At 38.2% G+C, this 57,671-nt stretch carries 44 protein-coding genes (2 of these 44 running past the window's edge); 37 read left to right on the top strand and 7 right to left on the bottom strand.

All coding sequences use genetic code 11. The features are described 5' to 3' along the window. The 3 genes from thrC to ribD all read left to right on the top strand — a co-directional run. Positions 1-1,205: the 3' portion of a threonine synthase gene (thrC, locus tag RHO14_12195; protein ID WVD71091.1), read on the top strand. The gene continues 85 nt to the left of window position 1, outside the view; only the last 1,205 of its 1,290 coding nucleotides appear in the window; the start codon falls outside the window, past its left edge; the stop codon is at positions 1,203-1,205. Between the two features lie 324 nt (positions 1,206-1,529). Beyond that, a complete protein-coding gene (gene nrdR, locus RHO14_12190; GenBank protein WVD71090.1) occupies positions 1,530-1,976 on the top strand; it encodes a transcriptional regulator NrdR in 447 nt (148 codons plus the stop codon). 8 nt (positions 1,977-1,984) lie between these two features. Then, on the top strand, positions 1,985-3,115 hold the full coding sequence (gene ribD, locus RHO14_12185) for a bifunctional diaminohydroxyphosphoribosylaminopyrimidine deaminase/5-amino-6-(5-phosphoribosylamino)uracil reductase RibD (protein WVD71089.1): 1,131 nt from the start codon (positions 1,985-1,987) through the stop codon (positions 3,113-3,115). A 68-nt stretch (positions 3,116-3,183) separates the two neighbouring features. Here ribD and RHO14_12180 read toward each other — a convergent pair whose 3' ends face one another. From RHO14_12180 to RHO14_12165, 4 genes are read right to left on the bottom strand one after another with little or no spacing between them, the layout of a single operon-like run. Continuing rightward, entirely contained in the window at positions 3,184-3,618 is a 435-nt protein-coding gene (locus RHO14_12180) for a PTS sugar transporter subunit IIA (protein WVD71088.1), read from the bottom strand. Between the two features lie 54 nt (positions 3,619-3,672). Continuing rightward, positions 3,673-5,088, bottom strand: a complete 1,416-nt coding sequence (locus tag RHO14_12175; protein WVD71087.1) for a PTS fructose transporter subunit IIBC — start codon at positions 5,086-5,088, stop codon at positions 3,673-3,675. A 10-nt stretch (positions 5,089-5,098) separates the two neighbouring features. Next, positions 5,099-6,019 (bottom strand): 1-phosphofructokinase, encoded by a 921-nt coding sequence (locus RHO14_12170; protein ID WVD71086.1) that lies wholly within the window; start codon positions 6,017-6,019, stop codon positions 5,099-5,101. Between the two features lie 12 nt (positions 6,020-6,031). Continuing rightward, a complete protein-coding gene (locus RHO14_12165) occupies positions 6,032-6,886 on the bottom strand; it encodes a tagatose bisphosphate family class II aldolase (GenBank protein ID WVD71085.1) in 855 nt (284 codons plus the stop codon). A gap of 306 nt (positions 6,887-7,192) precedes the next feature. Here RHO14_12165 and RHO14_12160 point away from each other — a divergent pair, with 306 nt between their 5' ends. Further along, positions 7,193-8,020 carry a DeoR/GlpR family DNA-binding transcription regulator gene (locus RHO14_12160; GenBank protein ID WVD71084.1) on the top strand — a complete coding sequence of 276 codons (828 nt, stop codon included), beginning with the start codon at positions 7,193-7,195 and terminating at the stop codon, positions 8,018-8,020. A 5-nt stretch (positions 8,021-8,025) separates the two neighbouring features. Then, positions 8,026-8,991 carry a sugar kinase gene (locus tag RHO14_12155; GenBank protein ID WVD71083.1) on the top strand — a complete coding sequence of 322 codons (966 nt, stop codon included), beginning with the start codon at positions 8,026-8,028 and terminating at the stop codon, positions 8,989-8,991. A 12-nt stretch (positions 8,992-9,003) separates the two neighbouring features. Here RHO14_12155 and RHO14_12150 read toward each other — a convergent pair whose 3' ends face one another. Beyond that, positions 9,004-9,930: a TIGR01212 family radical SAM protein gene (locus tag RHO14_12150; protein ID WVD71082.1), complete on the bottom strand. Its 927-nt coding sequence runs from the start codon at positions 9,928-9,930 to the stop codon at positions 9,004-9,006. Positions 9,931-10,300: 370 nt separating this feature from the next. On the opposite strand from RHO14_12150, the gene gltB reads away from it, so the two are divergent. The 32 genes from gltB to tssE all read left to right on the top strand — a co-directional run bounded on the left by gltB (position 10,301) and on the right by tssE (position 56,261). Further along, a complete protein-coding gene (gene gltB, locus RHO14_12145) occupies positions 10,301-14,758 on the top strand; it encodes a glutamate synthase large subunit (GenBank protein WVD71081.1) in 4,458 nt (1,485 codons plus the stop codon). A 13-nt stretch (positions 14,759-14,771) separates the two neighbouring features. Then, positions 14,772-16,196, top strand: coding sequence for an FAD-dependent oxidoreductase (locus RHO14_12140; GenBank protein WVD71080.1), 1,425 nt, complete (start codon positions 14,772-14,774; stop codon positions 16,194-16,196). 166 nt (positions 16,197-16,362) lie between these two features. Continuing rightward, a complete protein-coding gene (locus RHO14_12135; protein ID WVD71079.1) occupies positions 16,363-17,037 on the top strand; it encodes a LuxR family transcriptional regulator in 675 nt (224 codons plus the stop codon). A 224-nt stretch (positions 17,038-17,261) separates the two neighbouring features. Next, positions 17,262-17,765 (top strand): type VI secretion system contractile sheath small subunit, encoded by a 504-nt coding sequence (tssB, locus tag RHO14_12130; protein WVD71078.1) that lies wholly within the window; start codon positions 17,262-17,264, stop codon positions 17,763-17,765. A gap of 99 nt (positions 17,766-17,864) precedes the next feature. Beyond that, the gene (gene tssC / locus RHO14_12125) at positions 17,865-19,394 is read left to right on the top strand and encodes a type VI secretion system contractile sheath large subunit (protein ID WVD71077.1); all 1,530 of its coding nucleotides are present in this window, start codon (positions 17,865-17,867) and stop codon (positions 19,392-19,394) included. A gap of 119 nt (positions 19,395-19,513) precedes the next feature. Beyond that, a complete protein-coding gene (gene tssK / locus RHO14_12120; protein ID WVD71076.1) occupies positions 19,514-20,866 on the top strand; it encodes a type VI secretion system baseplate subunit TssK in 1,353 nt (450 codons plus the stop codon). Between the two features lie 10 nt (positions 20,867-20,876). Continuing rightward, the gene (tssL, locus tag RHO14_12115) at positions 20,877-21,542 is read left to right on the top strand and encodes a type VI secretion system protein TssL, short form (GenBank protein ID WVD71075.1); all 666 of its coding nucleotides are present in this window, start codon (positions 20,877-20,879) and stop codon (positions 21,540-21,542) included. 9 nt (positions 21,543-21,551) lie between these two features. Beyond that, the gene (locus RHO14_12110; protein ID WVD71074.1) at positions 21,552-23,315 is read left to right on the top strand and encodes an OmpA family protein; all 1,764 of its coding nucleotides are present in this window, start codon (positions 21,552-21,554) and stop codon (positions 23,313-23,315) included. Between the two features lie 36 nt (positions 23,316-23,351). Continuing rightward, entirely contained in the window at positions 23,352-23,840 is a 489-nt protein-coding gene (locus tag RHO14_12105) for an Hcp family type VI secretion system effector (GenBank protein ID WVD71073.1), read from the top strand. Positions 23,841-24,129: 289 nt separating this feature from the next. After that, positions 24,130-26,883 carry a type VI secretion system ATPase TssH gene (gene tssH / locus RHO14_12100; GenBank protein ID WVD71072.1) on the top strand — a complete coding sequence of 918 codons (2,754 nt, stop codon included), beginning with the start codon at positions 24,130-24,132 and terminating at the stop codon, positions 26,881-26,883. A gap of 84 nt (positions 26,884-26,967) precedes the next feature. Then, on the top strand, positions 26,968-29,355 hold the full coding sequence (gene vgrG, locus RHO14_12095) for a type VI secretion system tip protein VgrG (GenBank protein WVD71071.1): 2,388 nt from the start codon (positions 26,968-26,970) through the stop codon (positions 29,353-29,355). Position 29,356: 1 nt separating this feature from the next. Next, positions 29,357-30,307, top strand: coding sequence for a DUF4123 domain-containing protein (locus RHO14_12090; protein ID WVD71070.1), 951 nt, complete (start codon positions 29,357-29,359; stop codon positions 30,305-30,307). Beyond that, positions 30,304-33,654: a T6SS effector BTH_I2691 family protein gene (locus RHO14_12085; GenBank protein ID WVD71069.1), complete on the top strand. Its 3,351-nt coding sequence runs from the start codon at positions 30,304-30,306 to the stop codon at positions 33,652-33,654. Before RHO14_12090 ends, RHO14_12085 begins: the two co-directional genes overlap by 4 nt. 21 nt (positions 33,655-33,675) lie before the next feature. Then, a complete protein-coding gene (locus tag RHO14_12080) occupies positions 33,676-34,626 on the top strand; it encodes a putative type VI secretion system effector (GenBank protein ID WVD71068.1) in 951 nt (316 codons plus the stop codon). A gap of 9 nt (positions 34,627-34,635) precedes the next feature. Continuing rightward, positions 34,636-35,592 carry a putative type VI secretion system effector gene (locus tag RHO14_12075; protein ID WVD71067.1) on the top strand — a complete coding sequence of 319 codons (957 nt, stop codon included), beginning with the start codon at positions 34,636-34,638 and terminating at the stop codon, positions 35,590-35,592. Positions 35,593-36,029: 437 nt separating this feature from the next. Next, the gene (locus tag RHO14_12070; protein WVD71066.1) at positions 36,030-36,974 is read left to right on the top strand and encodes a hypothetical protein; all 945 of its coding nucleotides are present in this window, start codon (positions 36,030-36,032) and stop codon (positions 36,972-36,974) included. Beyond that, complete coding sequence (locus RHO14_12065; GenBank protein WVD71065.1) at positions 36,974-40,567, top strand: T6SS effector BTH_I2691 family protein; 3,594 nt, start codon at positions 36,974-36,976, stop codon at positions 40,565-40,567. The genes RHO14_12070 and RHO14_12065 overlap by 1 nt, the downstream gene beginning before the upstream one ends. Positions 40,568-40,644: 77 nt before the next feature. Beyond that, complete coding sequence (locus tag RHO14_12060; protein WVD71064.1) at positions 40,645-41,217, top strand: hypothetical protein; 573 nt, start codon at positions 40,645-40,647, stop codon at positions 41,215-41,217. 31 nt (positions 41,218-41,248) lie between these two features. After that, positions 41,249-41,809, top strand: coding sequence for a hypothetical protein (locus tag RHO14_12055; GenBank protein WVD71063.1), 561 nt, complete (start codon positions 41,249-41,251; stop codon positions 41,807-41,809). 33 nt (positions 41,810-41,842) lie between these two features. Then, entirely contained in the window at positions 41,843-42,403 is a 561-nt protein-coding gene (locus RHO14_12050) for a hypothetical protein (protein ID WVD71062.1), read from the top strand. Between the two features lie 3 nt (positions 42,404-42,406). After that, positions 42,407-43,339 (top strand): putative type VI secretion system effector, encoded by a 933-nt coding sequence (locus tag RHO14_12045; protein ID WVD71061.1) that lies wholly within the window; start codon positions 42,407-42,409, stop codon positions 43,337-43,339. Between the two features lie 324 nt (positions 43,340-43,663). Then, positions 43,664-43,930 carry a hypothetical protein gene (locus RHO14_12040; protein ID WVD71060.1) on the top strand — a complete coding sequence of 89 codons (267 nt, stop codon included), beginning with the start codon at positions 43,664-43,666 and terminating at the stop codon, positions 43,928-43,930. Positions 43,931-43,942: 12 nt separating this feature from the next. Continuing rightward, complete coding sequence (locus tag RHO14_12035; protein WVD71059.1) at positions 43,943-44,536, top strand: hypothetical protein; 594 nt, start codon at positions 43,943-43,945, stop codon at positions 44,534-44,536. Positions 44,537-44,548: 12 nt separating this feature from the next. After that, positions 44,549-45,490, top strand: a complete 942-nt coding sequence (locus RHO14_12030; GenBank protein WVD71058.1) for a putative type VI secretion system effector — start codon at positions 44,549-44,551, stop codon at positions 45,488-45,490. 537 nt (positions 45,491-46,027) lie between these two features. Further along, positions 46,028-46,294: a PAAR domain-containing protein gene (locus tag RHO14_12025; protein ID WVD71057.1), complete on the top strand. Its 267-nt coding sequence runs from the start codon at positions 46,028-46,030 to the stop codon at positions 46,292-46,294. 6 nt (positions 46,295-46,300) lie between these two features. Further along, complete coding sequence (locus RHO14_12020) at positions 46,301-47,431, top strand: hypothetical protein (protein WVD71056.1); 1,131 nt, start codon at positions 46,301-46,303, stop codon at positions 47,429-47,431. Between the two features lie 3 nt (positions 47,432-47,434). Then, a complete protein-coding gene (locus RHO14_12015) occupies positions 47,435-50,821 on the top strand; it encodes an ImcF-related family protein (GenBank protein ID WVD71055.1) in 3,387 nt (1,128 codons plus the stop codon). A 17-nt stretch (positions 50,822-50,838) separates the two neighbouring features. Continuing rightward, positions 50,839-52,446 (top strand): type VI secretion system protein TssA, encoded by a 1,608-nt coding sequence (tssA, locus tag RHO14_12010; protein WVD71054.1) that lies wholly within the window; start codon positions 50,839-50,841, stop codon positions 52,444-52,446. A gap of 45 nt (positions 52,447-52,491) precedes the next feature. Then, positions 52,492-54,255 carry a type VI secretion system baseplate subunit TssF gene (gene tssF / locus RHO14_12005; protein ID WVD71053.1) on the top strand — a complete coding sequence of 588 codons (1,764 nt, stop codon included), beginning with the start codon at positions 52,492-52,494 and terminating at the stop codon, positions 54,253-54,255. Continuing rightward, complete coding sequence (gene tssG, locus RHO14_12000; protein WVD71052.1) at positions 54,219-55,241, top strand: type VI secretion system baseplate subunit TssG; 1,023 nt, start codon at positions 54,219-54,221, stop codon at positions 55,239-55,241. Before tssF ends, tssG begins: the two co-directional genes overlap by 37 nt. 75 nt (positions 55,242-55,316) lie before the next feature. Then, a complete protein-coding gene (tssJ, locus tag RHO14_11995) occupies positions 55,317-55,835 on the top strand; it encodes a type VI secretion system lipoprotein TssJ (protein ID WVD71051.1) in 519 nt (172 codons plus the stop codon). 3 nt (positions 55,836-55,838) lie between these two features. Next, complete coding sequence (gene tssE / locus RHO14_11990) at positions 55,839-56,261, top strand: type VI secretion system baseplate subunit TssE (GenBank protein ID WVD71050.1); 423 nt, start codon at positions 55,839-55,841, stop codon at positions 56,259-56,261. Between the two features lie 84 nt (positions 56,262-56,345). On the opposite strand, the gene RHO14_11985 is transcribed toward tssE, so the two are convergent. Further along, the gene (locus RHO14_11985) at positions 56,346-56,921 is read right to left on the bottom strand and encodes a DUF3261 domain-containing protein (protein ID WVD71049.1); all 576 of its coding nucleotides are present in this window, start codon (positions 56,919-56,921) and stop codon (positions 56,346-56,348) included. A gap of 285 nt (positions 56,922-57,206) precedes the next feature. Further along, positions 57,207-57,671 carry the 3' portion of a hypothetical protein gene (locus RHO14_11980; GenBank protein WVD71048.1) on the bottom strand. It continues 105 nt past the right edge of the window, so only the last 465 of its 570 coding nucleotides appear in the window; its start codon lies beyond the right edge, outside the window — the gene reads right to left on this strand; it ends in the stop codon at positions 57,207-57,209.

The raw sequence follows: 57,671 nt of genomic DNA, 5'->3' as shown, positions 1-57,671 counted from the left end.
TGTTTTTTCCACAGGATTTACCTAAGTTTACACCTAATGAAATTGATTCATTACTAAAATTAGATTTTATTAGTCGAAGTGCTAAAATTTTATCTGCTTTTATCGGCAGTGAAATGAGCAGTGAGGACATGCTAAGGTTAGTTAAAAATGCATTTCAATTCCCAGCGCCGGTTAAATCTGTTGAAGCAGATATTGGTACATTAGAGTTATTTCATGGCCCAACACTTGCCTTTAAAGATTTTGGTGGACGCTTTATGGCGCAGGCCTTAGTTCAAGTTGCTGCTGATAAAAAAATTACTATTTTAACCGCAACTTCTGGCGATACCGGAGCTGCGGTTGCTCATGCATTTTATCATTTACCCAATATTCGCGTTGTGATCTTGTATCCGCAGGGTAAGATCAGCCCCTTACAAGAAAAGCTCTTTTGTACATTGGGCGATAATATTCATACTATTGCGATCAAAAGCGATTTTGATGCTTGTCAGGCATTAGTTAAAAAATCATTTGATGATGAAGCATTAAAAACCACAATCGGATTAAATTCAGCAAATTCAATCAATATTAGCCGACTACTTGCGCAAATCTGTTACTATTTTGAAGCTTTTGCCCAGTTAACACCAAAACAACGTGAACAATTAGTTATTTCAGTGCCGAGTGGTAATTTTGGTGATTTAACTGCTGGCCTACTTGCAAAAACGATGGGCTTACCAATTAAACGTTTTATTGCTGCGACAAACGCTAACGATACGGTACCTCGTTATTTAGAAACAGGCAATTGGGAGCCTCATAAAACAGTTGCTACACTATCGAATGCTATGGACGTGAGTCAACCCAACAACTGGCCTCGTATTGAAGAAATCTATAAACGTGAAGAATGGGCACTAAAATCATTAGGTCATGGCGCAGTATCTGATGATGTAGCTAAACAAAGCGTACGTGAACTAGATAAAAAAGGTTATTTATCAGAGCCTCATGGTGCCATCGCGTACCGCGTTTTACGCGACCAGCTACAAGATGGTGAGTATGGACTCTTTTTAGGCACCGCGCACCCTGCTAAATTTAAAGAAGTCGTTGAGGATATTTTAGCTAAATCAATTCCTCTACCTCAAGAGTTAGCTGAGCGGGCTGATATGACATTGTTGTCGCATGTAATGGATGATGATTTTAATCAGTTACGTGATTTTTTAATCAACCTTAAATGGTAATATACTCGTGACCAATGAAGATGCTCGAGAATAGCGCTGAAAATCAGAAGCCGGGGGATCTAAGGACTTCGTCCTGAGCCCTTTTAAAACGCAAGTGAGAGGCTAAGCCTCTAATCACCCTGCTTATCACAACGCTAAAGCTAAAAAATCAAGCATCTTGATTTCACTTGGGTATATAACTATTTTTTATGCTTAAATAAGCTGTTACAACAATATTTTAACGAAATTAACTGAATATTAGTTAGCATGGATGCTAACTATTGTTAAAATAATATAATTAAGCTATTTTATTCAAATTATTAGCATAAATAGCGGGGAACATAAATGCACTGTCCATTTTGTAATGCAGACGATACTAAAGTTATTGACTCACGTTTAGTTAGTGAGGGTTACCAAGTCCGTCGTCGTCGCCAATGCAACGAATGCCATGAACGTTTTACGACATTTGAAGTTGCCGAACTAATTATGCCAAATGTGATTAAAAGTAATAAAATTCGTGAACCATTTAATGAAGATAAACTGCGTAGTGGCATGCAAAAAGCACTAGAAAAACGACCAGTGAGCTCAGATGCTATTGAAGATGCGGTAACGCGAATAAAATCAAGACTTAGAGCGACAGGTGAACGTGAAGTCGCTGGAAAGCTTGTTGGTGATTACGTGATGGAAGAACTTAAAAATTTAGATAAAGTTGCCTATATCCGCTTTGCCTCGGTCTATTTTAGTTTTGATGATATTGAGCAATTTAGTAAAGAAATTGCCAAATTACAATAGTAATAAGTATGACTAACTCACCTTATTTTAGCGATCATGATCATCTTTATATGGCTAAAGCGATTGAGCTTGCACAGCTAGGTTGTTTTACGACTACGCCAAATCCAAATGTTGGCTGTGTGATTGTCAATAACAACCAAATTATTGGTGAAGGCTATCATATAAAAGCAGGGGAACCGCATGCTGAGGTTTACGCGTTAAGGCAAGCTGGCGTGAATGCAAAAGGCGCAACAGCGTATGTGACACTTGAACCATGTAGTCATTTTGGCAGAACTCCACCATGTGCCGATGCATTGATCAAAGCGGGGATAGCAAGGGTTGTTATTGCCATGCAAGATCCTAATCCGAAAGTTTCAGGGCAAGGTGTTAAACGGCTGCGTCAGGCCGGCATTGAGGTTGACATTGGGCTACTTTCAGAGCAAGCCGAGCACATTAATCGAGCGTTTTTAAAGCGTATGCGCTGTGGTATACCTTATATTCAACTCAAATTAGCCGCCTCTTTAGATGGCAAAATTGCTATGCAGTCAGGCGAAAGCAAATGGATCACATCGAGTGATGCGCGGCAAGATGTTCAGTATTTTAGGGCTCAAGCGAGCGCTATTTTAAGTACTCGTGCAACAGTCCAAGCTGACAACGCTAGTTTAACCGTTCGTCACGCTGAGTTACCCCCACAAATTCAGATGATTTACCCTCAAGAAACGATTCGTCAGCCTATTCGAGTTATTATCGACAGTAAAAATAAACTTATGGGTGATGAAAATATTTTTAAACAACTAGGTGAAACTTGGGTAGTTCGCAAAGATGATAAACCTATTGAGCAAGCCAATTGCCGACTGTTAATTGAATCTTCAGACAAAATGAATATTGACCTAACCTCATTATTAAAAGTCCTTGCTGAAAAACAGATCAACTCAGTTTGGGTTGAGGGGGGAAGTCACCTTGCGGGCGCACTGATTGAGCAAGGTCTTGTTGATGAGTTAATTATTTATTATGCCCCTAAATTACTCGGTCATAATGCACTCGATATGGCTATATTGCCTAATTTAATAGAGCTTTCAAAGGCACCCGAATTTACATTTCAATCAACCATTAAAATTGGTGATGATTTACGCTGCATACTACAAAAGAAAACTAAATAATTTTTACTACGGTAATTAAACGTATAATGCGTCTTTAAATGACGCATTATACCTCAAGATTAAAACCGTTACCCTTGCAAAATCATTAGCAGTTCATCAGGATTTTTCACTGCCTTAATGCGTGTTAATGTATCTTGTGCAATAACCGCCCTTGTTAATTGACGTAAAACATCGAGGTGTTCATTCGCTTTAGCTGCAATGCCAATTATCACATAAGCAATATTGTTATCTTCATCCCAATTAATGCCTTGCGGGCAAAAAAGAACTTTGATTCCTGTTTGTAACACACTATCTCGTTTTTCAGTTGTGCCGTGGGGGATGGCAATACCATTACCTAAAAATGTTGAAATTTGATTATCTCGATCAAACATCGCTTCAATATAATCATCTTTTACTAAATGGGCATCAATCATATTTTTTGCAACGGCTTCAATTGCTTGCTTTTTGGTGAAAGCTTTATTGATAAAGCAAATATCATTACTGCTTAATTGTATTGTATTCATTTTACTTATCCTTGGTAATTATTGTATTAGCTAGAAGGGCACTTACACATAAATTTATGATGCCGCTTTTGCCGCTAATTTTCGATTTCGATGCATGCGAGTTAAACCGAGTAGAACTGCGCCCAGAACTGCGCCAACAAAAATACAGCCTACCCAAAGTAAGGGTTTATTTACTAACGGTAAGACTAAAAATCCACCATGCGGAGCGGGAACTTGAATATGGCTTAAAAATGTTAAAACAGCTGCAATTGCAGAAGATAGCATCATGATTGGAATAACACGAAGAGGATCTTTGGCCGCAAACGGGATCGCACCTTCAGTAATATGAGTTGCGCCTAAAACATAGTTGACCAATCCTGCGGCCCTTTCATCTTCACTAAACGCTTTATTACCAAAAATAGTGGTAGAGAGAGCAATTGCGAAAGGAGGGACAATACAAGCGGCAGAAACCCCTGCCATAAAGTAAAAGTTACCTTCACCAAGTAACATCGTGCCTGTAACATAAGCCGCTTTATTAACGGGTCCACCAAAATCAAATGAACACATACAGCCAATGACAATACCTAATAAGATTGGATTTGCTTGCTGTAAAGATTGTAACCACTCTTTCATACCATTATTAATGGCAGCAATAGGATCGCCAAGTAAGTACATTACTGCACCAATGATAAAGACGCCAATTAGCGGCATAATAAAAATTGATTTTAAGCCTTCAAATTGTCGAGGTAAATGATCAAGCCACTTTTTAACATATAGCATTAAATAGCCAGCAGCAAAACCAGCAATAATGCCGCCAATAAAGCCAGCTCCAGTAATATTGGCAACTAGCCCACCAATAAAACCAGCAACCATACCCGGCCTTCCTGCAATTGATGAGGCAACAAACGCAGTAAAAACTGGTACCATAATGCCAAATGCCTGGCCGCCTATATTTTTAAGTAGAGCGGCAAATTGGTTATATTGTGGGCTCATGGGATCCGCTGAGTAAATCCCCCATAAAAATGAAATAGCAATTAAAACCCCGCCAGCAACGACAAACGGCAGCATATTAGAAACACCGTTCATTAAGTGCTTATAAATTTGGCGACCGATAGATTCTTTAACTTGGCTATTCGATACGTTATCAGTGGTTATTGGCTCAGATTTATTACTATTACGAATGGGTACGTTGCCAGTGAGAATTTGTTTAATTAAGATATCGGCTTTATGAATGCCATCTTTAACCGGTACTTCAATAACAGCCATACCATTAAAGCGATCAGGATTAACATCTTTATCCGCCGCGATAATAACACCTACTGCCTTTGCCAAATCAGCGTCAGTAATCATATTATCAATGCCGCTTGCGCCGTTGGTTTCAACTTTAATTTCAACCCCTGCTTGTTTTGCCGCAGCTTTTAATGCTTCCTCAGCCATATAAGTATGAGCAATGCCTGTTGGACACCCAGTGACTGCTAAAATTTTTGTCATAATAATTACCTCATTTGATGGCTGTAATTGTTAATTGCTGCATGTAGCTATCGATTTTATTAAGAAGACCAAGCCCATCAGACTCGGCAACATTAGCACCTGTTGCTGAAGCTTTTTTCATGGCTAACTCAATATTATTTTGCTCAGGTAGCCACACACTTAAAAATGCGGCTAAAGAGGCATCGCCGGCACAAGCTGAACTGACCAAATCAATTGCAACCGAATTGCAAAACCATAGCTGTGAGCCGTTAGAAAAATACAATCCTTTATCGCCCATTGTTAACAAGATATTTTGTGCACCGAGTGTATGAATTTTTTTGATGGCAAAAACAATTTGATCGCAATTAGTGGTTTCTAAACCAAATATCTCTTTTACTTCATCATTGTTAGGTTTTATCAATAAAGGTTTATAACGGAGTAAATCACTTAGTTTAGGGTGGCTAATATCTAAAATAACGTGAATATTTTTTTTATGGCATAAAGACAATATCAGATCATAGTAACTCGGTTCGATATTATTAGGTAAACTGCCGCTGATAACTAAATAACTATGACAACAAAGAGATGCTATTAGGGTCAGCATTTCAGTTTTTTTTTCATCAACAACAAAAGGGCCTTTACCAACTAACTTATATTCATCTTTACCATCATTAATAAAAACATTGATTCGGGTGATCTCATCAATCCAGCAAGGGATTGTCTTGATACTCTTTTTATCGAGTTCATCAACAATATATTTACCGGAAAATCCACCAAAAAATCCAAGAGCAGTGGTTGATTTGCCAAACTTATTGAGTACAATTGAAACATTAATCGCCTTACCATTAGGACTATATTGAGTATGCGATGTACGATTAACCGTATTTGGGTTTAAGCCCTGACAACGGATATTGATATCAATTGCGGTATTAAGTGTCAGTGTATATATCATAATTATTCCACGCTAAAGTTTACCTGCGCAGCCGCAAGTGTTGATGATTTTTTTAACAATTTCCTTCATCGCAGCCTTTGCTGGTTTCATATAATAACGAGGATCATTTGCATCAGGATTCTCAATAAAATAGCTTTTTAGCGCATCAGAAAAAGCGATTTTAAGTTCTGTCGCTACATTAACTTTGCAAATTCCTCGTCTTATACACTCACGGACATCCTTATCAGGCACGCCAGATGCACCATGTAGCACAAGGGGGATATCAACAGTTGAACGAATTTGAGATAATCGCTCAAAGTCTAATTTCGGCTCTGATTTATAAAGGCCATGGGCGGTACCAATTGCGATAGCTAATGAATCAATCCCTGTTTGTTCGACAAATTCAGCCGCTTGCTTTGGATTGGTATAAAGGGCATCTTTGCTATCAACAACCAGATCATCTTCTACGCCGCCTAGGCGACCTAGCTCTGCTTCAACGCTTACATCAAAGCGGTGAGCATAATCGACGACTTGTTTTACTATCGTAATATTGTCTTGAAATGACTCATGTGAACCATCTATCATCACTGAACGGATCCCACAATCAATTTTACGGGTAATATCGTCATAACTTTCATGATGATCTAGGTGCAGTGCGAAAGGTATTTTATGTTTTATGGCAAGGGCACAGGCAATTGCGATAATATTCTCTGTTCCTGCATAACTATAGGTTCCAGGCGTTCCTGCCAATATAATAGGTGATTGTAGTTCAGCTGCTGTTTCAACAATTACTTGCATCGTTTCTAGGTTGTGGATATTAAAAGCGGGGACGGCATAATGCTCGTTTTGAGCTTTTTTTAACATGTTGTTACTTGAAATAATAAACATAGCGCTCCTCCATAGAATAATTAGCGATTTATAGCTTTCAATATGAAAGTTTATTTTTGGTTATTATTTACAAAATAAAACTTATAAAATAAAAATGCTGTGATTTTAGTCACAAAAACAACTTTAAACTTTTAAAACAAAGAAAATAAACCTAATAATACTTTCGTTTTAAAAGTATTGTGTTTATAATTATTCATCATGACGCGGTGGATTAATTACGTGCGCTTTGATTGACCAATTTTATGGTTAGCTTTATCATCAAATCCCTTAGCGTTTTTGAATGTATTTATAATAGGAAATAACTCGGTGGCTAGAGCATCTTCTGCATTACTTAAAAGACGATTAGATATCGCTGAAATTGTGCGTAAACAGGGCGAAGTTAAAGTCGATGAACTTGCTCAGTTACTGGCTGTATCTGGTGTTACCATTAGGCAAGATTTGACTTACCTAGAGCAGCAAGGTTATTTAAAACGCTCATTTGGTGGTGCGATTTATTTGACGCCAGAAGGAACGATGGCAAATACTAAAATATTAGTATCTGTTCATAATCAAAGTCATTACAGCACTGATGAGCTTGATTTAGTTAAGCAAAGTTTAAATTATATTCAAGATGGCGATACGCTTTTATTGAGCCATGGGTCTTTAATACGTAAATTAATCCCTTTTTTATACAGTAAAAAATCGCTCACTTTAATCCTTAATGATCTGGTAAATGCCCAGTTAGCAAAGGAGTTTACTTCAGCACAAGTACTTATTATTGGTGGTTTATTATCAAGTAATAATATAGTGCAAGACAGCAATGTAATGAGTTTTATTTTAAGCCAATACGCAATTTCACGTTTTATTGTATTAGCAGATGGGATTAATTACGATAATGAGCTTATTATCAACGATCTTGAACATGCTAATTGCTATCGACAAATAATTAAGCAGGCAAAACAAACTATCGCAATTTTACCGCAAATAACGATTTGTGATGAAAGTAACAGCATTGGCAAATTACGAGATATTGACATTACTATTTTATCAAGGCCTGTACTTACTCAATATCATCAGCAGCTATCAGATTGCAGCTTTAAACAAATTGACTCTAATAAACATGGTGTGATTTATCAAAATGCACGAGAGGCATAATCAATATGGATTTCAAAATTTGTACGATAGGCGAATTATTGGTTGAATTTTTAGCCAAAGAGCACGATCAGCGTTTTGATAAAACGGGTGAATTTATGGGTCCATTTCCAAGCGGTGCGCCTGCTATTTTTGCTTCTCAAGTTGCTAAGTTGGGCTTTGCTGTGACTTTTTTTAGCTGCGTTGGTAAAGATGCCTTTGGCAAAATGTGTATCAAGCGCTTAAAAGACGATGGCGTAATAACCGATGGGATAGCTATTCATAATAAAGCAAGTACTGGCAGTGCTTTTGTTACTTATCGAGGAATTGATGAGCGTGATTTTATCTTTAATATTCCCAATAGTGCCTGCGGCCTGCTCTCCTTTGATCATATCAATGAAGAGCTATTAAAAGATTGTAATCACCTACATGTAATGGGCTCATCGCTATATTCATTTCGAGTAATTGATGCGATGCGAAAAGCATTAGATATCGTAAAAAGCAAAGGTGGTACGATATCGTTTGATCCCAATTTACGTAAAGAAATGTTTGATATTCCTGAGATGGAAGCTTCTTTTGACTACATTCTCGACTATACAGATATTTTCTTGCCAAGCCAAAGTGAAGTTAGTTATTTTGCCAGCAATAACCAAGATAGCGAACAACAAATAATGTCATCACTATTAAATCGTGGCATTAAACATATTGTGGTTAAGTGTGGTTCAGGGGGGGCAAATTATTACGGACTTGATAAACAGCGTCAGATTTATACTTTGCATGTGGATAGTTATACCAGTGAGGTTATTGATCCAACAGGCGCAGGTGACTGTTTTGGCGCCACATTTGTAAGCTTCATGTTAGCAGGCTACGATATTGAAACAGCACTGCGCTACGCTAACGCCAGTGGGGCATTAGCGGTAAGGCAAAAAGGGCCGATGGAAGGCACTTCAACATTATTACAATTGCAGCAATTTATTGCTTCCAGCTCGTTATAATCAAGCCATTTATCAGGCAATAAACTGATAGCTATCGCCTAAGGCACTACCTTGTACACCAAATTGCCTTAAGTTACTATCAACGGCATTCATTGATTGCCAATGATTTTCGCACCAATCAGGGGCAAGTAGCGTTGGTTTTCTGGCATTAGCAGAAATGCGATGATACAGTATTTCTTTTGGTGTATGGCGGATCAAATCACCAGCAATATCGACATACTCATCTAATGATAATACTGATTGGCGGCCAGCTCGCCATGCTTTAGCCATAATACTACCTTCAACAATATGAAGTGGATGTAATTTTAATCCATCAACTCCGGTTTCTAAAACTTGATTTAAGGTAGTAAAACAATCTTGTTTGGTCTCTTTAGGTAAGCCAACAATCAAATGGGTACATACTTTAATACCTAATTGGCGCGCTTTTTGTGTTGTTTTATGGTAATCCAAATAAGTATGACCACGATTAATATCACGAAGTGTCTTATCATTTGATGTTTGTAATCCTAATTCAAGCCAAACTTCAAATCCTTGATCTTGATACTGCGCTAACAGCTGCAATGCTTCATCAGGAACGCAATCAGGGCGAGTACCAATACAAAGTCCAACAATGTCTGCACTTTGTAAGGCTTGCTCATACATTTTTTTCAGTATAGCAACTTCAGCGTAGGTGCTGGTATACGCTTGAAAATAGGCTAAATAACGCTTCGATTTTCTCATTTGAGAAGCTTGTAGGCTAAGTTGTTCACTGATGGATTTAACTTGAATTGACTCATCAATAATAGAGGCAACATTACAAAAAGTACAGCCACCACGGCCTAATTCTCCAGTACGATTTGGGCAACTAAAGCCACCATGTAGTGTTAATTTATAAATTTTTTCGCCATAACGACGCGCGAGATCGGCGCCAAAAGTATTAACGACAAGATGTAATTGCATTGTTGATTGCTAGCATTTATTAAGGAGTCATTAACTCATTATAAGGTGGAAATTAAATGCTGAATACCCTTTATTATCCTTATCTATTGGTAAATAGAGTGTATTTGTAGGGGGCATTGCTAGCTTGATATTATTTTGCACTATAAAACAACATTTTTTCCCCTAAATGGAACGCTCGCATTATTAAGATCCATTAATTCTATTAATACCGGACATGCTGTTATTAATATCTTGACTTATAAGTAGAATTTATTTGACCAAAACTGCTTTTCTCGCTAATTTTTATGTCAATATCGTGGCATGCGTCTACTCTCTAAAACACTGTAAGATGTAAGCGATGTAAAGATAAAATTATTGAGAGGCAATGATTATGTTATACAACCAGCATCATGAAAAAGATAACTGTGGTTTTGGGTTAATTGCTCATATAGAAGGCAAACCAAGTCACAAAGTGGTGCGTACAGCGATTCACGGATTAGCTCGTATGCAGCACCGTGGAGCAATTTTAGCCGATGGCAAAACCGGTGATGGCTGTGGTTTATTACTACAAAAGCCAGATCGGTTCTTCCATTTAGTTGCAGAAGATGAAGGCTGGCGACTTGCAACCAACTATGCCGTTGGTATGCTATTTTTGAGTCAAGATGAAAATGAAGCTCAATTAAGCCGTGACATAGTCGAAGATGAGTTATCAAAAGAGACATTATCTCTTGTTGGTTGGCGAAACGTTCCGATAGATACCAGCGTGCTTGGTGAAATTGCATTATCATCTCTACCACAAATTGAGCAAGTCTTTATTAATGCGCCTGCGGGCTGGAGTAAAATTGATCTAGAGCGCCGTTTATATATGGTGCGCCGCCGCATTGAAAAACGTGTGCAAGATAATTCATTTTATATCTGTAGTTTTTCGAATCAGGTTAACATCTATAAAGGCTTATGCATGCCTAAAGATTTACCGCGATTTTATCTTGATTTGGCCGATTTGCGAATGGAATCATCTATCTGTTTATTCCATCAGCGCTTCTCTACTAATACCGTACCAAAGTGGCCATTAGCTCAGCCATTTAGGCATCTAGCGCATAATGGTGAGATTAATACTATTGAAGGTAACCGGCAATGGGCTAAAGCGCGTTCTTATAAATTTAGAACGCCATTAATTCCTGACTTGCAAGATGCTGCGCCATTTGTTAATGAAACCGGCTCTGATTCGAGTTCATTAGATAATATGCTCGAACTCTTTTTAGTTGGTGGTATGGATATTGTTCGAGCAATGCGTTTACTTGTACCGCCTGCTTGGCAAAATAACCCCGACATGAATGAAGATTTACGTGCATTTTTTGATTTTAACTCAATGCATATGGAGCCATGGGATGGTCCTGCTGGGATCGTATTATCTGATGGCCGTTATGCGGCTTGTAGTTTAGATCGTAATGGGCTACGCCCAGCGCGGTATGTCATTACGACCGATGGATTAATAACTTGCGCATCAGAAGTGGGTATTTGGGATTATAAGCCAGATGAGGTCGTTAAAAAAGGTCGAGTTGGCCCTGGTGAACTGCTTGTTATTGATACTGATAGTGGCAAAATTTTACAACCATTTGAAACCGATAATGATTTACAAAAACGTCATCCGTATAAGACTTGGATGGAAAAGAATGTTAAACGGCTAACACCATTTGAAGATTTAGTTGATTATCATCTCGGCGAGCGTAATTATGATGATGTTTTATTAGCTGCTTATCAAAAACAATTTGGTTATTCATTTGAGGAACTTGATCAAGTTATCCGCCCACTGGGTGAAAATGGTCAAGAAGCAACGGGATCAATGGGTGATGATACCCCCTTTGCCGTATTATCAAATAGACCACGAATTATCTATGATTACTTCCGGCAAAAATTTGCTCAAGTGACGAATCCACCGATTGACCCATTACGTGAAGCGCATGTTATGTCGCTATCAACCAGTATTGGCCGTGAAATGAACGTATTTGCCGAGGCAGAAGGTCAAGCGCACCGTGTTTCATTTAAATCACCGGTATTACTTTATTCCGATTTTGCACAGTTAACATCACTAGAATCAAAATACTACCGAACTGATGTACTTGACATCACTTATGAAATTGATGGTAGCTTAAATGATGCTATTGAACAGTTATGTGGTGATGCTGAGAATAAAGTTCGGGCGGGCGCAGTATTATTAGTCTTATCTGATAAAAATATTGCTGCAGATCGTTTACCTATCCCAGCTCCAATGGCTGTTGGTGCGGTGCAACAGCGCTTAGTTGAACAAAATTTACGTTGTGACGCTAATATTATTGTTGAAACGGCAAGTTGCCGCGATCCGCACCAGTTTGCGGTACTAATCGGCTTTGGTGCAACGGCTATTTATCCTTACCTAGCCTACGAAACATTAGCGCAAATGATTGATAATGGCCGGTTAAAGAAAAGCTATCGCGAAGCAATGCTCAATTATCGTAATGGCATTAATAAAGGATTATATAAGATCATGTCCAAAATGGGCATATCAACCATCGCTTCTTATCGCTGCGCTAAATTATTTGAAGCCGTCGGTTTACATGATGATGTAGTTAAAACCTGCTTCTTTGGCGTTACAAGTCGTATTAGTGGTGCTAATTTCGATGATTTTCAGCAAGATTTATTTGAGTTATCTAAGCGCGCTTGGTTAAAACGCAAACCACTAGAGCAAGGTGGATTATTAAAATACATCCATGGCGGAGAGTATCACGCTTATAATCCAGACGTCGTTCAAACTTTACAGCAAGCGGTGAATAACGCAAGTTATCAAGATTATAAACGTTACGCCGATATTGTGAATAACCGCCCAGTTGCAACCTTGAGGGATTTACTAAAACTTAATCCACCACAGGGCGCAGCAATTGCTTTAGAACAAGTGGAAAGTAATGAGGCATTATTTAAGCGCTTTGATTCAGCCGCGATGTCAATTGGTGCATTAAGCCCTGAAGCACATGAATCATTAGCTCAGGCAATGAACACGTTAGGTGGGTTTTCTAACTCCGGTGAAGGAGGGGAAGATCCTGTTCGTTATAACACCAACAAAGTTTCACGTATTAAACAAGTTGCCTCAGGCCGATTTGGCGTGACGCCTGGTTATTTAATGAGTGCGGATGTGATTCAAATTAAAGTTGCACAGGGGGCAAAACCTGGTGAAGGCGGTCAATTGCCTGGCGATAAGGTTACCCCTTATATTGCTCGGCTACGTTTTTCAGTGCCAGGTGTGACACTGATTTCACCACCACCACATCATGATATTTACTCTATTGAAGATTTAGCACAGCTAATTTTTGATCTAAAACAGATTAATCCAAAAGCGATGATCTCAGTTAAGCTCGTTTCTGAGCCTGGCGTTGGAACGATTGCAACAGGCGTTGCTAAAGCTTATGCCGATATGATAACGATTGCAGGTTACGATGGTGGCACAGGGGCAAGTCCGCTAACTTCGGTAAAATACGCAGGTTCGCCTTGGGAGCTTGGATTAGTTGAAACCCAGCAAGCATTAGTTGCTAATGGACTTCGGCATAAAATTCGCCTACAAGTCGATGGCGGGCTGAAAACGGGGTTAGATATTGTTAAAGCGGCAATTTTGGGCGCTGAAAGTTTCGGCTTTGGCACAGGACCCATGGTTGCACTAGGCTGTAAATATTTACGTATATGTCACCTTAATAATTGTGCTACAGGCGTTGCAACTCAAGATGATAAATTACGTCGAGATCACTATCATGGCTTACCTGAAAAAGCGATGAACTATTTCCGGTTTATTGCGCAAGAAACGCGGGAAATCATGGCAGAACTTGGTGTGAGTCGTATTACCGATTTAATCGGTCGCACTGATTTATTAGTTGCTTTAGCGGGGATCACGGCTAAGCAACAAAAACTCGATTTATCTGGGCTATTAAAAACCGCTAAGCCAATTGATGGGCATAATGTTTATCATACACAGATTAATACGCCTTTTGATAAAGGGATATTAAATCACGAAATCATCACGCAAACGCAAGAGGCCGTCGACAACAAACAGTCAAAATCATTCTATTTTGATATTCAAAACACCCACCGTTCAATTGGTGCTACTTTATCGGGCTATATTGCGCAAAAGTATGGTGAAACAGGCGCAACAAGTGATCCGATAAAACTAAATTTTAATGGCACAGCAGGGCAAAGTTTCGGCGTTTGGAATGCCAGCGGTGTTGAATTAACTTTAACGGGTGATGCGAACGATTATGTTGGTAAAGGTATGGCGGGGGGCCGAATTGTTATTAGCCCACCGATAGGTTCGGCATTTTTAAGTCATGAAGCAACTATCGTTGGAAATACCTGCTTATATGGCGCAACCGGTGGAAAATTATTTGCTGCGGGCAAAGCTGGCGAACGCTTTGCGGTGCGAAATTCAGGCGCAATAAGTGTGGTTGAAGGTATTGGTGATAATGGCTGTGAATATATGACTAGCGGGATCATTTGCGTATTAGGTAAAACGGGTGTTAATTTTGGCGCAGGCATGACTGGCGGGTTTGCTTATATACTTAATGAAGATGGTGAGTTTAATAAACGTATTAACCTAGAACTAGTGGAAATGCTAAATGTCGCTGATTATGCCATCCACGAAGAGCATCTACGGGGGCTTATTATGGAGCATGCACAACTAACCCATTCATCAAGAGCAGAAGATATTCTTGCTAACTGGCATAGATATGCACAGCAGTTTGTGCTCGTAAAACCAAAATCAAGTGATGTCAAAGCATTACTTGGTCACCGTAGTCGGTCATCAGCCGAATTACGTGTACAGGCACAATAAGGAGAAAACACCCATGAGTCAAAATGTTTATCAATTTATCGATTTACAACGTGTTGATCCGCCTAAAAAGCCATTAAAAATTAGAAAGATTGAATTTGTCGAAATTTATGAAGGTTTTTCATCGTCGCAAGCAACGGCGCAAGCTGATCGTTGCCTTGCATGCGGTAATCCCTATTGTGAATGGAAATGCCCAGTACATAACTATATTCCGAACTGGTTAAAACTGGTGAATGAAGGGCATATTTTAGAGGCGGTTGAGCTATGTCATCAAACCAATAGTTTACCTGAGGTATGTGGACGAGTTTGCCCCCAAGATCGTTTATGTGAAGGATCTTGTACATTAAGTGCTGAGTTTGGTGCTGTGACTATTGGCAATATTGAGCGTTATATTACTGATGAAGCTTTCAAGATGGGATGGCGGCCAAACCTTAATAATGTTGAAATGACAGGGGAGCGTGTTGCGATTATTGGCGCAGGGCCAGCAGGGCTTGCTTGCGCTGATGTGCTGGTACGTAATGGCGTAAAACCCGTTGTTTATGATCGTCATCCCGAAATTGGCGGATTATTAACATTTGGTATACCAGCATTTAAATTAGATAAAGCGGTTTTAGTCAATCGCCGCCATATTTTTACTGATATGGGAATTGAGTTTCGTTTAAATACAGAGATTGGTAAGGATATAACGCTACAAGATATAATGGCTGAATTTGATGCAGTATTTATTGCCACCGGTACATATCAATCAATGCGTGGTGGGCTTGAAAATGAAGATGCAAATGGCGTTTATGAAGCATTACCATTTTTGATTGCTAATACAAAACATATCATGCAACATGCGCAAACTGCTGATGCTAACTATGTTGAAATGAAAGATAAGCGCGTAGTCGTACTTGGTGGCGGTGATACGGCAATGGACTGTGTACGTACCTCGATTCGTCAAGGTGCCAGTGAAGTAACTTGTGCCTATCGCCGAGATGAAGCGAACATGCCGGGCTCTAAACGGGAAGTTAAAAATGCGCGTGAAGAAGGTGCACAATTTTTATTTAACGTGCAGCCACTGAGTATTGAAATAAATCAAAATGGGCAAGTTACTGGTATTAAAATGGTGAAAACCGAGCTTGGTCAAGCTGACGAGCAAGGTCGACGTTTAGCGGTTGTTATTGAAGGATCTGAGTTTGTGTTAGCTGCCGACGCTGTAATTATTGCTTTTGGTTTTAAACCACATCGTATGCCTTGGCTTGCAGAACATCATATTGAACTTGATAAGCAAGGACGAATTATTGCGCCTGAAAATAACAGTTATCAAACCTCTAATGCTAAAGTATTTGCTGGTGGTGACGTCGTAAGAGGCTCCGATCTTGTTGTTACGGCAATAGCTGAGGGACGAAAAGCTGCACAGGGGATTCTTGATTACCTTGATACAGACGTTATTGAATAAATAAAATACCGCTTATTGGCGGTATTATTATATTATTTAAGTTATCTAAAAGGATTAAGTTAATACGGTCGATTGATTAATTCTTTACAGGCAACAATATAAACGTTAATATTAGCCGAAAGTTATTGAAATAGTATAAAAATAATAAAATAAATAGGTTAATAATTTGAATAACAGTTTTGATAGCGACTTATGCGCGAGATTAGACAAATTTAATATTAAACAGTATGCATTTTTGTTTTTTGATCGTAGTTCTTTTATTGCTCCCGTAATTTTTTCTACCTATCCTCATGATTGGGCTGCTTTGTATCAGCAACAGAAATTATACCATAGTGATCCCATTATTAATTTAGCGAGAACAACAGTAAAGCCCTTTGCTTGGAGTTCTATCATTAGCTATCTACCTTCGAAAGACCAAACTTTTTTCAAATTGAGTAAACAGTATGGTATCAATGATGGATACATTTTGAGTATCCATGATGCATTGGGCCATTATGCTTTTTTAAATCTACTGTGTGATGAACAGCGAGCCATTGATCGTGAGTTTTTTGAATATCGCCGCGCTGAACTACAAATGGTATTAGTTGATCTCTATGATCTTTACTTACAGCAACATAAGCATATGGAGTATTATCGTAATCGCGCATACCTCATGATTTCAGATAAAGAAAAGCAAGTGCTTAAGCTTGGATGTGATGGTTTAAAATATAAAGATATCGCGCTTAAGCTTGGAATTTCAGAGAGAACAGTTAAATTCCATATAAGCAAAATTGTTGAGAAATTAGGTGTTGAAACGGCAAAACAAGCCTTTTTGAGATGTAAAGAGTTGAATGTTATTTAAGCGGTTTTAATTGTTCAAAAAATAAGTTTTATCATTTTTATTGCACTTTTATTATTGATTAAAATTGATAAAAAACAAATTAATATAATTATTCTTTATGTTTTTTTGAGTTTTATTATTATTATTTTTACACTTTAGTACAGTTGTGAGTGTTAACTGTTTAAAGGTAAAATTAGACAGTGGTTAAATATAACTAATTGATTTTATATTGAAAAGGAAGAGATATGTCAAACAGCTATCAAAACGAAGTTCCCGCTGCGCGTGTTAATATTCAGTTAGATCTGCATACTGGTGGTGCACAGAAGAAAGTTGAGCTACCGTTAAAGATTTTAGCGATGGGTGACTATAGTCACGGTAAAGATAATAGACCTCTAGCTGAAAAAGAAAAAGTGTCTATTAATAAAAATAATTTTGATTCCGTATTAAAAGATTTAAACCCACAAGCAAAAATCACTGTTGAAAATACATTGGCGGGTGATGGCTCTGAAGTAAATATTGATCTTGATTTTCAGTCAATGAAAGACTTTACGCCTGAACAAGTTGCTAAAAAAATTCCACAACTGCGTTCTTTACTTGCAATGCGTAATTTACTTCGCGATTTAAAATCTAACTTAATGGATAATGCGACATTTCGTCATGAGTTAGAAAAAATTGTTAAAAATGAACAATTATCCGATGAATTAAGAGCTGAGTTAGAAGCGATAGTCGCTGAAAGTACTAAAGCATAGTATTAATAAAGCTTTATGAATAAAATTGAAAATAACATTATTACTTTATTTTATTTAATAAAGTTACAGTGATCAAGATTAAGTATAAAGGAAACAAACATGTCAGTACAAAAAGAACAGAGTACAGCTCAGACCGTTACTCAAGATGCAAGTAGCGTATATCAATCCTTATTTAATAAAATCAATTTAAATACAGTTGCTAAAGCGCAAGATATGGATAAATATGAAGATAATGATGTGTTATCTGAATCTTCAACTAATGAACGTGTGACAATGGCAGTTAATATTCTGCTAAAAATGATTCAAGATTCGTCACAAAAAGTTGAAAAATTAGATAAACATCTATTGGATTATCACATCAGCCAAATCGACCAAAAATTAAGCCAACAACTTGATGCTATTATGCATAATCCGGTTTTTCAAGAAATCGAATCAACTTGGCGTGGACTTAAATTTTTAGTTGACCGTACTGATTTCCGTCGTAATGTAAAAATCGAATTACTTGATGTGTCTAAAGATGCATTACGTCAAGATTTTGAAGATGCGCCAGAAATCAACCAAACGGGTTTTTATCGCCATACCTATATTCAAGAATATGACACACCGGGCGGTGAACCATTAGGTGTCACTATTTCAAATTATGAATTTGACCGTGGGGCACAAGATATCGCATTACTACGTAATGTATCAAAAGTTGCCGCTGCAGCTCACATGCCATTTGTTGCCTCTGTTGGCCCTAAATTCTTTGGTAAAGACACAATGGAAGAAGTTGCTGCAATTAAAGATATTGCAAACTACTTTGATCGTGCTGAATATACTAAATGGAATAGTTTTAGAGATACCGACGATTCACGTTACATTGGTTTAACTCTACCACGTGTGCTTGCTCGTCTACCGTATGGTCCTGAAACTGTGCCAGTACGTAGCTTTAACTATATTGAAGATGTTAAAGGCCCAGATCATGAGCGTTATTTATGGGCTAATGCGTCATTTGCTTTTGCCGCAAACATGGTACAAAGCTTTATTCGCAATGGTTGGTGTGTACAAATTCGTGGCCCACAAGCGGGTGGCTTAGTTGAAGATCTACCGATTCACTTATATGATTTAGGTACGGGTAATCAAGTTAAGATCCCAACAGAAGTCCTAATCCCTGAAACGCGTGAATTTGAATTCGCTAATCTTGGTTTTGTGCCACTATCATTTTATAAAAACCGTGATTATGCTTGCTTCTTCTCTGCTAACTCATCGCAAAAACCTGCGTTATATGATACTAAAGAAGCGACAGCTAATAGCCGTATCAACTCACGTTTACCTTATATTTTCCTACTTTCGCGTATCGCTCACTACCTTAAAGTGATTCAACGTGAAAATATTGGTGCAACCAAAGATAGACGAGTTCTTGAGCTTGAACTTAATAAATGGATTAACAACTTAGTGACTGAAATGACAGATCCAAGTGATGAAGTTCAGGCTTCACATCCATTACGCCAAGCACAAGTTATTGTTGAAGATATTGATGATAATCCAGGTTTCTTTAGAGTGAAAACATTCTTAGTTCCTCACTTCCAAATTGAAGGAATGGATATTAATTTATCTATGGTATCACAAATGCCAAAGGCAAAAGCCTAATTATTAGTGGATAAAAAATGGCGAATTCTATTTGAATTCGCCAACTAATAAATCAATTAACAAGCCAACTAATTTAGGTTTAAAAGTCCTTAAAACCATGAGTGGAGCCAATTGGAATAATGAAAATATATCGTCCTCTGTGGAATGAAGGTGTTTTTCTAACACCCGAACAATTTCAACAACAAAGCATGTGGGAAGCTTATAGTAACCAGCAGCTTGCTAAACTATACCTCGGTAATCCTTGGGGTGTTGAGCGTTTACAAATTGATGCACAAGCATTAATGCTTGACCGTTTAAGCTTACATACTTTGAGTTTACGTTTTGCTGATGGCACATTAATTGATACTGATATTGCCGATAGCTTACCAACAACACGTAATTTAGCCACAGATGTTCCACCTGCAAATGATGAAGTTACGGTTTATATTGGACTGCCACTATTACAAGCAAATGGCGAAAACTGCGCGTTTGATGATAAAAGTATAGAAAGACCAATGCGTTATCGTCAAGAATGGGTTGAAGTAAAAGACCTACTTGGTAATGGTAATGAAACTATCGCAGTCGAACGCTGCGCACTTAGTTTTTTATTTGATTTTGAAGATCATAGCGAATACCTGACTTGCCCAATTGCAAAATTAAAACGCGATCTTAATGGCCGCTTTGTATTAGATAACCAATACTTACCGCCGTTACTTAATTTATATACCCAAAGTGGTTCACTCGTTAAAGAGCTAGAACTTCTTTGCGTGCAAATTCAAGCTAAACGCCAACGTTTAATGGGAATGCGTCATGAACGCAATCAACAAATGGCAGAATTTGCGGTCGCTGATGTCTCACTATTTTGGCTACTTAACGCATTAAACAGTTTTGAGCCACAATTAAAATTTTTACGTGATAACCCAACGATCCACCCTGAAAATCTTTATCAAAAACTGATCGGTTTAACAGGGGCACTACTGACTTTTTCACTTGCTCATGATGTGGATAAAATTCCTGCTTATCAGCATAATAACTTAAATGCCGTGTTCCCTCCGTTATTTGAGTTAACCCGCAATTTATTAGAAGAAAGCTTACCATCAAGAGTGATAAAAATTGATCTGGTACATGATAAAGATACCTTATGGACAGGCCGATTAAATGATGGGCGTTTAGTTGAAGAAGCTGATTTTTATCTATCAGTACGTTCAAGCATGCCAGCACATCAATTGCAATCTCAATTTCCAGTATTATGTAAGGCCGGAGCGCCTGATGATGTAAGACAAATTATCCACTCAGCTCTATCTGGAATTCCAATTAAAGCATTAAGCCATGTGCCTGCTGCGATCCCGATGCGACTTGAAAATCAATATTTTGCGCTTGATTTATCACATAATGCAGCAAAAAATATGTTATTAAATCGATGCTGTGAATTCTACGTGCCAAGGGCTATGCCAGATATTTCATTAGAACTCTTTGCTGTACTACGATCATAAGGTTAAAAAAATGAGTATAGAACAAAAAAATATAACAATTGATCAATTATTAAGAGATACCATACTCACGGTTGTAGAACTTAGAGAAGGCGCTGATATTCCGTCGGTCAGTAAACTCTACAAACAATGTAAACAGCAAGTTACAACGCTACGTGAACACCTACAACAAGCTCAATATAGTCAAGATATTATTGATGATATCAGCTACGCACAGTGTGCACTACTTGATGAAGTGGTTTTACTTTGTAGTAAAGATAGCAACAAACCACGGGATTATGACGAATGGCTTGGTGCACCTTTACAAGTTGTCTTTTTTAATACACACAATGCTGGTTATGATTTATTCGAAAAAATTCGTACTCGCTTACGCGCTGATAAAAAAGAATATCTCGTATTAAATTGTTTTGATCGCGTGCTAGGTATGGGTTTCCAAGGTTGTTACCTAGGCCAACCTCAAATGGAACGAGAGCATCTTATTATCGCCTTACGAGAATCATTAAAGGCTAATGAGCTAGACGAATCACATCCGATTATAGAGCAAACCAAAAGCTACCGTTATTTTGGCCGAAAATCAGCACTCATTTTGTGCACTTTGGCATCGGTTGTGATAGCTGTTGGGCTTTACTTCTTTTTAGACCATAAATTAAACGCACTTTTAGCGCCGCTAATTCAATAAGGACTGATAATGAACGATTATCCTTGGCGAATACAGATAACATACGCGGTTTTATTAAGCTTTATTATATTATGGATTTTTCTACCGATAACCATCGGTTGGAAACTACTCGGTTCGCTTGTTATTATCGCGATCGCCAGCATACTGTTTTATCGTTTACTGCGCTATCGACGCTTACTTAATGCGGCAACTAAAAATATCGATTTTTTATCGCAAAAACTGGATTTACTACCGGCGCGGCAACGTTACCGTCTACCGCTCTTTTTAGTGACCGGAAATTGTGCTAAGGAGTTTTTCCCAAGCGATCTAACCTTAGCTGAACAAAATATTGTTGTATCATCAGAAGCGGTTTGGATCTACGTTGAAGAACATTCTGAGCTACCAATTGTTTTTGATTCACTCGTTGCTCGTTGGCCTGATATGCTTGGCCGTATTGGTTTATTTTTAGCTATCGCGCCAGAAGAAGAAAGTAAAGCTGGCTTATTTACGGCAAAATTACAAGCATTTCGCCAATCATGGGTTGATACTTGCCGAGTTGCAAAGTACCGATTACCCGTCTATATTTCAGCGCATATCGGACTTAATAATTTACATTACCATGATAATGCGACTTTACCGGCTTATTGGTATCAAATTGTTGCACAAAAACTCTATTTATTAGATGAATATTTATCGCCGCTAGATAATTGGGTGAATGATAAATCCATTAACTCGGTTGAGCGGCAACAGCGTTTATCTGTTAGAGCGATGCTAAATGAATACCAAAATTGGATCAAACTCAATGTTTTAGATGTACTTTGCGATCCTAAGCAGCCAATTAATAAATGCATACCCACTGGCACCGTAATTTATCCGCTTAACGGCAGGCAAGTTAGCGATAACTTAATTGAGCGAATGTTCTCAGGCATAACGACATTATCGTTACCTAACGATAAAGCCATTGAGCCGCATATTGTTACGCCACCAGATAGATTAGTAAAATTTATGCCGATTGCTTACCCTAATTCACCAATTAGAAAAACACTCTGCAATATGATTATTATCACGGCATTATTCTTTATAGCAGCATTAGGTGCATCTTACTTAAACAACATTAAGTTAGCGCAGCAAGTTAGTAACGATATTCGTAGTTACGATCTCATTGCAATGGATAGCTATAGCGAAAAACGTGAAGCATTGGCAATATTAAAAGCCGATAGAAGCTTACTTAATAACTACTTTAAACAAGGTGAACCGGTAAAATTAGGCTTAGGCTTATATCATGGGCAATATTTACTTGAACCGTTAAGTCAAGCGATTAGCCGCTATGTACCTGAGCCACCACCACCACCGGCTCCACCACCGCCTCCACCGCCGCCAGAACCGGATCCCGAGCCTCCCGTGTTCTCGTTTGATGCGCTATCATTATTTGAAAGCGGTAAAATGAAATTGAAACAAGAATCGACGAAGACCTTAATTGACGCGTTAATGGCCCTAAAACTCTATATGAAAGAAAATAGTGATAAAGGATGGCTAGTACTTGTTTCAGGTCACACCGATGCTACGGGTGATAGTAATAAAAATCAGCAGCTATCATTAGATAGGGCTGCTGCCGTCAGGGACTGGATGATTAAAGCCAGTAATATTCCTGAAAACTGTTTTGCGATACAAGGGTATGGCGCAAATAAACCGTTGGCGAGTAATGATACGCCAGAAGGGCGAGCACAAAACCGACGAGTGGAAATAAGCTTAGTTCCTCAAATATCAACGTGTAAGTTGGTGGATGAAAACTAAAATCAAGTACTAAAAATATAATAAGGAGTTAAAACAATGGCAGTTCCAGCATATATGTTTTTAAAAGATGACGGCGGTTCAGAAATCAAAGGTTCAGTAACCGTTGATGGCCGTGAAGGAAGCGTTGAAGTTGTTGAGTTTGATCATCAAGTTTACATTCCAACTGATGGTAACACTGGTAAATTAACTGGTACTCGTGTGCACAAAGCACTACAATTTGTAAAAGAAGTGGATTCATCATCTCCTTACCTTTACAAAGCAGTAACAACGGGTCAAAACTTAAAATCAGTTGAAATCAAATGGTATCAAATTGATAACGCTGGTCAAGAAATTGAGTATTTCAATACATTAATGGAAGGTGTAAAAATCGTTTCTGTTAAACCTGAAATGCACAACATCAAAGATCCAACGAAAGAACAATACAATCACTTAGAGCGTATTGAACTACGTTATGAAAAAATTACTTGGACTTACAAAGATGGCAACATCATTCACTCAGACAGCTGGGTTGAAGGTCGTAGCTAGTTTTTGATGTAAGATTTAGTAAAAATATTCTGCCCGATAACGGCAGAATATTTTCATCTAATTTAACCGTATCTACTTGCTAACCACCGATATCAATCTAATTGATATATGTCATTGCTCAAGTACATAGTGTTAAGTTATATGGTTAATCGTATTTTGGCACAACGCTTGCTCAAAAATAGATGACTAAAACAAAAAATAATGGTGATCACTAAGTTCAATGCATTAAATAGCCTTATTTGCCGAGCTTAAAGAGATAAACAACAAAAAAATGGGAAACGAAATAATCATGATAACCGATCCATCCACGCTATTAAGACGGTTAAATCCATACTGCGCTAGCGCATTAGAAGCAGCAGCAGGACTTTGCCAAACCAGAGCCCATATTGAAATTACGCCAGAGCATTGGTTATTAAAATTATTAGAACAAGGTAACGGCGATATCACCGTTATTGCTCGTCATTACCAGCTTAATATGGATGAGATTTGGCAAGGATTATTAACCTACTTAGATTCACTACCTCATACCGTAAATCAAAAACCAAGTTTATCCTCATCACTGATTAATTTATTACAATCAGCATGGTTAAAAGCTTCATTAGAAGATCAAGAAGATCGCATTCGCTCAGTGCATATTTTACAAGCACTACAAGAAGCGCCACAGACTTTAAAAGCGCAAGATGCATGGCCTTTACTAAGCTTATCGGTGGTTTCATTAAAACGCTTACGGGTTAAGCTTGACGACATGTCAGATGAAAATCCTCAAACCCAAGCCTATGAAAGTAGTACGGCAATTGTTGACAGTGCGCAGCAAGCGGTAAAATCAACACCAGCGAAAAAAGGCGAGAGCAAACAGCCAGAAAATATCGACAATACCGACAACAGCCAAGCTCAAAAACATCATCAAGCGGCATTAAGTCGTTTTTGCGAAGATGTCACTGAAAAAGCCCGTGCGGGTAAAATTGACCCAGTTTTTGGCCGCGATAGTGAAATTCGCCAAATGGTCGATATATTATCAAGAAGACGCAAAAACAATCCTATTTTAGTTGGTGAACCGGGCGTTGGTAAAACTGCATTGGTTGAAGGTTTAGCGTTAAGAATTGTTGAAGGTAACATACCAACTAACCTTAAAGATGTGGCGATAATGACGCTTGACCTAGGATTACTGCAAGCAGGCGCTGGCGTTAAGGGCGAGTTTGAACAAAGACTAAAAAATGTCATTGATGCAGTGCAGCAATCACCAACCCCAATTTTATTATTTATCGATGAAGCGCACACCATTATCGGCGCTGGCAACTCTGCGGGCGGCGCTGATGCAGCCAACTTACTTAAACCGGCGCTTGCGCGTGGTGAACTAAGAACGATTGCGGCAACGACTTGGTCTGAATATAAACAATATTTTGAAAAAGATGCCGCATTAGAGCGCCGTTTCCAGATGGTTAAAGTTGATGAGCCAAATGATGACATGGCATGTTTAATGTTACGCGGCTTAAAATCCCGTTATGCTAAGCACCATGGTGTACATATCTTAGACGAAGCAGTTAAAACCGCGGTAATGCTTTCTCGGCGTTATATTAGTGGAAGACAACTGCCAGATAAAGCGGTTGATCTGCTTGATACCGCTTCTGCGCGAGTTCGCATGGGACTTGACACTATCCCTGAATCTATCACCAAACTACAAGCAAGCATTGCCTCATTACAACTTGAAAAAGATGCATTGATTGCTGATCAAAGCCTTGGCGAAAATGATCTACAGCAGCGCGTTGATGAAATAGCTATTCAAACCACGCAGCTAGAGCAAGACTTAGTCATTGCGCAAGCGCAATTTGATCAAGAAAAAACCTTAGTACAAAAATTGATCGAACTTAGAGCTAAAGATGCAAAAGATGACAAAAAGCTGACTAAGCAAATTAAAGACACGCAGCAACAGTTACATGCGTTACAAAATCATGCACCGTTACTATCACTTGATGTTGATAGTCGAACGGTATCGACGGTTATTGCAGACTGGACCGGTGTCCCTCTTGAAAGCTTATTAAAAGATGAGCAAAGCCATTTACTGCATATTGAAGACGATTTACGTACACGAGTTGTTGGCCAAGACGTTGCTTTAGCCGAACTCGCGCGGCGTATACGCGCCGCTAAAACCGGCTTAACCTCTGAAGATGCACCAATGGGCGTATTCTTACTCGTTGGGCCATCGGGAGTCGGTAAAACAGAATGCGCACTCGCGCTTGCTGATACACTATTTGGCGGTGAACAATCGTTAGTGACTATCAACATGTCAGAGTATCAAGAAGCGCATACCGTATCACAATTAAAAGGCTCTCCGCCGGGTTATGTCGGTTATGGTCAAGGCGGGGTATTAACCGAAGCGGTACGTAAACGGCCATACAGTGTGGTATTACTTGATGAGGTTGAAAAAGCGCATAAAGATGTATTAAACCTATTTTACCAAGTATTTGACCGTGGTTTTATGCGTGATGGTGAAGGGCGAGAAATTGATTTTCGTAACACCCTTATTTTAATGACATCTAACTTAGGTAGTGATCAATTAATGGCACTATTTGAAGAGATGCCAGATGCGCCAACGGCAACTCAGCAAGAGCTACTACGACCAATTATTCGTGAACATTTCCAGCCAGCATTACTTGCAAGGTTCCAAACGGTGATCTTTACGCCACTTGCACGAGATGCCATGCGCCAAATTGTTCAGATGAAATTTAACAAAGTTGCAAAGCGGCTTAACCAGCATTATAAAATTAGTTTTAATGTCGGCGAAGCCCTATATGAGCAGCTAGTTGATGCTTGCCTACTGCCTGATACCGGTGCGCGCAATATCGACAGTATTTTAAATCAACAAATTTTGCCTGCTGTATCGAATTTATTATTACAAAAACGTCCATCAGATGAACAAAAACAAATGCTCCGTCTCGATTTTATTGAAGGAGAGGGGATTGTTTTAGAGTGGGGTGATAATAAAGTCAAATCAGCAACTAAAACAACAAAAGTGAAGAAGCCTAAAAAAGTGGCTAAAACATAATAATAATTCGTTAATATATTACTGTAGCCTATAAATATAGTATTAAATAAAAATAATCTACAGTTGGATGAAGGGAGTCATACCATGGCCACAGAGCTGAGTCATGCCTTAAACACATTCGCCAGTGAATTAACTGGCGTACGTAATAATCGTTATAGCTTAAGTATTACCGATATGCTATCACCGATATCCGTGTTATCAATCCAAGGTCATGAGCAGCTTAATCAGCCATGGCATTATGCCATCACCTTCACCAGCCGTGATAAACAAATTCGTATTAGCTCGGCGCTCAGCCAATCTGCGTCACTGGCTTTTTTAGCCCCCAATTTTACCCCGCAAGTTACGCAAATCAGCTCCCTTGATAAACCGGCAACAAACCGCACCTTATATGGCGTTGTTACCGAGTTTAGTCAGTTATCGGTTAATAAAGACGAAGCCCATTATCGGGTAGTCTTGCAGCCACGGCTGGCACTGTTTGCAAACGACCATTACAGCGCGATTTACCAAAACCAAAGCGTGGTGAGCGTGGTTGAAGAGGTGCTGCGCCGGCATGGTTTTACCGGCGTTGATTACCGCTTAGAGCTTAAAGACAGCTACCCAGCGCGCGAGTTTATTACCCAGTGGCAAGAGAGCGACCTTGCGTTTATTCAGCGGTTACTTGCCGATGTTGGCATATGGTTTCGCTTTGAAAGCCATAGCGAACACAACTGCGATGTGCTGGTACTCAGTGATTACGAGCAAGGTTTTGACGATGCAGGGAGCATTGCTTACACCTTGCCAAGTGGCATGGTTGATAAAGCCCGTGATAGTGTGTGGGATTTACAGTTTCAAAGTCACAGTGTGCCACGTCAAGTGATGGTGCAAGACGATAACTACCGTCAGGCACAAACTGATATGTACTCGCTGGTTAACAGCCAGCCGAAAGTGACCACCACCTCAGGCACTAACTACCGTTATGGTGAGCACTTTAAAAGCAAAGGTGATATCAGTATTATTGAAAGTGGCAGTTGGTATGCGACTATCCGCCATCAGCAGCACATTAGTGACCAAATTATTATCAGCGGTAAATGTAATGACTACCACTTAACTCCTGGGCAACGCATTATTGTCACCGGTAGCCCGATGAATGGCATTAGTGAAGGGATTGTTATCTTATCGACCGAGTCCTACGGTGACCGCAGTGAGTCGTATCAAATACAATTTACCGCCATTCCCTACAACGTATTAAAGCCGTATCGCCCACAGCCCCTACCTTGGCCACAAGTCAGTGGCACACTACCTGCACGGGTAACGAGCCCTGATAATGACACCTATGGTTATATTGACACCCAAGGCCGTTACCGGGTTAAATTTGATTTCGATTTAAAAACCTGGCGCAGTGGTGAAGAGAGCTTATGGGTACGACTTGCTAAGCCCTATGCCGGTGATACTTACGGTTTCCACTTTCCGTTAATCGATGGTACTGGGGTTGCTATTGCGTTCACGGGTGGCAATCCCGATAGGCCGTATATTGCCCACAGCTTACATGACAGTAACCACCCTGACCACGTCACCACCGCCAACAAACACCGCAATGTGCTTAGAACGCCTGCCAATAATAAACTGCGTATGGATGATAAGCGCGGCCAAGAGCATATAAAACTTGCTACCGAATACGGCAAAACTCAGCTCAATATTGGTCACTTAGTTAACCAAAACAAAGAGCAGCGCGGTGAAGGCTTTGAGCTACGGACTGATGAATGGGGCGCAATTAGCGCGAATAAAGGCTTATACCTAACCGCGCAAAGCGAACCGAAAGCCCAAGGTCAGCAGCTTGATATGCAAGGCGCCATCACGCAACTGGAAAATGCCTTATCGATTGCTAAAGCGCTACAAAATGCGGCAAGCACCGCACAGGCGCACCAAGCCGATACGAGCAGCCAAGAACAGCTACAAAACGCACTAAAACAGCTAACCGAGGCGGGCATTATTGCCTATGCACCAGCCGGCATTGCCTTAACCAGTGATGAAAATATTCAGTTATCAAGCAGTAACAGCCTTAGCTTAACCAGTGAGCAGCAAACTGATATTAGCGCACTAAAAAACATTACCTTAGCGTCATCAGAGGCGGTTGGCGTATTCGCCCATAAAGCCGGCATAAAGTTATTTGCCAATCAAGGCAAAGTTGAAGTGCAAGCGCAAAACGACAAGATGGATATTGCGGCTAAGCAAGATATTAAAATTGATAGTGTTGAGAATAAAGTCGATTTTTCAGCCGCTAAAGAAATTACCCTGATTTGTGGTGGCTCATTTGTAAAAATTAGCGCCGCGGGTATCGAGCTTGGTACTAGTTCTAATGTTACGATTAAAGCGGCTGCCATGCAAAAAATGGGGCCGGCGAATATCGAGGTAAATACTTCCTTACCGTCAGGTTGTGATATCGCGCTACAAGAAGCGGATAAGCTACAACAAGGCAGTGTAAAATTAAGCTAATATGATGAATAATTTAACTAATAGTGATAATGGTCAGGAAGTTGAATTGATTTTTCAGCAAATCCTTTCATTATCATCGCAATGTGATAGTTATTTTTATTTGATTTATCAGCCTAATGATTGTGCATCAACATTCGCTGATTTGATTGTAGAAAAATCATTAACTTTATTTGAATACGAAAGCTATAAAATAAAATATACGCCGGGATTAATCGAACTAAATTTAACACAAGATTTTGATAAACAGATATTAAAACAAAGTATTTACCAGTTTTTCTCATCCCTAGATCCCAAAGCGATATTGTTAGCTAAACCTCGTTTGGTTTATGGTTGGTTACTTTCCTCACTCAGTGCTGATGTATTAGCGAAACAACTAGGTAAAGTTGCAGTTCAGCCATCAACTGATGGTGATCAGTTACTTCGTTATTTTGATCCCGCCATATTATCACCATTAGCGACGATTTTTACTCAGGCTCAAAAAGATAAATTATTAAATTCAGTATATTATTGGCTATATCTTGATGGTGATGGTTATTTAATTATTGAAAAAAATGAAAGAATATTACGAAAACAAATTTCTAATCATTTAGGTATTAGTTTACAACAATGGCAGGCAATTGCTTGGATAGAGAGCCGAAATCAAGCATTAGCGCGTTATCGTTTTTTTCATCCAAATTTATCATTTCTAGCTGAAAAAGAAGCCGATAAAATAATTTTTCAGGCTTTTTTACATGCAAGCGCTAACGGTTATAGTGAAAAACGTGATCTATCTGAATATGCCTATCGCTGCCTAGCTATTCATCCTAATTTTATCGAACATCCAATCGTTAAATCTACAATTAAACAAAATAAAACGCATTCATTAATCAACCAATTGCATAATATTAGCCAGTCGCAATGGGATGTGATAGTCAATGAATGTCGCGTAAATCAGACAGGAGTTGAACAATGAGTTTGTGTAATAAATGCCAGTCTAAAGGGTTACCGATTTACCCTGTTCGTTATGCTGTTGCGCCTGATTATACACGAGTTAGCTTACCAGTATGGGCAGAAAAAAAACAATTACCCAATTTAAGTAAACAAACTAAATATGTACTGAGAACCATGCGCAAAGGTTACCTCTATGTATTTAGTCAATATGACAATGCTGCATTAGAGTTAGATCTTGCTATTTATGCCGTTGATGAGCAAGGTGGATTTTGGCAGCAAGATATCAGCAAAGAGTTAGATTTATTGCAATTGAGTTGCAATATTTTAGAAAAGCAGCAACCGATCCCTTTATCTGACACGAAAACTAGCTGTGATAATAGTGCCCATTCATCAAGTAATATCGCTTTTATTACCATCAATAAACCCGAAACATGTGAAACGGTATGGCTGGCATTTAGTGAACATAAATGGAGCTATGAAACATTAGAACAGTATATTTACGATAAAGACAAGCGCAATACTCGTATGCAGGTGATTAAGCCCAAGCAGTGGTTATCGGTGCAAAATAGTCAAAATGGGATCACCATCGCCAATGAGCAAACCATTGCAACAACGATGGAAATGTTATTATTGGATGATGCAATCAATAATGCCAATACGATGATGAACGATAAACCGTTATTAAGTTCGTCTAATTATCCTTTTAGTTATCCCTATTTATATGCCAATGCGCCGTTAAAAGAAGAGCCTATTTCAACAAGTACGCTGAAGACCGAACCCTTTAAATACAATAAATTACTCTTTACTAAGCGTAATACATTAACGCCATGGCCTACCGTTCCGGTAGAGATGCAAGGTAAGTATCAACAATTATTGCGCACAAATTATTCGACCCATTTATCGAATAAAATGAACTCATTAGGCCGTAATAATACTGGTTGCCCGCCGATTATGGTGGCATTAATCGATAGTATTGGTATTACCGCCGAGTTAAGTAGTTGGGGGAATAATGCGATTAATTCAGTTAAAAAAGTGATCACCGAACGGCAGCGTGAAAATGCAGCATGTAGCGGGATTCAGTTATTAGAACAAGTTATAAAAAATGGTGATATAGTTGAGGGGCGTAGTAAATTTAATAATCACATTAAACGTGTTAATGACACTTATTTAACTAATGCTAAAGATTATAATGAGGGTGATTTTGCTACAAGGCGAAAATTAGAGCTTGCTGAAGCATACGGTGGAGTTTCTTGGGATGCAGGCCAAAAAGCGCAGGGTAAAAGTGTTGTTGAGCTTTTTGAAAATTCTTACGAATTTGACAATACTTCTTTCCCTAATTCCCATTCTTTAAAGAATAATGCAATATCCGAGCTTTACGAAATTAAGATGAGTTATCCGATCGAAGAGCTTGGCGCTCAAAAGTATAGAGATACTTTTTATCAAATTTTTCAGCTCAAAGATGATTCAGATATGGCGAAGATAACACGACTTCGCAATGAGTTAAATACCTTAACGGCTGAGTTTTCGATTAAGGCCGATACTTATAAACAGCAGTGGTATCGGGATAATGCACCGCAACTTTCTGGTGAGCAAAATTGGCGTAAATACCAAGCCTGCTTAAATAGCGATTATGAAACTTATAAAAAAGAGTATGCTATTTTTATTGATGATACTGATAAGTATGTTAGTGGATTACTTGATGATTTAATCGTCTGGGTGAATTGCTTTAGCCAAAAATCACAACATCCATTTTCATTAGCCGCAGATGATTTAGAGCGCGATAGCGACAACTACCTGGCTTTTGCCAATGATATTTTAATGACGCTCGGTATGCAGGCTGAAAGCGATAAAGTCAGTCAGCTTTTTACGCAATTAATTGAAGACAGCGTATTAGATGGTCACAATATCGTTTGGTCAAGTGTACTTGCAGGGCGAAAATTAGATAAAGCCGCACAGCGCAAATGTGTTAATTTTTTATTATCCCTTAATAAAAATAGTGCCTCGTCGAATATGTCTTACGGTCAGTTGCTTGATAAATTGTCAACCGTGATTGATTTTTATTCAGGTAGCTCAATTGAAAATAATACCGTTATTAACTTAGCCGGCAGTATAAATGCGATCAGTGAGGCTGTATTTACCCAGCCGCCAGAATCACATCAAGGATTTGATATTGCTAAAGAGATGGCATCATTACTCGATGGCCAACGTGGCGCGATTGGCGATGACAATTCACCACAATCCCAAATAACAGCGGCTTATATCAAACCAATTAAAGAGGCAAGTGCGGCGGCATTAGTGCCACTGCTAAAATACTTGCAGCATGTTGGCGGTAATCTATCGTCAGAATTTGCCCAAGCTTGGTTTGTGGCTGCCATGCCGGGGAGATTATCAAAAACAGCATTAAATAACTTAATGGCGAGTTATAATGGATTTACGTTACGCCTTAAAGAGGCAATGCTAAAAAATATTGATACGATAGGTCATAAATTTGCCGTGGGTTATCAAAAATTAACTGACCTGACTAAAAATGTGTTATCAAGTCGATTTATCGGTGGCACGTTAGTCAGTGGGTTGTTAGGTTATCAGCTATTTACGATGTATAATTTGTTGTCTGATCGAACACTTAAAACCCATACACAGCAAACCAAAGCTAATCTACAATTATCAATAGCGGCGGGAACATCGATATCATTGAGTTTTCGTTTAGTGGCGGTTTATGGTGAAAATAACCGTTTAGGTGAGTCACTATTGGGTAATGTTAAATTTTTAGGCAACTTTTTCGGTCTTGTTTCGGGTTTAACTAAAGCAACATCAATTTTTTGGGACGATAATAAAGATAAATCGGCGATGGAAAAAGGGTTATATTGGGCATCTTATTCTGCGGAGATTATTGCTACACTAGATCTCTTTTTACAATTAGGTAAAACAAACTTAATTGAAGTGTTGAATAAACGACTTTTATTAGTAGGTTCCTTGCTTGCAACTACTTACGTAAAATCAGCGATTGCTTTAACCTTTGAACGAATACTTATGGGAGCAATATTGTTTGCCCTAAATCCATGGATTAATTTAGGTCTCTTTTTTATTCAGCTAGTGATTGAGTTTAATAAAGAAGATGATATGCAAATCTGGTTAAGGCGTTGCCGTTTTGGTCAAGCGCAGTTGGGTTTGGATCGTGATAATGGTGCTCATTATACCTCATCAGAGCAAGAAGTGACGGAGCTCAAGGCAATTTTTGAAAAGTTCCAACAGCAAGCTGCCGAATACCAAGCGGAACAAGATGCGATAGCGGCCAAAGAGAGACAAAAAGAAATTGATAGCCTTTTTACACGTGAAGCTGCACAAAATTTATTTAATATGCGCTTTTAATTTATATCAAAAGAGGAATATATGGGATATGCCACATTTAGCGATAAAGATATTGTCTATCGCGATAAAGAAGAGTTACTAAAAAAAACTGGTATTAGCATTCCTGATCCAATTTTACCGCCACAAAAACTCGTTCGACTAACTGGCACACTATCTGAGTTTAAAGCCATTTTTTGCATGGCTCCTCTTGGCGATGGTGCTTATATGACTGAAGAGCAAAAAAAGCAGCAAAAAGCTAAGTTAAGGACTGGAGCAGCGGCGGCAATGCTTAATGGCAATAGCACTGCTGCATTAGCGGGACTAGGGCGTGCCGATGGGCAAGATCGCAGTAATTATGTTACCGCACAGTATATTACGGCAAAATTAGATAATACCATTCAGCTAAAAGGCTGGTTAGGTTTTTTTAAATTTAATGACGGTGATCAGGTTGAGGTAGTGGCGGAGCAGCATGCCGACCATTATGAAGCATATGCCATGCTTAAGCCCAAAGAGCAGATCATTTGTATCATTCCCCCTTGCAGTGGTGGACGCAAAAAAGCATTTAAAGATTTTCTGGTGTTATTTTTTCTATTTTATGTTTTATTTACTGCAGGGATGATTTATATATTTGCTAGCTTTACTTTAGAAAACGTACTAACTGCATACGCTGGAATAGGGATATTTTTGGGTCTTTCAGCAATATTCACATATGGTAAATTCAAAACTACTTATGTGACTTTAGCTGAGCAAATTTTTACCACCTTAGGTTGGCAAAATGTTCAATATATTAATTTAAGGGCAATGACTAAGCAACATATTGAGAAGTTAATTACACAAGGTAAATACTCTCTTGATTGGACAGAGTTTAAAGATACTTGGACAAGACCAGCTAGAAAATCATCTAAAAGTGCTATGGGGCTTTATTATTATCAGCCAGAAGTAGTGTTTAAAAAAGCCAATAGCAATAATTCTAAATCTAAGCCACCTCGGTAATGCACTATTATGGTAGACAATAATACGATGCCTTACGCCACATTTAGCGATAAAGATATTATTTATCGCGATAAAGAAGAGTTACTGAAAAAAACCGGCATTAGTATTCCTGATCCGATTTTACCACCAAAAAAATTGGTACGTTTAACTGGTACTTTATCCGAGTTTAAAGCTATATTTTGTCAAGCACCCCTAGCCGATGGTGCCTATATGAGTGAGGAGCAAAAAAAGCAGCAAAAAGCTAAGCTTCGCACTGGTGCAGCGGCGGCAATGCTTAATGGTAATAGTACTGCAGCCTTAGCCGCATTAGGGAGAGCTGACGGACAAGATCGTAGTAACTACCTTCCTGCACAATATATTACGGCAAAATTAAATAATACCATTCAGCTAAAAGGTTGGTTAGGATGCTTTCAATTTAATGATGGTGATCAAGTTGAAGTAGTGGCGGAGCAGCATACAAACTATTATGAAGTCTATGCCATGTTAAAACCGTCCGAGCAGATTATCTGTATAATTCCACCTTGTACTGGTGGGCGTAAGCAAGCATTTAAAGATTATATTATAATATTTTTTATTTTTTATTTTTTATTTTCATTATTTATGAATTATGCTTTTTTTAGCTTTACACTAGAAGATATATCAATTGTTTTTAGTACATTAGGTGTACTTTTTTGTCTTGCAAGTATATTGACATATAGCAAATTCAGAACCACTTTTGTTGAACTTGCCGAGCAAATTTTTACTACGTTGGGCTGGCAAAATGTCCAATATATTAATTTAAGAAAAATGACTAAACAGCATATAAATGAGTTAATTGCGTTAAATAAATATGATACAGAGTGGAATGCAGAAAAGGATAATTATACTAAACCACATAAATCCAAGGGTACTGTATGCCTTTATTATTATCAGCCTGAAGTGGTATTTAAAAAAGCCAGTAGTAACAATTCTAAACCACCTCGGTAATGTACTATTATGGTATATCTTAAATTTAGGTAATAATTTTGATTGAAAGGGATAGTTAACAGCGTGAAAGTTAACAAAGTATTACTGTATTACCTTAGCTTCACAGTAGTCTGGGATATTCGCCCATCGCCTTATCGTAAAGAATGTGCTAATAAAGGATTCTTTTATTATAAATAATTTTTTTACTATATTTTATTCTCATAGATACTCGCGCTTTGTTATTGAATACAGCTAACAATTTTGATTGAAAAGGATTCCTAACAGGACGAAAGTTAACAAAATATTTCCTGTTAGCCTCGCTCTAATGTAACGATTAAAGCGGCTGCCATGCAAAAAATGGGGCCGGCGAATATGGATGCGTCAAGTAATTTACCGGGGCTTTGTGAGGGCGCTATTGCCGAAGCTGAAAATGCACAGCAAGCCAATGTGAGAATAAAATGATTTTCGATTATTCTGATGTGATGAATAACGAAAAAATCGCGCAAATATTGGCACAACTGTTACAAATTGAACGGGGTAGCGAGCAAACTCGACTATATCTGTTATATAATCCTTATACATCGGACAACCAATCTCCATTATTTGATGACTGGCAGGCGAGTAACGCTATTTATCCAATCAGCTATCCTGACTATGCCAGTAAGCGAACGCCAGTTCTACTTGAGCTAAATAGGGATGATATTGCGCATCAACAAATTTTGTCGGAAAGCTTGCATCAAGCCTTATCTGAAATTCATCCTGATAAATTAAGTCAATTTAAGCCTCGAAAGGTCTATGGTTGGTTATTATCGTCATTATCCGCGCAGCTATTGGCGCAGCAAATAGGTTATATTGCCATTCAACCCAGAGGTCAACACCAAGAGCTAATACGCTACGTTGACCCCATGATTTTAGCGCCATTTATGTCGATATTAACTGAGGCGCAACAAAATAAAGTATTACGTCCCGTATCGAATTGGCTTTATTTAAATGGTGATGGGCAGCTAAAAACGATACAAAACCCGAATAAAATCAGAAAACATATTACCCCTCAGTTAGCTATTTTGTCTGACCAGTGGGCACAGATTGATGATATTGTGGTACGCAATCAAGTACTGACTCGCTACCGAAAATCGTTAATCACTGCCGATAGAATGCAAGAAAGTGAATGCGATAAGATTATTTGGCAGGCGCTAAAAATAGCAAAAGAACTGGGTTATACACAGTTACAGGATTTAATTGAGTATTGTTATTACTCTCTAACTATTCACCCTCGAATAATGTCACACACAAAAATAATAAACCAAATAAAGAATCAATCTGAACGGTTAAAAACAACCTTAACAAGGTTTTCAGTGCAAGATTGGCAAGAGATGAAGCACGATTTTGAAGGAATACAATAATGACTAAATGTGAACACTGCACTCCGCCTCAAGGTTTACCTATTCTACCTATTCGCTATGCTATCGCGCCGAAAGAAAAAGGTGCTAAAGACTTATTACCTAAATGGGCACAGTCGATACAAACCGCAATGATTTCACAAAAACTTAGCGACCAAAGTCAATTAGCGTTAAGGGTGATGGGTAAAGGTTACCTTTATATGTTACTCAAAATTTTGGGTAGCGATGAACTGGTTTGGCGAGTTTATTCGGTTGATGAAAATGGTGGTTTTTGGCGTCAACATAACGTTGAAAAATATGGTATCGCCAGCGTATCGGAGCCTGATGCTTTAATTGGTTGTAATGCTGGTGAACATCAATCGGGTGATGTGGCATTTATCACGATAGAGCAGCCTGAACAATGCGAGATGGCATGGCTTGCCTATAGCCGTTTTAAATGGACTGACGAGATTTGTCAGCAATATTCTGATATCAATAATGCGCAAATTCGCAGTGAGCGCATGCAAAAAATAGAGCCAGCAAAATGGCTAAAAACGCAGTTAGAAATGAATGGTGTTGCTAATGCAACCGACGATAATATTAAACAGGTTTTGGGTTATCAGTCGCCTGATGATGAAAAAAATTATCGTTATACTAAATTTACTTTTTTTGATACCAATGCCTCAACTGAATCAACAAATAATGGCCCATTATCAAGCAGTGATAAAGATGAAGTATTTTTAGTTGATATGGCAAAATTTAGATGCCGAAGTACCAGTCATAATTGGAATCAAGAGTTTAATAAACGTGATAGCAAGCAAAATCCTATCTCGTTAGCATCAGTCATTCAATCAGCTAAAGTGAACGATAGCATAATGCCGATGATGGTTGGGTTATGGGATAGTATTAGCATGGTTGAAGATGCAAAATTATGGATTAACCAAGCATTTTCACATGTTCAACAAGTTGAATTTGAGCGTGAGCGCGAGATAAATTTAGCGAGTACCTTTCAGTTTCTTGGTAAAGCAATCGAGTCGGGTGCTGCTGAAAGCTATGTTAAACAGCTTGATGACCGTTTTACTAGTAGGCTAAAAGCCATCAATGGTGAAACAAGGCGAGAGATAAATAAGCTAACGATACCAGGCGCACAAATGAGTGAGTTTGAGCTAAGCCAGATAGAGTATTGGGAGCAAAAGTTCAATGGTGAGCAGATTGCATTGCTTAATTCAATTAAAGCGAATGTAACTCGTGCGCTTGAAGAAAAGTTGATTACAGAAAAAAACCTAAATAGTATTAAAGATACTCAAACAGACATCATCACCGAGGATAAACGTTATAATTTAACGCTCGAATCCAAACGACAAGAACAGCCAGAAAGCATTCAGTATTTACAATATGAAGCGAGTTACTTATATCAATGGGCTTCACGTAATATTCAAGATAGTGAAGCATTTTTAATGCCTTATAATAAAACACTATTTGCGCCGATTATGCAGCTACAGAGTAATGCTGAAGCTAACTTTTCTGTATTAAATAAAGAGTTTGATTTGTTTAAGAAAAAAGCACTTGCCCAAGGAGAAGCTGACGAACCTATTCTTGCTAGCTTAAAAGCAGCAAGACAAGAAGAGGAGTGGCAAAAATATTCTCAGCATATTAGTGAAGAGCGGGTACAGCAATTTAACACTGCTTACGTAAGGTATCAAAAAAATGCGAATGACTATATTGCGTTATTAGTAAATGATTTTACCATTATGGTTGATGGGCGTGAATCAACTCAGCACCCTTTTTATTATGCTAACCAAGAGTATTTAACCTGTTCGACTGGTTATTTAGCCTTTATTGATGATATTTTGGTGACATTAAATAGCGAAATTACCATTATTCGTGCAGCTAAGGCTAAACAAGATAAGTTTCCACAAAAACAGCAGCCAACTAAACAAACCTCCTCACAGCAAGATTATAGTCAAGCCGATTTAGCTAAAATCACTGCTTTAAAAGATAAAGAGGCATTGGTTTATCAATTAATTGCTACTCCGTCACTGAAAACCAGTAATCTCTTTTGGGCAGCGATTCTAGCAGGAAAATCAATGACTAAGGAGCAGCAGGATGATTGTTTAGAATATATGATAGCTTCTTTTAAACAGAACAGAGATGATGTTGATGATGAATATAGAAATAAAATTATAAATAATTTTGCAGCGATTTTTAATATTCCCCCAGTTGATTTTGATAGTAAGCCACTTGAGGGCAGTAAAACCCTTGTTGAACAGACGGTTAAACAGGTAGAACTTAACATTAGTCAGCAAGCGGTGAAAGACGGCACGGTTAACGCCGATGATACCAGTGTCGATACGCTAATTGATACCACTAAAAGCGTTGCCGAGCAAGCGGTAAGTATGTATCAAAGTACCGCTGAATATCAACCGACCCAAATATCAAATAGCTCACCATCAAGTGACAGTACCGCGCTATTTAATATACTTAAAGTTGGTCAAGAAAAGCTATCAGGCTTTTTTACCTCGATCACTAACTATTTACATGATCACCAATTTACCTTTAATTCCCGTTATGGTAATGCTTTATATTCTACCGTATGTTTTGGTATGAAAATCCCCGCTAATATTATTAAATCAATTGCGAGTACAATGGTTAAGTTTAGTGATGACTTACTTAAAGCCATTAGCAAAAAGATAAAAATGGCGGCAGAAATTATTAATGGTGCTTATGACAAATTAAGCGCCAGATTACAGTCTGGCTATAAGGCTAATAATCTTAAGTTACCCATTACCCATTGTTTGCTTGGTTTTCAGTTATTTTCAATTTTCCGAACTTGGCAAAGTGCTACCAGTAAAACCGACAAAACAATGACCGCCGCTGAAGTAACTGCGCTATGGTCGGGTATTATGAGTGCTGCAATGTTGGTAACCAAATCGTTTCATTGTAGTGTTTTTATTACTAAAATGGTGGATAAAATTAAAACCAAGGCTTTTGGTACGGCACTGAGTGATTCTGCTAAATTTAAGCTATTGCGTAATAGCACCGCCGGCATTATGCGTATTGGCAATGTGCTTGGCGCAATTGGCTCATTACTCGGGGCATTATCACAACTAGATGAAAAAAACTACAGCAGCGGTGGCACCATAATGAAGTATATTAATGCGCTCAATAGTGTTTTATTAACTATTGATTTTATCTGCCAAGCAGTGGTTAAACAAACCTTAACTAAATTATTGTTAGGCTTTGCGGCTCGTTCTATTATTTGTTTCTTTTTGGGGCGTTTTGTGGCGTTTATGTTACATCCCTTAGTTGGGCTGGCAATTTTTATTTTAACGACAGTTATCGCGCTACTCAGTGATAATCCGTTACAATCTTGGTTTAAAAGTAACCGAATGGGTCGTAATTACTATATTTGGGATAATAAACGCACGTTTGGTTATACAATGAGTAATTACTCATTTTCTTATCATTCTTACCAAGATGAATTAAATGATCTACATGAAATCCTTGATACCGACGAATACAAAGCAGAGCAAAAAAGAAAAAGTGCCGAGAATAAGAGATTTTTAGACGAGATGGATAAAAATTATTGGCAAAATGTTAACCAAGCAATACTTTGATACGCTAAAATGATTAATTATTATCAATATTGGGGTGCTATATCGCTTATTTTAGCTTCTCTTTAGTAAGGAGTACTATGAATAGATTTAAAAAAATAGTTTTATTATGCGCCGTGCTATTTGGTTTTTTATATGCCTATGGAGTTTTTGCTAATCAGAATGAGAGTGATTGGGTCGTTGAGAAGCATCAAAATGTGCAAGTTTCATTATCCTCTAAAAGTAGTAATAATGAAGAGCTATCATTAATATGTTTGTTCAATGAAAGGTATCTTATCGCTGTCGACGTATCGTATGAACTAAAAGGAAACTATAAATATCTTTATGATTATCAGATAGACAATCATCATTTAGTATTTAAAGGACGTAACTTTGCTTATACTTGGATGGTGCCGGGCGTTAAATATCATGTTGATAAAGATGACTTGCAAGGAGATATTGATAAGTATAAAACTCTATTCCAACAAATGTTGCATGCTAAAAAATCATTAATTGTTAATGCCATTGATGCCGAGGGGAAAATTCAAGGTACCGCCAGTTTTAGCGTTAAAGGGCTGCCGGAAGCATTAATCGAATTTGCAAAGCAATGCGGTAGTGACTTCCAAACTTATTCTGGGATTGATGTTAATCAACCCAATAGCACCAGATCGTAATGGCGGTTAAGCAATTGGATAAGGCTGAGTAATGAATAAAGTTAAAAAAATGTGTTTATTATTCTGTTTATTACAACTCAATATAGCTGTAGCTGAGCAGCATTATAATGATTGGAATATTGATAATGATAACCCCGATATTCAAATTTCTCTATTTATGAAAAATGAGCATAGTGAAAAGATAACGATATCATGTTCACGTTCAATGTATATTACGGGTGCTCATTTACCATATATTACAGAAGATAAAGGTAAAAGTTTTTTTGATTACCAAGTTGATAATAATAGTTTGATATTTAAAGGAAACGATTATTCTGTAACATGGATAGTACCAAGTATTTGGTATAAGGATGGAGGAAATCAAATACGTGGTGATATCGTTCAATACAAAAAACTCTTTCAACAAATGCTTAAGGCTAAAGAGTCACTAACCGTTAATGCGATTGACGAGAAAGGTCATATTTACCGTTCAATTAACTTTAGTGTTAAAGGGCTGCCGGAAGCATTAATCGAATTTGCCAAACAGTGCGGTAGTGACTTTCAAACTTATTCTGGGATTGATGTTAATCAACCCAATAGCACCAAGCCTTAATCGAAAATAAATAATGGCATAAGGGGGCACATAATGGGTACACTAAAAAGAATAGCTTTATTATGCGCCGTGTTATTTGGTTTTTTATATGCCTATGGTGTTTTTGCTAATCAAGAGGATAGTGATTGGCATATTGAAAATAACTTAAATACTCAATTTGTTTTATTTTTTAAAAATAGTAGTGATGACAAAATAGGATTGACGTGTGTAGGTGAACATTATCTTATTGCTACGATTATGCAAGATAAAATGAAATATAGTGATGAGTGTTTTTTTGACTATCGGATTGATAATCATAGTATAACCTTTAACGGGAAAAACTTTGTTAACATGTGGGTAGTTCCCGGTGTTTGGTATAATCTAGATAAAGATGGAATACAAGGCGATATTGATAAATATAAAGTACTATTCCAACAAATGTTACATGCTAAAAAATCATTAATTGTTAATGCGATTGATGCCGAGGGGAAAATTCAAGGTACCGCCAGTTTTAGCGTTAAAGGGCTGCCGGAAGCATTAATCGAATTTGCCAAGCAGTGTGGCAGTGACTTTCAAACTTATTCTGGGATTGATATTAAACGGATGGAGAAATAATTAATGTGTTACTTAAAATTTGACGGTAATGATCAGGTGTATGATCGTAATAGATTACGGATTGATCACAATATTCGTACAGCATTGCCTATTATCGAGCCTGATTGTGAATTACTGATTAAAACCGGTCGTTTAACGGATATCAAGCAAGTGGCTGCTTATGCACCAATTACTCTTGACGCTTTTATTCCTAAAGATGTGCGTGAAAAGCGTGAAAAAAGGTTTAAACAAGGTGCGTGGATTAACGTCCTTAATTTAGGTCTTGCATCAGCGGGCGCAGGAATGAAACGCAGCAAAGTAGAGCCTAAAATCGCGGCGGTGTTTATCTCGGCAAAGTTAGATGATAAGCCGATTCAGGGCTGGCTTGGCTTTACTAAATTTAATGAAGGTGATGAAGTCAAAGCGGTCGTTTCGCCTAAAGCAGAGCATGATGAAGTGTATGCAATATTACGGCCACAAGATCATATTATTTCAATTATGCCAACTTGCCAGCAGGGGCATAAAGCTGGCAAAAAAACGGCGATAAAAAGTTTTTATGGCTTACTTGTCTTTATTTTTTTACTGTGTCTATTCGTTTCAAGCCTTATGGCGCGAGACCTCGTTCAATTAGCAGGCTTTACGGCATTTGGTATGATTATTTGTGGGTGCGTTGGGGTATTGGCGGCATTGAGCGTATATAAAGATGTAAAAAAGGGTGCTTATCATTTTGCCGAACGTATTTTTGCGACGCTAGGCTGGAAAAATCCCGAAAAAATTGATTTATACTATATCAATAAAAACATAATTAAAACGTTACAACAACAAAATCAATATTCTGAATGGAAACTGTCAGAAAAAGGATTACGACCATCCCCTCTTTATTCGCGTTCAAGCGTTGATGGTTTTTTTTACTATGATGAGAATTTAGATAAAGACAACTATTTGACTAATAAATAATATTTTGTTTTTACTGATCACTACCTTAGTACTTTTATCTTTTTAATTTTTATTTATTATTGTCAACATATGCCAGTTAACTTTTTATTAGTTAACTGGCTCGAAGCCGCTTTTGGTCTTAAAGCACCCCAATGGTAATTATCCTTAGATATTGAATTTAGCACTATTTGTTGATTGAAAGGGATAGTTAACAGCGTGAAAGTTAACAAAGTGTTAGCGAGTGCTATCTTTTTTTCTTATAAAGTTTTGACATCTTTTAATTATGACCATTGCTTATGGCTCATACCAATCAGAGTTAGATGATTTACATGAAATTTTAAAATTGTGTCGCTGCTTGCCAACAATAAACTACAAAATTGGTTTGCGGCAAACCGCTTTGGTAGCCAGTTTTATCGGTCAGACCGTCCAATTTTTAGTGTCAATAGAGTATGGTCTGCTTATGATGATTATCAAAAAGAGTTGGATGACCTCGGTGAAATTTTAGATACCCAAGAGTATCAAGCTAAACAAGAGCGGGAAAAACAAGCATTGAAAAAAGCTAAGAAAATTGTTAGTGAAAATCCAGAGCTAATGGGATATATATATTCATAAATAGGGATAAAAATGAAACGATTAATTATATTATGTGTGCTATTACTAACTTTTTCTGCGGGTGCTGCCGAGAAAGTCATTGAACAACAAGGTTCGTGGTCAATTATAGAGCAAGATAATTGGTCAAAGCCAAGATACATACTATCTGCAGAGGATTACAATGGTAAATTTAAATTGATATGCTCAACAGATAATAACAAAATACTATTTGCCGTCTATTATTATCACGCTCAGAGGTTAGATAATCTTTCTAAATCGACTGAACTTTTAGTTTCTCTTGATAGAAAGAGAAATAAAAATAATTTTTTTGGAACAATGTTTAATTATAGTAAGAATATTGTCTTCTGGACTAACAACCTTGATTATTCAGGTTATTTCAAAGACTATGATCAAGAGAAAGCTAAATTGACACCAATTTTTAGTCAATTATTTAAACAGTTTGCCTCTGCCACTGGTAATATCACCTTTACCGCTAAAGGCGAAGGTGACACGCTTTATCAAGCATCTTTAAGTTCTGAAGGTTTACCTGTCATGTTTGATCATTTTGCTAAATATTGTGGTGCTGATTTTATGACAGCGTTTGATATCCCAGTTGAGGAAAAATAGGTAAAAAATATTATGTGTTATCTTAAATTTGATGGTAATGATGCAACCTATGGTTTAGAGCTTTTAGCTGAAGAAAAAAATATTATTCTTCCTTACCCCATTTTAGCCCCTAAAGGCCCGCTAGTATCGATTAAGGGGCAACTTACTGAGATTAAAATGATATCCTCATTTGCACCGATATCATCAGCTTTTTATCAAAGTGAAGAGGTTTATGAAAAAAAACGCCGTAGAGCTAAACTTGGCGCATTTATTGGTATGTTTAATTTTGGACCAGCAGCAGCAGGTGCTGCACTTGACCGCCCAAAAGGGTCACTTGAAATGTGTGTGTATATCAGTGCCAAGTTAGACGGTCAGGCGATTGAAGGATGGATTGGATACGGGCAATTCCATGAAAATGATGAAGTTGTCGTAGTCGTTGATAAATCATATGACACACATTGGCAGGTTTATGCTATTGCTAGGCCGAAAGATCATGTTATTTCAGTATTACCAGGTTGTGATCAAGGGAAAAAGGCATTTTTAAAATTTTCGTGGCGTTTTTACTTTACACTAACGGTTCCGATTGTCTCTTGTTTGGCGCTTGTTATCTTTGTCATTGCATTAATTTTTACTGGATGGGACGAAGCTATTTTTGCTTTTGTTTCAATGTTTATTCTATTTCAGTTTATTGGCGCGTGTACAAGTCGAAGTCCCTATATTGAACGACGTGATGGTGATATTGCTTTGGCTCAAAAAATTTTTACAGCATTAGGATGGCAAGATGTAAGGTCTATTAGCCTATTAAATATGAATGCACAGCGAGTTAAAGAGTTGAAAAAACAAGGTCAGTATAAACATTGGGATCCGAAGCGAGATACAGGAACAAAACCCTCACCAAAGTATTTAGAATATCAATCAGGTTTTTTTTACTATGATGAAAATTTGGATAAAGGTAGTACTTTGAACAATAAATAGTATTTTGCTTTTACTTATCACAAGTCTTAGTATCTTTCTAATTTTTATTATTATCGATATATACCCAGTTAATTTTTTATTAGTTAACTGGCTCGAAGCCGCTTTTGGTCTTAAAGCACCCCAATGGTAATTATCCTTAGATATTGAATTTAGCACTATTTGTTGATTGAAAAGAAAGGGGGGGCAACAGGGAAAAAGTTTACAAAGTGTTTTGTATTTGTTTTTAAGCAGTAGATCAAAAAAGTAATTAACAGCCGATGCACGAGTATTATGTGCAATAAAATACCGATAAATGAGTTAGAAAAAACATTTTAGATTGATACAGTTTTGATAAAATCATATCTTTTTTATAAAAGTTAGCCAATAATATTGCGTTGATAGCATCCTGATTGTAATATTATCACTTTTGATAAAGTTTTATTTGTGAATAAGTTGGTAATTTTAAGTTATGATATTAGCCTTTAATAACATAATATAGTTCGTGTAATTATTCCATAGAATAAATAATGATAAATAAAATAGAGAAAGGAATAAAGAATGGGTAGAAATGTAGTTAGGCTTGGTGATCCAACCACGCATGGCGGTAAAGTGATTAGTGCCACATCAAGTAGCATTGTTGAGGGTAAACCAGTTGCTTTGCTCGGTGATCTTGTTGATTGTCCTAAAAAAGATCATGGTGTGAATAAAATTATTGAAGGCTCTAAAACCTGTTATTCTGATGGTAAACCTGTCGTAATTGATTATTGCCTTTGCGAATGTGGTTGCAAAGTTCTTTCGACAATTAAATCAGCTGAAATGGAATAATGTTGAATGTCATGGCCTAAACCTGAAATAATTCCATTAACTCGACCTGATAAGCCTAGGCGTTGGTTTTGGATTTGCGTATTTTTGACATTATTTATCATCACCGCTGCCTTTTTAATCGCGAGTTGGGGTGATAATAATTACTTTGCATCACTCTCTTTTTGGCTAATTGCGATCCTTGCCCCTTTTATTGCAGGTGGTGTCGCTTTAAGTATCCGCTTTTATTTATATGGACTAGCGCAGGAACGCTTTGATATTTGGCAGCAAGAACAAGGCAAAATTGATAATAACTGGCAAGATTGGGCAATGTCGAGTGCGGGCATTATGTTAAGTTATTGGATAACGCCTAATGAACTCACTGCCACAAAAATATTAGTTGATAGGGTTAGTTTACCAGTACAAATTGATAAAGTACTGCCATTTGATGACGATGAATTTGAGTATGAACATTACTTTGAGGATTTATTTTATAGTTTTGTTGAACCGTTAAGTCAATTACCTGATAACACAAAGATAGCAATAACGCTTTATTCTTCATCTGAATCATATAGTTATTTTGATGATATGATCCATACAATTTATCAGCGTTGTAAAATTAATAAGCCTTATTCTATTACCCACCACCTTAGCGTCGGCACTCAGGCAGAACAAATTGCCGAAATAATCGATAATCCACAATATGAAGTACAACTTATCATTGCCAATAATTTGCTATCAAAAGGCTCTGCCTTTTTAGGTGCATTATTATTAGTCGATAAGCCACTTTTGCCAAAGGTCGATAAGTCGTTGATTGAATCAAATCTTTTACGCCCAATGGTAACGACAAATATTGATGAGGCCGTCAAGCAAATGGCTGAAATACAACCCGCAATTAAAGATGTTTCACAATTATGGTGTGCAAATTTAGATAAATCTAATGAAATTGAAATCGTGAAAGCATTAGCCGTTCATCATATTTCGCCTGATAGCATTAATACTTTAGATAGTCTGGCAGGTCAACAAACTGATTTAGCCTACTGGTCATTATTAACACTTGGTAATCAATTAGTTAAACAATCACAGCAAAATATATTGCTGGCGACAACAAGTCAGGGAAAATATCTATTTTCTGTTTTGACTCACGATGATTTAGGATAAAACATGAAGAATAAATGGAAAATTTTAGGACTAGTATTTATTGTCCTGCTTTGTGCTCTACTTTTTGCTGGCATTCTCTTTATTTGGGGCGAAACGTTAGGTTACAGTTCCTTAGGGCAAAAAATAGCAATTTGGCTACAAGGCATGTTGTTACTGCTCGCATTATTGCTTACCCCAATTATTATAACCAATAGCCGTAAAATTTGGGCTAAAGATAAAGCGACTAAAGAATCACTCAATCCTGCCGAGAAAAAGAAATTAGTTAAGCCGATACCTTTTGCCGAATTTATTACGATAAAAAAATCATTACTTTTACGCTATGGTTTCTTCTGGCGTCGCCGTGTAACGAAATGCTTAGTTTTAGGCGCTAGCTCAGACACTGAAAAATTGATGCCGAATTTAACGACTGAGCACTGGCAAGTGACTGACAATACCTTAATGGTATATGGCGGCGATTGCCAAGACGAGCTAAATAACGGTTGGCTTATCGCATTAAGAAAAGCCTTTGGCCGTATTGTCTTATTACGTCGTAAACCGCTTGATGCGATTATTTGGTTATTACCAAGCAATTACTTAACATTAAACCGTAGTCAGCAGGCATTACTTGAAAAAAGTATTATGCAAATTAAGGCGCGTAATAAACTGCTTGGTTGGCAGCCACCCATTTACTTAGTTAGCACTCAAGATGGTACTTGGTCACAAGCAGGGCGAACAGAGCAAGGTGTTGGGTTATTATTTGATAAATTAAATATAACAACCCTAAATAATGTTGAGCCTCTTATCGAGCAGTTAGCCGATAAATGCTGCGAACTTGGTAGCCAGCAGGTTACTAAAGATAACCGTTATGCCTTTTTACTGCAATTAAGTCAAAATTTACAACTACGTGATAAAAATTTAATCAAGCAGTGGTTAGCGAAGTGGTTCTCTTTGCCTAAAGCACTTGCGCCGCGTGCACTATTATTTAGTCCTTTGGCATCTAATGAGGTTAGTGCTGATGAGCGGTTTTATCTACCTGAACATAATTTAGCCAGTAGTCCGACGTGGCAAACCATCGCCCTTGATACTAAGTCGCAACCCGGTCGATGCGAGGGCATTGCTTGGGGAACGTTATGTTGGTTAGCCGTGATTGCCATTATGCTAATTACCAGCGTTGGTATATTAAGTTCTTATTATAATAACCGTGCGCTCATTAACCATAGCAGTGAGCTGGTTAATCAGTTAGAGCAAAGTCAAAATAAGGCTTCTTATGCCGACAAGCTACAAGCGCAATATGCACTGCAATTACAACTTGAACAATTGATTTATCGCCAGCATGATGGAGTGCCATTTAGCTATCGTTTTGGCCTTAGCCATAATAACTCATTACTTGAAGCGCTCTGGCCGCACTATTTAACGGCTAATGATATCAATATAGCTCAGCCGTTTTTTAACTGGCAAACTCATTATTTAAATCAGTTAACGAGTATGTCGCCGGCTGATCCTAATCGGGTAAGTTTAGTTAATAATGGTCATCAAGTTTTAAAATCTTATTTAATGTTAATTCGGCCTGATAAAACTGATCCTAAGTATTTAGGCGAATTTGCCAGTAAGATGTGGCGAGCACCTGATAATATCAGCGCTGGTGAATGGCAAAAATTGATGCCTGAACTTGTCATGTTTTGGAGTAAGAGTTTAATTGATCACCCTAGCTGGGCTAAAGCTGGCTCTGATTCGTTAGTAAAAGATGTTCGGCAAATTTTAATCAACCAAATTGGGGTTAAAAATGCTGAAAATACCATTTATCAAGCGATTTTACAGCGTGCTGGGCAAAACTATTCTAGTATGACTTTAGTTAAGCTATTAGGTGATATTGATAGTCGGACATTATTTAATTCGGTCGATGAAGTTCCAGGCGTATTTACCCGTAAAGCTTGGGATGATGTCGTTAAAAGCGAGATAGCAAGCGCCGCTAAATCAAGGCAAGAACAAATTGACTGGGTGCTTAGCGATGGTTCATCATCGGTAACGAGCTCGGTTTCACCTGATGCGTTACGTCAACGTTTAACTGAACGCTATTTTAGTGATTATAGCGCGGCTTGGTTACTGTTTTTAAATAATATTCAGTGGCGACAAGCCGATAATGTTGCTGATGTCATTGAGCAGTTAACGCTAATGTCAGATGTGCGTCAATCACCGTTACTTGCCCTAATGAACGCCGTTAAGTATCAAGCTGAGGTTGCGTATAGCGGCGGTGGGATCTCTGATAATTTAATCCGCTCGGCGCAAGAGCTAATTAAAGATAAGAACCCAGCAAGCTTAAACACTAAAGTTGAGGCTTCAGGGCCATTAACGCCAACATTTGGCCCTTTGCTGAATTTGATGAATGCTAGCAATAATAGCAACGATTTGAGCTTACAAACCTATTTACTGCGTGTTACGCAAGTAAGGTTAAAACTGCAAAATATTACGAGCAGTGCAAATCCTCAGGCAATGGCAAAACAGTTAGCAAAAAGTGTATTCCAAGGCACATCTGTTGATTTAACCGAAACCCGTGATTATGGTAATTTAATTGCCGCAAATCTTGGTGAGGAGTGGTCGGGACTTGGCTATAGCCTATTTAAACAGCCTCTTGAGCAAGCATGGCAAGTTATCTTAACGCCAGCTGCTAGAAGTTTTAATGATACTTGGCAAAACCAAATTGCTTATGAATGGGAAAAATCATTTGCAGGTCGTTATCCATTCAAAGATTCAGAGAGTGATGCTTCATTTGCCGAATTAGCCAGATTTTTACGTCCAGATGCTGGTATTATCGACCAGTTTATTAGCACTGAGCTTGGCGGTATACTTGAAAAACAAGGCGGTAAATGGATTATTAATCCTGTCAATGCGCAAGGGCTGACATTTTCACCACAGTTTATTGATGCATTAGAACTCTTTAACTCGCTTTCAGCTCAGCTTTTTAGAAGTGGTGATGCACAAGTAGCGTTTGATTTGATGGCGCGAAGTGGCTATAACGTTGCACGTAGTGAGTTAATTATTAATAAGCAAAAACTGGATTATTTTAACCAAATGTCAGTTTGGCAGCGCTTTAATTGGCCGGGCGATGGTTACTCACCTTATGCGCAATTAAGCTATAGTGGCGATCAATCAAGTTTACAGCTTTATCAATACTCTTTTGGCGATTGGGCTTGGCTGCGACTTTTAGAGTCAGCTTCTGTGAAGCAAATCGATTCAAGCCGATACGAATTATTATGGAATGTATCGGGTGATCATGAACTAAAATATATTTTACGTACTCAGTCGGGTGATGGGCCACTTGCGCTACTTAAATTACGCCAATTTGCATTACCTAAAAAGGTTTTCGATGTCAGTAAATCAGACACTGGAAGCAGTTTAGGTCATAAACTATAAATACGATAGGATAAGCAATGCTCAGTCAATTATTGAGTCTATTTTTTAGTAAACAAGATCCACAAGAAACAATTCGTACGCGTTTAGATAATAACTGGGCAGATTGGCTGGCGCCAATTAGCCCAGAAAAACCAGTGGGTGAAGATCTTACCTATCATGATACGTTCCAAGAAATCAAAGAAGAAGTAGCAAAATTATCGGGCGTTGATTATCCGTTAATCATTAATACCAGTGAAACAATCCTTAAAGAACAAAGTAAGGATGTGCGCGTTGCCACTTATTACAGCTTAGCGCGTTTACAAGTCGATGGTGCAGCGGGTTTTGCTGATGGTTTAGAACTACTTGCCGGTTTACTTGAAAAATATGGAACGTCACTGTATCCATCGCGTGGTCATATTCGTAAAAATGCGATCGAATGGTTAGCAAATGCAAAATTTACTGATGCGCTTAACAAGTTACAACCGATCGATCAAGAGAGTTTATCGCGTATTATTGCTGCATTAAATTTAATTGATCACTGCAATAAAAATTTATTTGCCAGTGATGATCCAAACCAAGCTGCACAAATCCCCGATCTTGATGGCTTAATTCGTTTTTTTGCAACGGGTTTGAAGCAGCCGATAAAAAGTCAAAATGCAGAGAAGCCGCAAGTCGCAACCGAAGCCACTTACCATAACGATGAGCACAAGAAAGTTGAAGATGCCGCTATCCGCTCGCAACGTGATTTACTCGACCAAGCGCGGCGAATGGCTGCTTTTTTACGTGAAAAACCCGATGGTTATTTAGCCGCTGGCCGCTTTTTACGCGCACTGCGCTGGGATACCGTTAGCCATCTACCGCCAGTTGATAATCGAGGGCGAACTCGTTTACCCGCGCCGCGCGCTGAGCTAAGACAAAATATTAGTCGCCTAATTATTCAGCAGCAGTGGCATGAGTTATTTGAACGCGTTGAAGCTGCTTTTATGGAAAATGCTAACCATTTTTGGTTTGATTTGCAGCGCGCAGCCGTACTTGCGTTACAAAAAATGGGTGAACCTTACCAAAGTTGGGCTGAAATTTATTTAACCGATATTGGCTTAGTGCTAGAGCGATTAAAAGGAATTGAGCGCTTAGCATTTGATAACGGTACGCCGTTTGCCGATGACGATACGCTACAGTGGATTGCAACAACGGCAACGATCCATCACCTAGATGAAGATACCGTACTTGCGCCTATCGCGATATCTGCGGAAAATGACTGGAATGAGATCGAAAAGCAAGCCCTTGATTTAGCAAGTAGCGAAGGGATCGAAAAAGCGTTTTTATGGCTGCAAGGTTTGCCCGCTATTCGTTTGCCTAAGCAGCGGTATCTGCTGCAATACACCCAGGCAAGAATTGCGGAGCAAAGTGGTAAAACCGATCTTGCTTTAAAGCTATTAATTGGTTTAGATGAACAACAAGATAGTATAAATTTACAGGCATGGGAGCCGGGCTTAATTTTTGATATTAAGCAGCAGTTACTGCGTTTACTCAAACAAAAAACACAGTTAAAAGAGACAAATAAAGCGCAACTTGCCGATGATATCGATCGCTTGCAGCATCAACTTATTCAGCTTGATCCTGCTCGTGCTTTAACATTAATTTGATACGCTTATTGCCTATAATAAAATGAATAATAATAGAGACTGATAATGGACGATTTAATCCAACGCTATTACGAATCAGAAATGCGTTACCTACGTGAAGCAGGTAAAGAGTTTGCCAAGGTTCATCCTGATAGAGCAAGCCAACTTAATTTAGACCGTGTTGGCGATCGTGATCCTTATGTCGAGCGCTTATTTGAAGGATTTGCTTTTTTAATGGGGCGACTTCGACAAAAAATTGATGATGATTTACCTGAATTAACCGAAAGCTTAGTCACTTTATTGTGGCCACATTACCTGCGCTTAATTCCGTCATTATCAATCACACAATTAAATCCCGATTATATGACGTTATCACGTCAAGAAGTTGTGCCAGCTGGCCTTATGATGCAAACCGAGGCGATTGGCGCTGCAAGCACTCACTGTAAGTACCGAACTACGCAAGATGTGACGCTAAGGCCAATTGAAATAACGCAAGCGCGATTAAATATCGGCAGTGATGGCCGTAGTATTATTACCTTACGTTTGAGCTTTAGTGAGCTTGCTGATTTTGAGCAGTTTGATTTATCATCGTTACGTTTATATCTTAATGCCGATGCACCAATTGCCAGTAGTTTACATTATGCATTAACTCATCAAGTTGCCTCAATGCATTTGCGTTATTCAACTGATGCGCAAAGTCGCCAACGATTTAATGGGACTATTACCCCCGTTGGGTTTGGGCCTGATGAACGTTTATGGCTTAAACCAGACAATGCATTCGCCGGTTACCAATTATTGCTTGAATATTTTACGTTCCGCGAAAAATTTATGTTTGTTGATCTAAATGGCCTTGATATTAGACAAGTTCCTGAGCATTGCCGCTATATTGATATTGAGCTAGTGCTAAAAGAGAGCTGGCCAAGTGATATGCCATTTGACCATAACAACATCTGCTTACACTGTTCGCCAGTAATTAACTTATTTGATTTAGAAGCCGATCCAGTGGTTGTTAATCAATTAGAAAGTGAGTATTTACTTAGGCCGTTATTGCGCCAAGATGGTCATGTTGAAATTTATTCGATTGAAAACGTTGAAGCGATAACGCGCAATGGCCGTTATAGTTACGTTCCCTTTACCAGTTTTAAACATCGTGGCGGAATGTTACGTCATGATGCGCCTGAGCGTTATTACCACACGAGGGTTCGTAAAGGTGCATCGGGCTTACACGATACTTGGCTGATTTTAGGCGGTAAAGTGTGGGATAAAAATCAAAATTTAGAGAGCGAAACACTATCATTAAGGGTGACAGGTACCAATGGTATGTTGCCGCGTAAATCGCTACGTAATGCACGGATTAATCAGTTATCGAGTGCTCAGGCAAATATTGCCAGCGTGAAAAATTTATCGGCGTTAACCCAGCCATGCTATCCGCCAACAGAAGATCGTTTTCATTGGCGAGTGTTATCTCATTTAGCACCTAATTATTTGTCGCTAATGAATGCAGAAGTTTTACGCGGTACTTTGGCGCTATATGATTGGACTGATAACGAACTCAATCGCCGCCGTTTAGAGGGCATTGTTGAGGTTTCGCATCGCATGATAAAACGCATTGAGCAAGGAATGCTACAGCGTGGGGTTGAAATTGAGGTAACACTCAATAGTTATCAATTTACCGGCGAAGGGGATGTGATGTTATTTGGTGAATTATTGCATCAGTTTTTTGCATTATATGCTGATGTTAATTTATTCACGCAGCTAGTGTTAGTCATTTTACCAACAGGGAAAAAAATAACATGGGATCGCAGCAAGACATCACGACCAGCCCTTTAATGCAGGAGCTTGAAGCCAAGCTGCCAAAAATGAACTTTTATCGTTTTTGTCAGCTGCTCGAGCAAATGACCGATACCGAATTAAAACTCGGAACGAGTGAATCGCCAGTTAATGATCCGCTTCGTTTTGCGCCATCGGCAGAGATGAGCTTTCCTGCTGGTGAATTAAAATGTATTGAGCGAGAACCCTATTTAAATCGGCCAGTTACTGTGCGAACTCGTTTTTTGGGTTTATATGGTGTTGATTCGGTTTTACCGCCCATTTTACTTGATGATATTGTTAAGCGTAAAGATGGTTATGAGGCGATGGTTGATTTTCTTGATATTTTTAACCATCGAATTATTACTCAGTTTTATCGTATTTGGCTAAAGCACCATTATCCAGCAAGCTTTATGCGCGGTGGTACTGATCCTGTTTCGCAATGTTTGCTTGGCTTAACGGGGCTTGGGATCAAAGGAACGAGCGAACAAATCGGTACACCAGTATCGCGCTTTTTAGCATTGCTTGGCCTCGTTACCCAGCATACTCGCACCGCTGAGGGGATTGTTGGTGTAATTAAAGTATTAGTACCTAATTGTGATGTTGAGGTTGATGAGTTTTATCCTGTGCGTATGAATGTTCCACAGCCAGCGAAGCTTGGTCAAGGCGGAATTACGCTTGGTAACTCGGCGATATTAGGTAAGCAGTTTTTAGAATGTAATCAAACAGTATTAGTTAAAATAAAGCCACGCGATAATACGCTAATTGATAAGCTATTACCTGATGGCGAGCTCCATAATGATATTATGACGTTATTGCGTGCTTATTTGGGCTATCAAGTTGATGCGCAGCTTGATTTGCACCTAGCGGCTCGTTTTTTACCTAAAACGCAGCTTTCATCAAAAGGTGCACGATTAGGTCAAACGGCGTCATTAATCTGTAATGCAGATGAGTCAACCAATGATGTGATAGTCAATTTAGGCCGTTATCGTGGGATTGCAGCTTAAATATAGTTTAGTTATTTTTCACTATAATTGGGCGTTACAACAAAATTATAACGAATATATTAATAAGGAAATAAGATGAAAAAACGAATCATGATCGTCGCTGCACTACTTAGTGTATTTGCATTAACCGGTTGTGGCGCTGCTCAGTCAGTTTCTGAAGGAACCGCTGGCGTTGCAAAAGCTATTTTTGTATGGGATGTGCGTACTTTACATCTTGATTATACCGCGCGTGCCGAGCTTAATACCGATGATAAAGGTCGCTCATCACCTGTTGTTATCCGCATGTATCAGTTAAAAGATGCCAAGTCATTTGAATCAGCTACATATCCGTTATTAGTGAGTAATGATCAAGAGACATTAGGTGATTCTTTACTTGCCACAAAAGAGATTGTTTTAAAGCCAAATACTTCTTTATCTGTCGATACACCATTTGATAAAGATGCTGATTATGTCGGTATTATGGCGCTATTTAAAGAGCCCGATTTAAAACAAAATAACTGGCGCATTTTATTAAAACGTAGAGATTTAAATATTAATAGGCCTCGCGAAATTATTGCGAATAAATTTGCGCTTGAACTTGTTGCTGAGGATTAAGCGATGGGCGCTTCATTGTATGATACGTTATTTGGTTTTTTTGAATCAGGTTCAATCGTTAGTGATGCTGATGATAAGATGCAAACGATTATTAGTGTTAAAGATAATATTGGTCGCATTTTAAATAGCAGGGCGGGCGCTATTAAGCATCTGCCTGACTATGGTTTACCTGATATGTCAAATATTTATCAAGCATTACCCACATCGGCTTATGGATTAATGCGCGCGATGCAAACGACGCTATTAAAATATGAACCTCGCCTAGCATCGGTTGATATTGAGCTACAAGAAAATAATGACACTATGGTACTAAGTTATGAACTCACTTGTCATTTTAAAGAAGGTGGCTTGGTTAAGTATGGTACCTATTTTATGCCTGACGGTAAGGCGCAGCTCGATTTTAGCCATAAAAGGCAGAGATTGTAAAATAACTTTACTCATATAAGGAGCAGTTAGCTCCTGTTAAAGATCATGATTTTCAGATAAGTCGTCGTAAGTAGTAAGCATTCTTTACTCTATACCTTCGATCGCAATTTGATAATTAAAGCCGTTATGCTTAATATTGGTTGGTCTGCGTATCTTTTGTGATGATGGCTGCTGCTGATAGCGAATATCGATAATAATTTCTCCCTTATCATTAATCAATTGTCGATTTAAATTATTATCCACTAATTGCCAACTTTTGGGTAAATTAACCCGCCAAGATTCTATGGGTAAAATGCTTAACATAATATCTGAAAGGATTTGCTCTGCAGAGGGGATCTCTTTTATAACGGTATTTTGTTCTGTAATAATGGTGTTACCGCTATATTCAATATTAAATAGTCTTATGCCAAGTGTCGATAACCCCGTGACGGTTATTGCATTAGTATCAGCATCAATTAAGGTAATTAATGATTTTTGTTGATCATTATAGTTAAACGTTAAAAGTTGCTTATCATGATAGGGTTTTTCTAAATGGGGGCTAGGTAAATTTATCTTAGTTTCTTTAGTTAGCCATGCTTCTGTTGCTTGTGTTGGTTTGTTTGAGCAAGCGGAGAGGAATATAGCTAAAAAACTAATGAATAAATATAAATATGGTTTCATGCAGTTATACCTGATTATTGTTTGTTCTGCGGTTTTTAAGGCTAATGGTTAAAATAGGAAATAGTCGTAATTTTACCTATTAACACGAAACCAAACTCACTATTGCATTTGTATGATTATGTATTAACAAGTCAAAAGAGAGTGATGCAGTTAGTGCCATTATCGACACTTGAAAATAAAGCACTTTGTTGGTAAAGGTTATGATCACTCAAAAATAAGTGATAATCAATGCCCAGTTAAACAGTAATTAGTGTAAATGAGCATATATTAATTAAAATTTGATGATTATAAAATCACATCGGTGCCACTAAGCTCTTGCTTAATGGTTTGTGTACTTTTTTCCAGTCCAGGAATTAAGTCTTGTTCAACTAAATCAATTTCGATCCGTAGCTGCTTAAGTCCGTTATCAACCGATATATCACTTTTTGCAATGCTGTCATGCAATTTGGCAACATTGCGATAAAATCCCTGTGCTTGTCGTAAAAATTCTGGTGGCGTTGCTAACGTTGCACTAGAAAACTTCATATTATCCCAAACTAAGTTATAAAAATTGAGTGGTTCATTACGGGCGCCGTAATAATTGGAATTTTGTAGTTTACTCATATATGTTTTTAATAGTGCGATATTATCTTGTAGCTCATATTGTAATGATTTTTGTAGGTAATAACTCTCTTTATAACTTTTCATATTTTCAAATTGGACAGCCTGTTTATAACCTTGGCTTGCTGCGAGGTAAACACCTAATACCGT

It is taken from the genome of Orbaceae bacterium lpD04, assembly GCA_036251935.1.
GTDB lineage: Bacteria > Pseudomonadota > Gammaproteobacteria > Enterobacterales > Orbaceae > Orbus > Orbus wheelerorum.
This window is presented reverse-complemented; position numbering and strand designations above follow the sequence as displayed.

What these genes read in the sequence shown, in the direction of transcription:
- nrdR (WVD71090.1), top strand. Translation starts at nt 1,530, where the DNA reads ATGCACTGTCCATTTTGTAATGCAGACGATACTAAAGTTATTGACTCA.
- ribD (WVD71089.1), top strand. Translation starts at nt 1,985, where the DNA reads ATGACTAACTCACCTTATTTTAGCGATCATGATCATCTTTATATGGCT.
- RHO14_12180 (WVD71088.1), bottom strand. Translation starts at nt 3,618, where the DNA reads ATGAATACAATACAATTAAGCAGTAATGATATTTGCTTTATCAATAAA.
- RHO14_12175 (WVD71087.1), bottom strand. Translation starts at nt 5,088, where the DNA reads ATGACAAAAATTTTAGCAGTCACTGGGTGTCCAACAGGCATTGCTCAT.
- RHO14_12170 (WVD71086.1), bottom strand. Translation starts at nt 6,019, where the DNA reads ATGATATATACACTGACACTTAATACCGCAATTGATATCAATATCCGT.
- RHO14_12165 (WVD71085.1), bottom strand. Translation starts at nt 6,886, where the DNA reads ATGTTTATTATTTCAAGTAACAACATGTTAAAAAAAGCTCAAAACGAG.
- RHO14_12155 (WVD71083.1), top strand. Translation starts at nt 8,026, where the DNA reads ATGGATTTCAAAATTTGTACGATAGGCGAATTATTGGTTGAATTTTTA.
- RHO14_12150 (WVD71082.1), bottom strand. Translation starts at nt 9,930, where the DNA reads ATGCAATTACATCTTGTCGTTAATACTTTTGGCGCCGATCTCGCGCGT.
- gltB (WVD71081.1), top strand. Translation starts at nt 10,301, where the DNA reads ATGTTATACAACCAGCATCATGAAAAAGATAACTGTGGTTTTGGGTTA.
- RHO14_12140 (WVD71080.1), top strand. Translation starts at nt 14,772, where the DNA reads ATGAGTCAAAATGTTTATCAATTTATCGATTTACAACGTGTTGATCCG.
- tssB (WVD71078.1), top strand. Translation starts at nt 17,262, where the DNA reads ATGTCAAACAGCTATCAAAACGAAGTTCCCGCTGCGCGTGTTAATATT.
- tssC (WVD71077.1), top strand. Translation starts at nt 17,865, where the DNA reads ATGTCAGTACAAAAAGAACAGAGTACAGCTCAGACCGTTACTCAAGAT.
- tssK (WVD71076.1), top strand. Translation starts at nt 19,514, where the DNA reads ATGAAAATATATCGTCCTCTGTGGAATGAAGGTGTTTTTCTAACACCC.
- tssL (WVD71075.1), top strand. Translation starts at nt 20,877, where the DNA reads ATGAGTATAGAACAAAAAAATATAACAATTGATCAATTATTAAGAGAT.
- RHO14_12110 (WVD71074.1), top strand. Translation starts at nt 21,552, where the DNA reads ATGAACGATTATCCTTGGCGAATACAGATAACATACGCGGTTTTATTA.
- RHO14_12105 (WVD71073.1), top strand. Translation starts at nt 23,352, where the DNA reads ATGGCAGTTCCAGCATATATGTTTTTAAAAGATGACGGCGGTTCAGAA.
- tssH (WVD71072.1), top strand. Translation starts at nt 24,130, where the DNA reads ATGATAACCGATCCATCCACGCTATTAAGACGGTTAAATCCATACTGC.
- vgrG (WVD71071.1), top strand. Translation starts at nt 26,968, where the DNA reads ATGGCCACAGAGCTGAGTCATGCCTTAAACACATTCGCCAGTGAATTA.
- RHO14_12090 (WVD71070.1), top strand. Translation starts at nt 29,357, where the DNA reads ATGATGAATAATTTAACTAATAGTGATAATGGTCAGGAAGTTGAATTG.
- RHO14_12085 (WVD71069.1), top strand. Translation starts at nt 30,304, where the DNA reads ATGAGTTTGTGTAATAAATGCCAGTCTAAAGGGTTACCGATTTACCCT.
- RHO14_12080 (WVD71068.1), top strand. Translation starts at nt 33,676, where the DNA reads ATGGGATATGCCACATTTAGCGATAAAGATATTGTCTATCGCGATAAA.
- RHO14_12075 (WVD71067.1), top strand. Translation starts at nt 34,636, where the DNA reads ATGGTAGACAATAATACGATGCCTTACGCCACATTTAGCGATAAAGAT.
- RHO14_12070 (WVD71066.1), top strand. Translation starts at nt 36,030, where the DNA reads ATGATTTTCGATTATTCTGATGTGATGAATAACGAAAAAATCGCGCAA.
- RHO14_12065 (WVD71065.1), top strand. Translation starts at nt 36,974, where the DNA reads ATGACTAAATGTGAACACTGCACTCCGCCTCAAGGTTTACCTATTCTA.
- RHO14_12060 (WVD71064.1), top strand. Translation starts at nt 40,645, where the DNA reads ATGAATAGATTTAAAAAAATAGTTTTATTATGCGCCGTGCTATTTGGT.
- RHO14_12055 (WVD71063.1), top strand. Translation starts at nt 41,249, where the DNA reads ATGAATAAAGTTAAAAAAATGTGTTTATTATTCTGTTTATTACAACTC.
- RHO14_12050 (WVD71062.1), top strand. Translation starts at nt 41,843, where the DNA reads ATGGGTACACTAAAAAGAATAGCTTTATTATGCGCCGTGTTATTTGGT.
- RHO14_12045 (WVD71061.1), top strand. Translation starts at nt 42,407, where the DNA reads ATGTGTTACTTAAAATTTGACGGTAATGATCAGGTGTATGATCGTAAT.
- RHO14_12035 (WVD71059.1), top strand. Translation starts at nt 43,943, where the DNA reads ATGAAACGATTAATTATATTATGTGTGCTATTACTAACTTTTTCTGCG.
- RHO14_12030 (WVD71058.1), top strand. Translation starts at nt 44,549, where the DNA reads ATGTGTTATCTTAAATTTGATGGTAATGATGCAACCTATGGTTTAGAG.
- RHO14_12025 (WVD71057.1), top strand. Translation starts at nt 46,028, where the DNA reads ATGGGTAGAAATGTAGTTAGGCTTGGTGATCCAACCACGCATGGCGGT.
- RHO14_12020 (WVD71056.1), top strand. Translation starts at nt 46,301, where the DNA reads ATGTCATGGCCTAAACCTGAAATAATTCCATTAACTCGACCTGATAAG.
- RHO14_12015 (WVD71055.1), top strand. Translation starts at nt 47,435, where the DNA reads ATGAAGAATAAATGGAAAATTTTAGGACTAGTATTTATTGTCCTGCTT.
- tssA (WVD71054.1), top strand. Translation starts at nt 50,839, where the DNA reads ATGCTCAGTCAATTATTGAGTCTATTTTTTAGTAAACAAGATCCACAA.
- tssF (WVD71053.1), top strand. Translation starts at nt 52,492, where the DNA reads ATGGACGATTTAATCCAACGCTATTACGAATCAGAAATGCGTTACCTA.
- tssG (WVD71052.1), top strand. Translation starts at nt 54,219, where the DNA reads ATGGGATCGCAGCAAGACATCACGACCAGCCCTTTAATGCAGGAGCTT.
- tssJ (WVD71051.1), top strand. Translation starts at nt 55,317, where the DNA reads ATGAAAAAACGAATCATGATCGTCGCTGCACTACTTAGTGTATTTGCA.
- tssE (WVD71050.1), top strand. Translation starts at nt 55,839, where the DNA reads ATGGGCGCTTCATTGTATGATACGTTATTTGGTTTTTTTGAATCAGGT.
- RHO14_11985 (WVD71049.1), bottom strand. Translation starts at nt 56,921, where the DNA reads ATGAAACCATATTTATATTTATTCATTAGTTTTTTAGCTATATTCCTC.